58 protein-coding genes (2 of these 58 only partly in view) are annotated in these 56,045 nt (G+C 67.6%); 25 read left to right on the plus strand and 33 right to left on the minus strand.

Translation table 11 applies throughout. The annotated features are described in order from the left end of the window. The 3 genes in view from EV650_RS29475 to EV650_RS29485 are tightly spaced (each overlapping or abutting the next) and all read right to left on the minus strand, a layout consistent with a single transcriptional unit that may run on beyond the window. Positions 1-800 carry the 5' portion of a carbohydrate ABC transporter permease gene (locus EV650_RS29475; RefSeq protein ID WP_134122223.1) on the minus strand. The gene continues 49 nt to the left of window position 1, outside the view, so only the first 800 of its 849 coding nucleotides appear in the window; it begins with the start codon at positions 798-800; the stop codon falls past the left edge of the window. After that, the gene (locus EV650_RS29480) at positions 790-1,737 is read right to left on the minus strand and encodes a carbohydrate ABC transporter permease (RefSeq protein ID WP_134122224.1); all 948 of its coding nucleotides are present in this window, start codon (positions 1,735-1,737) and stop codon (positions 790-792) included. The genes EV650_RS29475 and EV650_RS29480 overlap by 11 nt, the downstream gene beginning before the upstream one ends. Beyond that, a complete protein-coding gene (locus EV650_RS29485; protein ID WP_134122225.1) occupies positions 1,737-3,008 on the minus strand; it encodes an ABC transporter substrate-binding protein in 1,272 nt (423 codons plus the stop codon). Before EV650_RS29485 ends, EV650_RS29480 begins: the two co-directional genes overlap by 1 nt. Before the next feature lie 169 nt (positions 3,009-3,177). Between EV650_RS29485 and EV650_RS29490 the strand changes: the two genes are divergently transcribed. Then, a complete protein-coding gene (locus tag EV650_RS29490; RefSeq protein WP_134122226.1) occupies positions 3,178-3,939 on the plus strand; it encodes a FadR/GntR family transcriptional regulator in 762 nt (253 codons plus the stop codon). On the opposite strand, the gene EV650_RS29495 is transcribed toward EV650_RS29490, so the two are convergent. The 6 genes from EV650_RS29495 to EV650_RS29520 are packed head-to-tail and all read right to left on the minus strand — an operon-like array spanning position 3,845 to position 11,367. Then, positions 3,845-5,644, minus strand: coding sequence for a GH39 family glycosyl hydrolase (locus EV650_RS29495; RefSeq protein WP_134122227.1), 1,800 nt, complete (start codon positions 5,642-5,644; stop codon positions 3,845-3,847). The genes EV650_RS29490 and EV650_RS29495 overlap by 95 nt on opposite strands. A gap of 11 nt (positions 5,645-5,655) precedes the next feature. Then, a complete protein-coding gene (locus tag EV650_RS29500) occupies positions 5,656-7,230 on the minus strand; it encodes a glucoamylase family protein (RefSeq protein ID WP_134122228.1) in 1,575 nt (524 codons plus the stop codon). 9 nt (positions 7,231-7,239) lie between these two features. Then, positions 7,240-8,052, minus strand: a complete 813-nt coding sequence (locus tag EV650_RS29505; RefSeq protein ID WP_134122229.1) for a carbohydrate ABC transporter permease — start codon at positions 8,050-8,052, stop codon at positions 7,240-7,242. Beyond that, complete coding sequence (locus EV650_RS29510; RefSeq protein WP_238174519.1) at positions 8,052-9,023, minus strand: carbohydrate ABC transporter permease; 972 nt, start codon at positions 9,021-9,023, stop codon at positions 8,052-8,054. Before EV650_RS29510 ends, EV650_RS29505 begins: the two co-directional genes overlap by 1 nt. 5 nt (positions 9,024-9,028) lie before the next feature. Further along, positions 9,029-10,324 (minus strand): sugar ABC transporter substrate-binding protein, encoded by a 1,296-nt coding sequence (locus tag EV650_RS29515; protein ID WP_134122230.1) that lies wholly within the window; start codon positions 10,322-10,324, stop codon positions 9,029-9,031. An 11-nt stretch (positions 10,325-10,335) separates the two neighbouring features. Further along, on the minus strand, positions 10,336-11,367 hold the full coding sequence (locus EV650_RS29520) for a LacI family DNA-binding transcriptional regulator (RefSeq protein WP_134122231.1): 1,032 nt from the start codon (positions 11,365-11,367) through the stop codon (positions 10,336-10,338). A 117-nt stretch (positions 11,368-11,484) separates the two neighbouring features. Between EV650_RS29520 and EV650_RS29525 the strand changes: the two genes are divergently transcribed. Then, positions 11,485-12,060 (plus strand): histidine phosphatase family protein, encoded by a 576-nt coding sequence (locus EV650_RS29525; protein WP_134122232.1) that lies wholly within the window; start codon positions 11,485-11,487, stop codon positions 12,058-12,060. 23 nt (positions 12,061-12,083) lie between these two features. Here the strand turns inward: EV650_RS29525 and EV650_RS29530 are convergent, their stop codons facing one another. Both EV650_RS29530 and EV650_RS29535 read right to left on the minus strand, forming a co-directional pair. After that, a complete protein-coding gene (locus EV650_RS29530) occupies positions 12,084-13,064 on the minus strand; it encodes a putative endonuclease domain-containing protein (RefSeq protein ID WP_134122233.1) in 981 nt (326 codons plus the stop codon). 92 nt (positions 13,065-13,156) lie between these two features. Continuing rightward, positions 13,157-13,750 (minus strand): TetR/AcrR family transcriptional regulator, encoded by a 594-nt coding sequence (locus EV650_RS29535; RefSeq protein WP_134122234.1) that lies wholly within the window; start codon positions 13,748-13,750, stop codon positions 13,157-13,159. 89 nt (positions 13,751-13,839) lie between these two features. Between EV650_RS29535 and EV650_RS29540 the strand changes: the two genes are divergently transcribed. Next, entirely contained in the window at positions 13,840-14,259 is a 420-nt protein-coding gene (locus EV650_RS29540) for a DUF4267 domain-containing protein (protein WP_134122235.1), read from the plus strand. Here the strand turns inward: EV650_RS29540 and EV650_RS29545 are convergent. After that, positions 14,235-14,984 carry a GNAT family N-acetyltransferase gene (locus EV650_RS29545; RefSeq protein WP_134122236.1) on the minus strand — a complete coding sequence of 250 codons (750 nt, stop codon included), beginning with the start codon at positions 14,982-14,984 and terminating at the stop codon, positions 14,235-14,237. The two genes, EV650_RS29540 and EV650_RS29545, sit on opposite strands and share 25 nt — an antisense overlap. 17 nt (positions 14,985-15,001) lie before the next feature. Continuing rightward, positions 15,002-15,823, minus strand: coding sequence for an SDR family oxidoreductase (locus EV650_RS29550; protein WP_134122237.1), 822 nt, complete (start codon positions 15,821-15,823; stop codon positions 15,002-15,004). 85 nt (positions 15,824-15,908) lie between these two features. On the opposite strand from EV650_RS29550, the gene EV650_RS29555 reads away from it, so the two are divergent. Next, a complete protein-coding gene (locus tag EV650_RS29555; protein WP_134122238.1) occupies positions 15,909-16,625 on the plus strand; it encodes a helix-turn-helix domain-containing protein in 717 nt (238 codons plus the stop codon). On the opposite strand, the gene EV650_RS29560 is transcribed toward EV650_RS29555, so the two are convergent. Then, positions 16,626-17,021, minus strand: coding sequence for an NUDIX hydrolase (locus EV650_RS29560; RefSeq protein WP_134122239.1), 396 nt, complete (start codon positions 17,019-17,021; stop codon positions 16,626-16,628). A gap of 103 nt (positions 17,022-17,124) precedes the next feature. Between EV650_RS29560 and EV650_RS29565 the strand changes: the two genes are divergently transcribed. The 7 genes from EV650_RS29565 (at position 17,125) to EV650_RS29595 (ending at position 23,265) form a co-directional block, all read left to right on the plus strand. Beyond that, positions 17,125-18,006, plus strand: a complete 882-nt coding sequence (locus EV650_RS29565; RefSeq protein ID WP_134122240.1) for a PHP domain-containing protein — start codon at positions 17,125-17,127, stop codon at positions 18,004-18,006. Further along, positions 18,003-18,620: a MarC family protein gene (locus EV650_RS29570; protein ID WP_134122241.1), complete on the plus strand. Its 618-nt coding sequence runs from the start codon at positions 18,003-18,005 to the stop codon at positions 18,618-18,620. The genes EV650_RS29565 and EV650_RS29570 overlap by 4 nt, the downstream gene beginning before the upstream one ends. A 13-nt stretch (positions 18,621-18,633) precedes the next feature. Further along, positions 18,634-19,503, plus strand: coding sequence for a RecB family exonuclease (locus tag EV650_RS29575; RefSeq protein ID WP_134122242.1), 870 nt, complete (start codon positions 18,634-18,636; stop codon positions 19,501-19,503). A gap of 112 nt (positions 19,504-19,615) precedes the next feature. Beyond that, complete coding sequence (locus tag EV650_RS29580) at positions 19,616-20,455, plus strand: alpha/beta fold hydrolase (RefSeq protein ID WP_134122243.1); 840 nt, start codon at positions 19,616-19,618, stop codon at positions 20,453-20,455. A 244-nt stretch (positions 20,456-20,699) separates the two neighbouring features. Then, positions 20,700-21,497: an ABC transporter permease gene (locus tag EV650_RS29585; RefSeq protein ID WP_134122244.1), complete on the plus strand. Its 798-nt coding sequence runs from the start codon at positions 20,700-20,702 to the stop codon at positions 21,495-21,497. Then, entirely contained in the window at positions 21,490-22,305 is an 816-nt protein-coding gene (locus EV650_RS29590; RefSeq protein WP_238174520.1) for an ABC transporter permease, read from the plus strand. The genes EV650_RS29585 and EV650_RS29590 overlap by 8 nt, the downstream gene beginning before the upstream one ends. Before the next feature lie 3 nt (positions 22,306-22,308). After that, positions 22,309-23,265: an ABC transporter ATP-binding protein gene (locus tag EV650_RS29595; protein ID WP_134122245.1), complete on the plus strand. Its 957-nt coding sequence runs from the start codon at positions 22,309-22,311 to the stop codon at positions 23,263-23,265. Here EV650_RS29595 and EV650_RS29600 read toward each other — a convergent pair. The 4 genes from EV650_RS29600 to EV650_RS29615 form a co-directional block, all read right to left on the minus strand. Beyond that, complete coding sequence (locus EV650_RS29600) at positions 23,255-24,175, minus strand: hypothetical protein (protein WP_134122246.1); 921 nt, start codon at positions 24,173-24,175, stop codon at positions 23,255-23,257. The two genes, EV650_RS29595 and EV650_RS29600, sit on opposite strands and share 11 nt — an antisense overlap. Next, positions 24,172-24,978: a hypothetical protein gene (locus EV650_RS29605; RefSeq protein ID WP_134122247.1), complete on the minus strand. Its 807-nt coding sequence runs from the start codon at positions 24,976-24,978 to the stop codon at positions 24,172-24,174. Before EV650_RS29605 ends, EV650_RS29600 begins: the two co-directional genes overlap by 4 nt. 152 nt (positions 24,979-25,130) lie before the next feature. Next, entirely contained in the window at positions 25,131-25,445 is a 315-nt protein-coding gene (locus EV650_RS29610) for a hypothetical protein (protein WP_134122248.1), read from the minus strand. Beyond that, on the minus strand, positions 25,442-26,272 hold the full coding sequence (locus EV650_RS29615) for a hypothetical protein (RefSeq protein ID WP_134122249.1): 831 nt from the start codon (positions 26,270-26,272) through the stop codon (positions 25,442-25,444). The genes EV650_RS29610 and EV650_RS29615 overlap by 4 nt, the downstream gene beginning before the upstream one ends. 190 nt (positions 26,273-26,462) lie before the next feature. Between EV650_RS29615 and EV650_RS29620 the strand changes: the two genes are divergently transcribed. Beyond that, positions 26,463-26,996 carry an RNA polymerase sigma factor gene (locus EV650_RS29620; RefSeq protein ID WP_134122250.1) on the plus strand — a complete coding sequence of 178 codons (534 nt, stop codon included), beginning with the start codon at positions 26,463-26,465 and terminating at the stop codon, positions 26,994-26,996. Beyond that, positions 26,993-28,036 (plus strand): hypothetical protein, encoded by a 1,044-nt coding sequence (locus EV650_RS29625; protein WP_134122251.1) that lies wholly within the window; start codon positions 26,993-26,995, stop codon positions 28,034-28,036. The genes EV650_RS29620 and EV650_RS29625 overlap by 4 nt, the downstream gene beginning before the upstream one ends. A gap of 2 nt (positions 28,037-28,038) precedes the next feature. On the opposite strand, the gene EV650_RS29630 is transcribed toward EV650_RS29625, so the two are convergent. Beyond that, positions 28,039-28,914 (minus strand): alpha/beta fold hydrolase, encoded by an 876-nt coding sequence (locus EV650_RS29630; protein ID WP_134122252.1) that lies wholly within the window; start codon positions 28,912-28,914, stop codon positions 28,039-28,041. Positions 28,915-29,047: 133 nt separating this feature from the next. Between EV650_RS29630 and EV650_RS29635 the strand changes: the two genes are divergently transcribed. Further along, entirely contained in the window at positions 29,048-29,800 is a 753-nt protein-coding gene (locus tag EV650_RS29635; protein WP_134122253.1) for a ParA family protein, read from the plus strand. Here the strand turns inward: EV650_RS29635 and EV650_RS29640 are convergent. Next, positions 29,794-30,711 (minus strand): DUF4349 domain-containing protein, encoded by a 918-nt coding sequence (locus EV650_RS29640; protein WP_134122254.1) that lies wholly within the window; start codon positions 30,709-30,711, stop codon positions 29,794-29,796. The two genes, EV650_RS29635 and EV650_RS29640, sit on opposite strands and share 7 nt — an antisense overlap. Before the next feature lie 86 nt (positions 30,712-30,797). After that, positions 30,798-32,675, minus strand: coding sequence for a DEAD/DEAH box helicase (locus EV650_RS29645; protein ID WP_166678310.1), 1,878 nt, complete (start codon positions 32,673-32,675; stop codon positions 30,798-30,800). A 251-nt stretch (positions 32,676-32,926) separates the two neighbouring features. Here EV650_RS29645 and EV650_RS29650 point away from each other — a divergent pair, with 251 nt between their 5' ends. After that, on the plus strand, positions 32,927-33,607 hold the full coding sequence (locus EV650_RS29650; RefSeq protein ID WP_134122255.1) for a ferritin-like fold-containing protein: 681 nt from the start codon (positions 32,927-32,929) through the stop codon (positions 33,605-33,607). 59 nt (positions 33,608-33,666) lie between these two features. Here the strand turns inward: EV650_RS29650 and EV650_RS29655 are convergent, their stop codons facing one another. The 4 genes from EV650_RS29655 to ligD all read right to left on the minus strand — a co-directional run bounded on the left by EV650_RS29655 (position 33,667) and on the right by ligD (position 36,069). Next, positions 33,667-33,945, minus strand: coding sequence for a GlsB/YeaQ/YmgE family stress response membrane protein (locus tag EV650_RS29655; RefSeq protein WP_238174521.1), 279 nt, complete (start codon positions 33,943-33,945; stop codon positions 33,667-33,669). Between the two features lie 144 nt (positions 33,946-34,089). Then, a complete protein-coding gene (locus tag EV650_RS29660) occupies positions 34,090-34,317 on the minus strand; it encodes a DUF3107 domain-containing protein (protein ID WP_134122256.1) in 228 nt (75 codons plus the stop codon). 109 nt (positions 34,318-34,426) lie between these two features. Further along, entirely contained in the window at positions 34,427-35,056 is a 630-nt protein-coding gene (locus EV650_RS29665) for a TetR/AcrR family transcriptional regulator (protein ID WP_134122257.1), read from the minus strand. A gap of 86 nt (positions 35,057-35,142) precedes the next feature. Next, a complete protein-coding gene (ligD, locus tag EV650_RS29670) occupies positions 35,143-36,069 on the minus strand; it encodes a non-homologous end-joining DNA ligase (RefSeq protein WP_134122258.1) in 927 nt (308 codons plus the stop codon). 41 nt (positions 36,070-36,110) lie between these two features. Between ligD and EV650_RS29675 the strand changes: the two genes are divergently transcribed. The 3 genes from EV650_RS29675 (at position 36,111) to moeZ (ending at position 41,260) form a co-directional block, all read left to right on the plus strand. Next, complete coding sequence (locus EV650_RS29675) at positions 36,111-37,043, plus strand: alpha/beta fold hydrolase (protein ID WP_134122259.1); 933 nt, start codon at positions 36,111-36,113, stop codon at positions 37,041-37,043. A 274-nt stretch (positions 37,044-37,317) separates the two neighbouring features. Then, positions 37,318-39,897: a Calx-beta domain-containing protein gene (locus EV650_RS29680; RefSeq protein WP_238174522.1), complete on the plus strand. Its 2,580-nt coding sequence runs from the start codon at positions 37,318-37,320 to the stop codon at positions 39,895-39,897. Between the two features lie 172 nt (positions 39,898-40,069). Further along, the gene (moeZ, locus tag EV650_RS29685; RefSeq protein WP_134122260.1) at positions 40,070-41,260 is read left to right on the plus strand and encodes an adenylyltransferase/sulfurtransferase MoeZ; all 1,191 of its coding nucleotides are present in this window, start codon (positions 40,070-40,072) and stop codon (positions 41,258-41,260) included. Positions 41,261-41,296: 36 nt separating this feature from the next. On the opposite strand, the gene EV650_RS29690 is transcribed toward moeZ, so the two are convergent. Both EV650_RS29690 and EV650_RS29695 read right to left on the minus strand, forming a co-directional pair. After that, positions 41,297-42,088, minus strand: coding sequence for a maleylpyruvate isomerase family mycothiol-dependent enzyme (locus EV650_RS29690; RefSeq protein WP_134122261.1), 792 nt, complete (start codon positions 42,086-42,088; stop codon positions 41,297-41,299). Beyond that, a complete protein-coding gene (locus EV650_RS29695; protein WP_134122262.1) occupies positions 42,085-42,720 on the minus strand; it encodes a TetR/AcrR family transcriptional regulator in 636 nt (211 codons plus the stop codon). Before EV650_RS29695 ends, EV650_RS29690 begins: the two co-directional genes overlap by 4 nt. Positions 42,721-42,806: 86 nt before the next feature. Here EV650_RS29695 and EV650_RS29700 point away from each other — a divergent pair, with 86 nt between their 5' ends. Genes EV650_RS29700 through EV650_RS29715 form a run of 4 tightly spaced genes read left to right on the plus strand, consistent with a single transcriptional unit; the run spans position 42,807 to position 44,633 of the window. Beyond that, entirely contained in the window at positions 42,807-43,073 is a 267-nt protein-coding gene (locus EV650_RS29700) for a DUF2277 domain-containing protein (protein WP_134122263.1), read from the plus strand. Positions 43,074-43,082: 9 nt separating this feature from the next. Then, positions 43,083-43,439: a hypothetical protein gene (locus EV650_RS29705; RefSeq protein WP_134122264.1), complete on the plus strand. Its 357-nt coding sequence runs from the start codon at positions 43,083-43,085 to the stop codon at positions 43,437-43,439. Between the two features lie 48 nt (positions 43,440-43,487). Further along, the gene (locus EV650_RS29710; RefSeq protein WP_134122265.1) at positions 43,488-44,327 is read left to right on the plus strand and encodes a TIGR03560 family F420-dependent LLM class oxidoreductase; all 840 of its coding nucleotides are present in this window, start codon (positions 43,488-43,490) and stop codon (positions 44,325-44,327) included. 9 nt (positions 44,328-44,336) lie between these two features. Then, positions 44,337-44,633, plus strand: coding sequence for an MGMT family protein (locus EV650_RS29715; protein WP_134122266.1), 297 nt, complete (start codon positions 44,337-44,339; stop codon positions 44,631-44,633). 3 nt (positions 44,634-44,636) lie between these two features. Here the strand turns inward: EV650_RS29715 and EV650_RS29720 are convergent, their stop codons facing one another. After that, complete coding sequence (locus EV650_RS29720) at positions 44,637-45,539, minus strand: hypothetical protein (protein WP_134122267.1); 903 nt, start codon at positions 45,537-45,539, stop codon at positions 44,637-44,639. Positions 45,540-45,698: 159 nt separating this feature from the next. Here EV650_RS29720 and EV650_RS29725 point away from each other — a divergent pair, with 159 nt between their 5' ends. Next, positions 45,699-48,917 carry an ATP-dependent helicase gene (locus tag EV650_RS29725; protein WP_134122268.1) on the plus strand — a complete coding sequence of 1,073 codons (3,219 nt, stop codon included), beginning with the start codon at positions 45,699-45,701 and terminating at the stop codon, positions 48,915-48,917. Next, positions 48,917-52,144: an ATP-dependent helicase gene (locus EV650_RS29730; RefSeq protein ID WP_134122269.1), complete on the plus strand. Its 3,228-nt coding sequence runs from the start codon at positions 48,917-48,919 to the stop codon at positions 52,142-52,144. Before EV650_RS29725 ends, EV650_RS29730 begins: the two co-directional genes overlap by 1 nt. Here the strand turns inward: EV650_RS29730 and EV650_RS29735 are convergent. After that, positions 52,134-53,000, minus strand: a complete 867-nt coding sequence (locus tag EV650_RS29735; RefSeq protein ID WP_134122270.1) for a LysR family transcriptional regulator — start codon at positions 52,998-53,000, stop codon at positions 52,134-52,136. The genes EV650_RS29730 and EV650_RS29735 overlap by 11 nt on opposite strands. A 74-nt stretch (positions 53,001-53,074) precedes the next feature. Between EV650_RS29735 and EV650_RS29740 the strand changes: the two genes are divergently transcribed. After that, positions 53,075-53,584 (plus strand): cysteine dioxygenase family protein, encoded by a 510-nt coding sequence (locus EV650_RS29740; RefSeq protein ID WP_134122271.1) that lies wholly within the window; start codon positions 53,075-53,077, stop codon positions 53,582-53,584. Between the two features lie 6 nt (positions 53,585-53,590). Here the strand turns inward: EV650_RS29740 and EV650_RS29745 are convergent, their stop codons facing one another. From EV650_RS29745 to EV650_RS29760, 4 genes are all read right to left on the minus strand, one after another. Continuing rightward, positions 53,591-54,130, minus strand: a complete 540-nt coding sequence (locus tag EV650_RS29745; protein ID WP_134122272.1) for a Uma2 family endonuclease — start codon at positions 54,128-54,130, stop codon at positions 53,591-53,593. Between the two features lie 91 nt (positions 54,131-54,221). Next, complete coding sequence (locus EV650_RS29750; protein WP_134122273.1) at positions 54,222-54,767, minus strand: Uma2 family endonuclease; 546 nt, start codon at positions 54,765-54,767, stop codon at positions 54,222-54,224. A gap of 100 nt (positions 54,768-54,867) precedes the next feature. After that, positions 54,868-55,380: a Uma2 family endonuclease gene (locus tag EV650_RS29755; protein WP_134122274.1), complete on the minus strand. Its 513-nt coding sequence runs from the start codon at positions 55,378-55,380 to the stop codon at positions 54,868-54,870. A 39-nt stretch (positions 55,381-55,419) separates the two neighbouring features. Then, positions 55,420-56,045 carry the 3' end of an IucA/IucC family protein gene (locus EV650_RS29760; RefSeq protein ID WP_134122275.1) on the minus strand. 1,081 nt of this gene lie beyond the right edge of the window, so the window shows 626 of its 1,707 coding nt (coding positions 1,082-1,707); its start codon lies beyond the right edge, outside the window — the gene reads right to left on this strand; its stop codon occupies positions 55,420-55,422.

The raw sequence follows: 56,045 nt of genomic DNA on the forward strand, positions 1-56,045 counted from the left end.
TGCAGCAGTACGACGAGCAGCACGGTCGGGATCATCGCCATGATCGACGCCGCCATCATCAGGTTCCACTGGGTGCCCTGCTGGCCGACGAACTGCGCCAGGCCGAGCGGGACGGTGCCCTTGTCCTCGACGCTGTTGATGATGATCAACGGCCACAGGAAGCTGCCCCAGAAACTGATGAAGGTGAAGACGGTCAGTACGGCGATGGCCGGTCGGGCGAGCGGCAACATGATCCGCAGGAACGACCGGAACGGGCCGCAGCCGTCCACCCGGGCCGCTTCCTCGAGCTCGGCCGGGACGGTCAGGAAGAACTGTCTCAGCAGGAAGGTGCCGAACGCGGTGAACGCCCACGGCAGGATCAACGCCCAGTAGCTGTCCACCCAGCCGAGCGACTGCATCAGCCAGTACATCGGCACGATCAGCACTTCCTGCGGCACCATCAGCGTGCCGAGGAACAGCACGAACAGTTGCTCCCGGCCCCTGAACTTCAACCGCGCGAAGGCGTACGCCGACATGCTGGAGGCAACGACCACCACCAGGGTGCCCGCGACCGCCACGAGCAGGCTGTTCAGGAAGTACCGGTCGAACGGCGCGAACGTGAACGCGTCCGCGTAGTTCTTCCAGCGGATCTCGGAACCGAACAGATGCGGGGCCGGAGTGAACACCTCGTCGGCGGGCTTCAGCGACGTCGAAACGGCGTACACCAAAGGACCGAGGAAGACGATCGCCACGATGATCAGCAGCGTGTGCGAGACGCCGCTGCGGACTTTGCGGGCGGCGGTGTTGGTCTCAGATGTCATAGTTCACCCACCGCTTCTGCCCGACGAACTGGATCGCCGTGATGCCCATGATGATCACGAACAGCACCCAGCCGGCCGCCGACGCCAGGCCCATCTGGAGGAACTGCCAGCCCTGGTTGTAGACGTACATGACGATGGTCTGAGTGGCCACGCCGGGCCCGCCCTGGGTCAGGATGAACGGCTGTGCGAACACCTGGAACGAGGTGATCAGCGTCAGCGTGGTGGCGAAGAACATCGACGGGGTGATCATCGGCCAGGTGATGTAGCGGAACCGCTGCAGCGGCCCGGCGCCGTCGATCTGCGCCGACTCCAGTTGCGACTGCGGCACCTGGTCGATCGCGGCCGAGAAGACCAGGAAGTTGTAGCCGAAGCCCTGCCAGATCGACATCGCCACGATCGCCGGCATCGCCCAGTTCGACGAGCCGAGGAAGTTGGGTGCGTCGATGCCGAACCAGCTCTGCAGGCCGCCGTCGATCAGCCCACCAGGCTGGAACAGCAGCCGCCAGACCATCACGTTGGCCACCATCGGCGTCATCACCGGGATGAAGAACAGCACCCGGAACACCTGCCGTCCCCTGATCTGCGGCCCGAGCCAGACCGCGAGCCCGAGCGAGACGATCACGTTCAGCGGGACGTAGAGCACCACGAACAGCACGGTGTTCAGCACCACCCGGCGGAACACCGGGTCGTGCAGCAGGTGCGAGTAGTTGCCGAAGCCGCGGAACGCGCGGTCCCCGAACACCGGCCAGTCGAACAGGCTGATGCCCAGCGCCATCGCGGTCGGGAACAGCGTGAACAGCGCCAGTCCGACCAGGCTCGGAGCCAGGAAGATCGAGGCGTACCGCCCGTCCCGGCGCAACGCGGGCCGGCGCCCCGCCCGGACGCCGCGGTCAGGCGGCGTACCGGTCGGGGCAACCGTTGTGTTGAGAGCAGCCATTACGAGCCTGCGCCTGCCTGGTCCTGGATGGTCTTCAGCGCCTGGTCCGGCGGGATCTCGCCGTTCAGCGCCTGCGTTCCGAACCGGTTGAGCAGGTCGGCGACCTGGACCCAGTTCTTCGAGGTGACCAGCGGGATCGAGTGCTCGGAGGCGTAGTCGATCGTCTCCTTCGCGCCGTCGATCCCGGCGGCGGTGAACCAGGCCGGGTGCGCCACCGTGCGGGACGGGTATGCGCGGCCTGCCTCGGCCAGCGTGGTCAGCGGCTTCACACTCGTCATCGACATGATCGCCTGGAAGGCCGCGTCCGGCGTCTTGCAGGACCTGGCGATGCCGAAGCCGGAGCCGGCGGTGTAGGTCTTGGAACCGTCCGGACCGGCCGGGATCGGCGCGATGCCGAGGTCGAACTTGACCTTGCCCTTGGTGTCGATCAGCGACCACGGCCCGTTCAGCTGCATCGCCGCCTTGCCGCCGGTGAACTGCTGGGTCTCGAAGTCGGGGTTACCGCCCGGCACCTGCGGGGCGATCTTGTCGGTGCGGACGAAGTCGGCGTACTGCGAGAAGCCCTGCTGGAACTTCGGGTCGGTGAAGTTGAGCTTGCCGTCGGCAAGCGGTTCGGCCCCGGTCATGGTCCGCACCCAGGATGTCACGCCCAGGTCGCCAGGGGTCGTCACCAGGCCGCTCTTCCCTGCCGCCGTCAGCTTCTTCGCCGCCGCCTTGAACTCGTCCATCGTCCAGCCCGGCTTCGGATCCGGTACGCCGGCGGCCTTGAACATGTCCTTGTTGTAGAAGATCACCATCGGGCCGGAGTCGTACGGGATCGCGATCTGTTTCCCGTCCACCTTCAGGCCGTCCATGATCGGCTTGTCGAAGTCCTCGGCCTTCATGCCGTACTTCTTCATCAGGTCGTCCAACGGCATCATCGCGCCGGCGTACGACGCCAGCCGCAGACTCTGCATGCCGACGATGCACGGCGACTTGCCGCCGGCCAGCGTGGTCCCGATCTTCGACCAGTAGCTGTCCCAGGGGGCGCCCTGGAGTTTGACGGTGATGCCGGAGTGATCGGTGTGCGCCTGGTCAGCGACCTTCTGCCAGGCGGCCTGGTCCTCGGTGCCGGCGATCCAGAACGACCAGGTCAGATCGGCCTTGTCTGCTGAGCCGGAGCTACTGCTACCGCCGCTGTTGCCGCCCCCGCAAGCGGCCACAGCTGTCAGCGCCAGCACCGACAGGGTGGCGGTTGCCCAGCGGCGTGCCCGCACTGGTGTTGCTTTCATCGCTGACCTCCAGGGGATGTGCTATTCATCCGATCTATAGTCGGTAGTCTTTGCGCCGGTCAACACTTCGGAGCCATATTTCACGACCTAAACCGGCAATTCAGCCCTAGACATCCGATGTATCGTGCTGAAACATCGGATGTCTCAGCAGAGTTCAGGAGGTGAGGCGATGCGCGTCACCGACGAAGCGATCGACCGGATCAAGCAGATGATCGTCACCGGCGAGCTGCGGCCGGGCGACCGGTTGCCGCGCGAGGCCGACCTGGCCGCGCGGCTCGGCCTGTCCCGGAGCTCACTGCGCGAGGCGGTGAAGGCGCTCGCGCTGATCCGCGTGCTCGAGGTCCGGCAGGGCGACGGCACGTTCGTCACCAGCCTCGACCCGGCGCTGCTGATGGAGACGATGGGTTTCGTCCTCGACCTGCACCAGGACGCTTCCGTGCTGGAGTTCTTCGAGGTACGGCGAATTCTCGAGCCGGCCGCGGCGGCCCGGGCGGCGCTCCGGATGGCCGACGAGGACATCGTTGCCGTGCGCAAGCTTCTCGACGAGCTCGGTCCGGAGCCGTCGGTCGAGGACCTGCTCGCCAGCGACGTGGAGTTCCATCGGCTGGTCGCGCTCGGCAGCGGCAACCGGGCGCTGGCCTCGATCATCGACAGTCTGCGGCAACCGACGTACCGGGCCCGGATCTGGCGGGGGATGACCCAGACCGACGCCGTCGCCCGGACCGTGGCCGAACATCGGGCGATTCTCGATGCGATCGAGAATCGTCAGTCCGAGGTGGCCAGGTCCTGGGCGACGGTGCACATCGCCGGCGTGGAGCGGTGGCTCCAGGAGGCGGTCAATCTCGACGAGGAGTCAGCTCCAGAAGAACTGCGGAAGGCATCGGGAGGGAAAGTTCGACCGCTCCGTCGTGCAACTCCAGTGGAGTACTGACCATCCGGCTGCGCTCGGCCAACTCGGCGAGCTCGGCATCGGACGGCCAGTCGCCGAGACCCACTGCGGCCTCGGCGATGTCGCCTGCGCCGATGGCCAGCGTGGTGGCCTTCGCTTCCCAGGACGGATCCACGCCAGGCAGCTGGACCTGGACTGTCCTGGTCAGCTCGGATGCGCCTGCGGCCTTGGTCTGGTCGAGAGTCAGATTCCACAGCAGTACGGCGATCCGGTCGCGATCGCGCGATGCCCACGCCTCGACCAGGCTGCCGCCACCGTCACCGGTGAGGTTCACCGGCAGCTCGACCGGACCGAGCCGGCTCAGCAGCGTCATCGCGTGGTACCGCGGTTTCGCCAACCCACCAACGGTTTGCAGCCCGAACCCACCGTGCAGCAACCGCGGCGGCCGGCCGAGTTCCTCGAAGTGATCCGACGCGACCCAGTACGAGAGCGCGTCGATCCGCCCGGCCGCGGACCGCATCCCGCGGAGCAGGAACACGCCGGAGAACACCGAGTCGTTGATCGGGTTGAAGTGGGTCGGCGTCACGCCCCACTCCGTCCACAGCACCCGCGCGTCGCCGAAACCGTGCCGCTCCAGCGACGCCCGGACGTCGAGCGGCGGCGAACCGTAGGTGTGCGTCGACACGAAATCGACCGGCGTACCAAGCCGTTTGGCGTGGGCGAGTAAGTCATCGACCCAGCCGGCTGCGGCGGACGATGGGCCGCCGACCTGGAGGCGCGGATCGACGGACTTCACGGCCGCCACGGATACGTCGTACAGCTGGAGCCATTCGGCCTTGGTGCCGGACCAGAAGACCTCGAGGTTCGCCTCGTTCCAGACCTCGAAGTCCCAGGTCAGCACCTCATCGAGGCCGTACCGGTCGACCAGGTGCTGGACCAGGGCGCGGACGAGATCGTGCCAGTCCTGGTACGACGCCGGCGGCGAGATGATCGCGCCGTACTCGAAGACAGTCTTCGTGGGATCGCTCGCCAGCTCACGCGGCATGAAGCCGAGCTCGACCACCGGCCGCAGCCCGATCGAGAGCAGCTTGTCGTAGATCGCGTCCACGACCGAGAAGTCGTACCCGGACCCGCTGATCACGTGCGTGTCGTCGTGGAAGATGGCGTGCGCGCGGACCGTGCGTACGCTGATCTCGTCGTGCATCCGGCGCAGCGCGTCCTCGAGTTCGGAACCGATCTCGTGCCCGCCGGTGCGGTCCTTGCAGAGCAACTGGCTCAGCCGCTCGCTGCCAACCATCGGCTCCCAGGGCCGCGGCAACTCGATGCCCTCAGCAACCACATCGACGGTCGCCGTGACCCGCGGGCTAGCTTCGCCAGGGACCAACGGTACGGCGCCGACCGGGTGGCTCGGCCGGCCGTGCACGGTCACCTCGGGCACGCTCGCGACGGCATAGCGGTACGGCGTTCCCGGCGTGATCGTGGTGTCGACGTACGGCGGGGCCGGGACGGACAGAACGTCTCCGCTGTGATGGTCGACCGGCTCCAGCGGACCGCGCTCGCCGGTGCCGCGGAGGATCAGGTACCCGGCCGCGCCGTCCACCGGCGACCAGTCGATCGTCACCTGACCCACGCCACCGACCGCCGAGACCTCCTTCGGCGGATCGAGGTCCGGGAAGTCGAACTCGCGCTCCTCGTCGCTGCGGAGCGCGATCCGCCCGTCCCAGTCGGTCTTGGCGTCGTTCTGCATCTGCAAATCTCCTACTCGAGGCCGGATTCGAACTGCTCCATCGCGATCAGCGGCCGGATCCTTTGTTCGACCGTCCGGCTCGCGAAGTTCCGCCGGATCAGGTCGTTGCCGAACACGTTGCCGATGGCACCCATCACCATGGCCTGGTCGAGGGACAGGTACCGCTTCGCGATCAGCCCGGACTTCACCGCGACCGAGTCGTAGAAACCGCCACCGCCGTACGCGTGCAGGTTCTTCTCGATCTTGCGCAGGTTGTCGATCGCCTGCCGCGGTGCGTACGACATCGCCAGGAACGCCGCGTGCGGCGTGACCACGCCGTCGCCGTACGCCGGGTTCGGGTTGGTGCCCTCCCGGCAGCCCTCGAATCCGCCGTCGTAGTTGGTGCCCTCGAGGTCGGACGGGTAGCCGGTCGGGTCCATCCCGAGCGGCTCGACGCCGTAGACGGAGTACCCGCCCTTGGGGTTCGATGCCGGCGAGAAACCCCAGTAGCCGTAGCGCGCGTCGTCCAGGCCGTGCTCGATCTGCGCGCGGACCGTGAGTGGGTGGTTGATGCCCCAGCTGCGTGGCGCCCAGGTCGCTTCCGGGATGAACAGGTCGGGCATCAGCGACTCGAACATGTCGCCGCCCCACGACGGCACGATCCGCATCCCGCGGTAGGAGTAGGTGCCTTCGAAGACGTCGAGGCCGAGGTACGTCCGGTGCACGCCCTTCGGCTTCTGCTCGACCCAGGACCAGTCGCAGGTGTCCGGGAAGGTCCGGTACGTCGCGAAGTACTGCGTGTGCGGGACCTGGTTGAGCGCGAACCCCATGTAGCCGGCGATCCGGGCCTCGGTGTTGCAGGTGTCGTAGTGGAACTTGCGGTAGTAGACGTCCGGGCCGACGCCGGCGTGGTTGCCCTTGTCGGTCTCCTCGTCCGGCGGCGGGGTCTCGAAGAAGCCGCCGCGCATCAGGCCGCCGGGGCGGGCGTCGGGGTTGTAGTAGAACTTGAAGTTCATCCGGCCGAGCAACGAGTCGGCCAGGGCCCGGGCGCGCGGCTCGGCGTTGCGGACCACCATGAGCGCGCACGCGAACCAGGCGTTGTCGACGCTCGACACGAACGGCGTGATCGGCTTGGTGCCGTCAGGGTCGACGTACCGCACCTCGCCGGTGGCTTCGTCGTACCAGTTGAAGTACATACCGCTCGGCTGGTGGTGTACGGCGTTCTTCATCGTGGTGAGCGTCTGCGTGAGCCGGCGCAGCGACTCCTGCGGCGAGATGATGCCGAGGTGCTTGGCGACGACCGTGCTCCACAGGTAGCCGCCGATGTTGGTGGGGGAGGTGTAGTTGCTGCGGACCGGGCTGGTCACGGAGTCGCCGATGTTGTCGGCGGGCAGACCGGTGTGCTCGTCGGTCATCGCGACGATGCTGCGCCAGGTGTCGCGGGCCCAGCGCCCCACCAGCGCGCGGTCGGCCTTGCTGGGACTCCAGTTGCCCTTCAGAAGTTGAGCCGGCGAAGGCGCGCCACCGAAGGCTGGGGTGGCGGTGCCGATCAAGGTTGCAGCGCCGGAGGCGGCTAATAGCGTGCGGCGACTGATGTTGGCGGTCATCAATGTCTCCTATTTGAGTCCGGTAATTGCGATGCCCTTGGTGACGTGGCGCTGGAAGACCAGGAACATCACCAGCACCGGCAGCACGACCACGACCGCGCCGGCCATCAGCAGGCCGTAGTTCTGCGCGTTCTGGCCGGTCGAGTACAGCGCCAGGGCGACGGGGAGGGTGTACTTGTCCTCGGTCTGGGCGATCACCAGCGGCCAGAGGAAGTTGTTCCAGGAGCCGAGGAAGGTGAGGATGCCGAGGGTCGCGAGCGCGGGCCGGGTCAGCGGCAGCATGATCCGGGCGAAGATGCCCAGCTCGCTGGTGCCGTCGACGCGGCCGGCGTCCATCAGGTCGTCCGGCAGCCCGAGGAAGAACTGCCGCATCAGGAACACGCCGAACGGCGAGACCAGGAACGGCAGGATCAGGCCGGGGTACGAGTTCGCCAGCCCGGCGTTGGTGACCAGGACGAACAGCGGGACGAACGTGACCATGCCCGGGATCATGAGAGTGGCCATCACCAGCACGAAGAGCGCGTTGCGGCCCTTGAACCGGAGCTTGGCCAGCGCGTAGCCGATCATCGAGCAGAAGATCAGGTTGCCGGCGGTCACGGCCAGCGCGACCAGCGCGGAGTTGAGGAAGTAGCGCGGGAAGTTGGCCTTGCTGAACAGGTCGTTGTAGTTCTGGCTGGTCGCGTCCTGCGGCCACCAGGTCGGCGGGACCCGGAGCAGTTCGCCCTGGGTCTTGAAGCTGCCGAGCACCATCCACAGGAACGGCGCAGCGACGGCGATCAGGCCGAGCACTCCGATCAGGTAGATCCACCAGGTGCGGCGCATCACTTCTCCCTCAGCAGCCGGAACTGGATGAACGTGATCACCGCGATGACGACGAACAGGATGTACGCCATCGACGTGGCCAGTCCGTAGTTGCCGAAGCCGAACTGGTCGTAGGTGTACATCGAGACCGAGATCGTGCTGTTCAACGGCCCGCCCTGGGTCATCACGAACGGCTCCTCGAAGAACTGCAGGTAGCCGATTCCCGTGGTCACGCTGGTGAACAGGATCGTTGGCCGGAGCAACGGCAGGATCAGATGACGGAATCGTTGCCATGGGCCCGCACCGTCGATCTGACCGGCCTCCTCGACCGACTGCGGGATGCCCTGCAGCCCGGCCAGGAAGATGATCATCGCGGAGCCGAAGTTCCGCCAGACCGCCATCGCGATCAGCGACGGCATCGCCCAGGTCTTCGACGCCAGCCAGTTGGGTCCGTCGATGCCGACCCAGCCGAGCACGGTGTTCAGCAGACCGGAGTCAGGCGCCAGCACGAACCGCCAGATCACCGCGATCGCGACGATCGACGTCACCACAGGGAGGTAGTAGCCGACCTTGAACAGGGCCTGGAACCTCTTCACACCCCGGTCCAGCAATACGGCCGCGCCCAGTGCGACGACCAGCGTCAGCGGTACGCCGAGGATGACGAAGTACGCCGTGTTGAAGGCAGCCTTCTGAAAGGTCTCGTCCGACAACGCCTTGATGTAGTTGTCGAACCCGACACCGTTCACCGCGAACGGCGTCCGCAGATCCCGCTGCCGCATGTCGGTAAAACTCATCCCCAACGACCCAAGCACCGGCCCAGCCGTAAACGCGAGGAAGAGAACAACGAACGGCAGGATGAGCACCCAAGCAGCCGCAGTCTGGCGGTTGAGCTGACCGCCCCGCCGGGGCGCCCGTCCGCCGACTGCCGCGGGAACGCTGTCCCCTCCCGGCGAGGCGCGCAACGCCTCGCCGGGTGCTGTCTTTTGCACCATCGGGATCAGCTACCGCCCGTGCCGATGGCTGTTGCCTTGGTCTGGATTGCTTTGGCTGTATCGGCGGGGGACTGGCCGGTCTTGGCCATCTTCTCGACTTCGGTGTCGAAGGCGGACGCGACCTGTTCCCAGTTCACGATCGCCGGCGGCGCCTTGGCGTCGTCGAGCTGCTTGCCGAAGACCGGCAGCAGCGGGTCGGACGCGATGCTCGGGTCCTGCCAGGCGCTCTTCACCGCGGGCAGGTCGGACGACATCTTGAACCACGACGCCTGCGTCTTCGCATCCGACAGCCACTTGACCAGCTTCCAGGCGCTGTCCTTGTTCTTCGACGCCTTGAACACCACGAAGTCCGACCCACCGACGAACGACGTCGCGGTCTTGTTCTTCGGCAGCTGGAAGACGCCGATGTTCGGCTTGATCGCGGCCCCGCCGGCCTTCGCCACCGAACCCGCCATCCACGGCCCGGAGATGAACATCGGCACCTGGCCGCTGACGAACTGCGCCTCGGTCTGGTTCGGCGGCAGGTCGGTGCCGGCCAGCTTCTCCGTGAAGAAGCTCTGGTAGTACTTCAGCCCCTCCTGCATCTCCGGCGTGTCGAAAGTGAACGACTTCTGGTCGTCACCGGTGATGTTCGCCCCGGCCGACCAGGCGAACGGCATCACCGTCTGCCAGGAGCCCTCGCCACCCGGCTGCAGGTTGATCCCATACTTCGCGCCGGCCTTGTCCTTCATCGCCTTCGCCATCGCCTTCAGCCCGTCCCAGTCCGTCGGGGGAGTGCTGAAGCCGGCTTTGGCGGCGAGATCCTTGCGATAGAACACCAACCGGGTCTCGACGTACCACGGAACGCCGTACTGCGTCCCGGCGACCTTCGTCGTGTCGAGCGCGCCCGGGTAGAAGCCGGAGTTGTCGAACCCCTGCGGCGTCGGGTCGAGCGCGCCGAGGTCGGCGAACTCACCCATCCAGGTGGTGCCGACCATCGCGGCGTCCGGCACCGAGTTCGCGGTGATCGCGGTGGTGAACTTGTTGTGCGCGGCGTCCCACGGGATCGGCGTGACAGTCACGTTCACGCCCGGGTTGGCCTGTTTGAACTGATCGATCAGCTTGGGCAGGTTCTCGCCCTCGGTGCCCATCGCCCAGACGGTCAGGTTGCCGGTGGCCGGTCCTTGGCTGACCGTGGTCGTCGCCTGAGCCCCGCCGCTGGGGGAGTCCGCCGATCGGCCACACCCTGCCACCGCGAGCGCGGTGGCAGTGAGTGCAGCGCTGCCGATCACCAGTCGGCGGCGGATGCTGTGGGTGAACATGTGCTGTCTCCTCACTCGGTCCCCCGGTTCGTGCCGCAGCTGTCCCGCAGCACTACTTCTGTTGCCAGTACGTCGTTCCGTGCCCGGGTCCGTGCCCCGGTCACACGCTCGTGCAGCCGCTCTGCGGCCACCCGTCCCAAGTCGGTCATCGGCTGGCGTACGGTCGTCAGCCCCGGCGACACGTACCGCGCCGCCATCACGTCGTCCCAGCCCGTCACGACGATCTCGTCCGGCACTCGAATGCTGTTGCTGGTAAAGGTGTTCAACGCGGCCAACGCCAACTCGTCATTCGCACACACCAGACCGTCCGGCGCTTCGGGCGAGCGGGTAATTGCCTGGAGCACCTTTTCGGCAGCCTGCCGACCGGCTTCCTCGGTCAACGGGACCTGGACCGGCTTCGGCACCTCGATCCGGCGACGCTGGAGTGCTTTCGCAAAACCGGCGTACCGCTCGGAAACGTCGTACGAGCTGGCCGGATCGCCGACGAAGTGCAGGTTGCGGCGACCGTGGTCAAGCAGGCGGGTGGTGAGCTGCTCGGCACTTGTCGCGCTCTCGCTGCGGACCGAGTCGCATCCCCGGACCGGTGGATGCGCGATCAGCACCAGCGGTACGCCGGCCTTGCGCAGCCCCTCGATCGTCGGCAGGTCGAGAGCGTTGCCGTGGACAACGATCCCGTCGACGCGGCCGGCCAGGTCCATCACGGTCCGTCGCGGCTCGGGATTGCTGTGCGTGACGGTGATGACGACACTCTGACCGTGTTCGCCGGCCCAGCGCTCGTACCCCATCAGCAGGTCGCCGTAGAACGGACCGGCCAGGTCGGGCAGCACCAGACCGTGCGCCTCATGCCTTTGTACGGCGAGGCTGCGGGCGGCGCGTAGCGGTACGTAGTTGAGCTCCTGCGCCGCCTGGTCGACCCGCGCCCGTGCCTTCGCCGAAACCGGTCCAGTCCCTTGCAGGACACGCGAAACCGTCGCTATCGACAGCTTCGCGAGGGCAGCGACGTCGTAGATCGTCGCCGGCCGGCCGCTGGGTCCGGATGCCACTGAGCACCCTCCTGGGACTGGAAGTGGAAGCGCTTACAGTTTCGTTACCCTGCCTTGTATCGTTCAAACGGTCAAGGGCTCACGGCCGGTCGAACCGTTGTCTGCGAGGATGCAGGCGTGACCACAGAGGAGCGAGAGGACCGGGTCTTCCTGGTCCGGCACGGCGAGACCGAGTGGAGCAGGTCGGGCCGGCACACGTCCGTCACCGACCTGCCACTCACGCCCGAGGGCGAGCGCGTCGCGGCAGGCCTGAAGGAGCGGCTCGCAGGGGAGTCCTTCGACCTGGTGCTGACCTCACCGCGACAACGCGCCCGGCGTACGGCGGAACTCGCCGGCTTCCCCGACGCCGAGGTCGACGACGACCTGGTCGAGTGGGACTACGGCGACTACGAAGGCATCACCACCGCGGAGATCCGCAAGACCGTCCCCGGCTGGACAGTCTGGGACGACCCGGTACCCCACGGCGAAACCCCGGCTCAACTCACCACCCGGCTCGACCGGGTAGCCGCCCGCATCGCCGCCGTACCGGGAGATGTCCTGGTCTTCGGTCACTCCCACGCCCTCCGCGGCCTCACCGCCCGCTGGCTAGAGCTCGACGTCACCGAAGGCCGCCACTTCGTCCTCAACACCGCAACCCTCTCAACCCTGGGCTGGGAACGAGGCTCCCCCGCCATCCTCCACTGGAACAGCTGACGGTTTCCGGAACATATCTCGCACTACACGGCAGAAATGTTCCGGAGATCGGCGACCGCGCACGTCGGGCAGCACGGCGTCGCGGTGAGGAACGGGTTTGTACGACGGAGGACCTGGAGCACCTGTACGGCGGCTTCGCAGGCGCGGTTGGTGACGTCGAACCACCCGTAGCGCAACGTGGCCTCGGCCCGCAACGTCGCGCGGTTGTCCCGGTCGAGGTCCCGCCACCGTTGCCGGGGCACGAGGTGAAGCCGACCGTCGAGCTCCACCACCAGACCGAAACCGGAGTAGAACACATCGGTGAACTCGTGATCTACCGCGCGTTGCCGCTGCCCGCGCGGCAGCCCGTGCCGGCGCTCGACGTCGCGCAGGTAGCGGATCTCGAGCAGTGAGTGCGATCCGGCAACAACGTCGGTGATGATCGGCCGCAGCTTATGGCGGTGCCGCAGTCGGGGACGGTCAGTCAGTGAACTCAGGATGTCCGCCGGAGCGACCCGGCCGCTCTGGCAGGCCTCCGCGATGACCGCGGCCGCCTGGTCCATTGACGGCGTGATGCCGACGATGTCGAGTACGGCGTCTGCGGGCGTACGGCGTGGTGGGCTGATCGCCGCGAGCCGTGCGGCCCAGTGCTCGTCGCGGTGGATGACGACGCCGGGCCGTTGCAGGATCTTTCGACGCTCGGGGATCGTCACGAAGACAGGGCGGTTCGCATCCGGTTTGAGCAGACCGAGTTGTTCGGCGGCGGTGTAGTGGCTCCAGGCCGCCTCGGGTCCGGCGTACAGGAGCGCTGCCAGCAAGCGTTCGCCGTACCCGATCGGTCCGGTGTGCGTGACGTAGACGCCGGGATGAATCGTCCGCCAGCGCCTGTTCCGCAGCGGCCTCCGGATGCGGTGCTCCGGCCAACCCGCGGCGAGCAACTGGGCCCGCGACACAACCTGCCCTTGCTCGTGGATCAGCGCATCGATCCCTCGGTCACGCAAATGCCCGATCCACCACCACTCCACCCGCCCCAGAATGACGGATTCCGCCCGCACCTGCCCATCGCCCTGTGGACAACCCTTCGCGCCCTCGGAGGTGGTCGGGTTTCCGGAGCTTTTTAGTCGGTATCAGGCAATTTTCTTCCGGAAAGGGGGTGTTGTCCGGCGGAGGTGATCAGGGCGACGAGGGTGTCGGCTCGGGGTTGGGCGTGGGTGGGGCGGAGGCGGTGGCCTCGGGTGAGGGTGGCTTGGCCGTGGAGGGCGCTCCAGAAGACTTCGGTGAGGGTTTCGGTGTCCTTGCCGTCGGCGTACGGCTCGACGGCGGCGCGGATGGCGGCGAAGGCGGCCTTCAGGACTGACGGGCTGTCGGCTGTGCCGAAGACCAGGTCGGTGCTGCGGGTGAACATCGCCTCGTACACGGCCGGATGGGTCTCGGCGTACTCGAGGTAGGCGCGAGCCAGTTCGTGCAGGCCGTCCGCTGCCTGCAGTACGGCGGCCAGTTCGCCGATGCCTTCCAGGGCGACCGCGCCGGCGATCGCGTCCATGTTCTTGAAGTGGCCGTAGAGGACGGGCTGGCTGTAGTCGACGGCCTCGGCCAGGCGGCGGGTGGTGACGGCGTCCCAGCCTTCGGACTCGGCGAGGTCGCGGGCGGTACGGAGGATCAGGGTACGGCGCTCGTCGCGGGCCCGCTCCCGGCGTGTCTGGGTCGGCATAGTCCGGATCCTAGCACCGCTAGACAATCTAGCAACGGCAATGTTAGCGTCGCTAGGAAAGTTAGCGCTGCTAGTTCAAGGAGACCCTGATGCGTCGCTTCACCACCGTCCTGACCGTCCTGCTCGGCATCTTCCCGCTCACCTTCGGCAGTTGGTTCCTGTTCTCCGGGCACGGCGCCGCCGCCGGGTTCGGGATCGACCCGTGGCCTACCGGCATCGCGTCCGGGTACTTCGCGGTGAAGGGGATCCGCGACATCGTCACCGGCCTCAACCTGCTCGCGCTGTTCGCCCTCAAGCAGCGTCGCGCCACCGGCATCCTGATGGCGATCACCGCGCTCATCCCGATCACCGACATGATCACTGTCTTCAGCCACAACGGTCCGGCCGCGACCGCGCTCGGTGTCCACGGCCTGACCGCGGTCGTCATGCTCATCGACGCAGCGCTCCTGCTCCGGGAGCGCGCCGGCCGCACCGTCGACGCACCTCAGCCCGTCGGCGCCCATTCATAGAGCTCGATCGTGCAGTACTCCCGGAACCCGAGCTGCTCGTACACCGACCGCCCGGCCGGCGACGATTCCAGTACGGCGTACTCCGCGTCCACCTCGCGCAGTACGCCGTACGTGATCGCCGCCCCGACCCCGCGTCGCCGCGCCTCGGGCACCGTCATCACGAAGTACACCCCGGCCACGCCGGCCCCGAGGAACACCGTCGCCGTCGCCACCGGAACCCCGTCCAGCCAGCCCAGGTAGTGCTGCCAAGGATCGCCGTACCCGAGTTTGCGATAGACCGACGCCACCCACCGCGCCTCCTTCTCGCCCTCCCCGAACCCCCGCCCGAGCGTCGCCTCCCACACGGCCAACGCCTCGTCGTCCTCAACCCGCGTGAGCGACAACCCAGGTACGACGGGAGGCGCAACCAGCTCCGGGATCCGCACAGCCATCCCCGGCTCCGATCCAGCCGGAACGAAACCCGCCGCCGTCAGATCCGCACCAGAGATCTGCATCGAAGGACCGACATGCCAATTCCCCGGTACGCCGTGTTTCTTCAACAGCGCAAGGGATTCCGCCACCACCCCGGCCTCGGAAGCGGCCACGACCGCGTTGTGGTAATCGATCGGCGACCCACCGATCGTCCACCGCGCGGCCGCATCCGACCGCTGCTCGCCGCCACCCGCCGCACCCATCGCCATCAGCAACTCGGCCGCGTTGTCCTCGATCGCCCGGACCAGATCCATGCACCAAAGGCTCTCACTCACTCGAAGGCGGCGCGATGGAATTCCACCCACGAACGGAAGGTCCCTGCCGGCCGACCCAGCACTCGCTCGACGTCATCGGTCAACGTCTGCTCCCCGCCGCTCCGGATCAGCTCCGCACCCCGCAGCGCAACGGACACCACAGCCTCGTCCAACCCCGCCGCCCGCAACTGCTCCGCATAAACCTCCAGCGGTACGTCGACCGCCCGCAACGTCTGCCCGAGTACCTCCGACATCACCGCCACCTGATCCGGCACGCTCAGCAACTCCGGCCCGGTCAACGTGTAGGTCCGCCCGGCGTGATCAGCAGAAATCAGCGCCTCAGCTGCGACCGCCGCGACGTCCCGCGGATCAATGAACCCATGCGAGCCATCCCCGGTCTGGTTGGGAATCGGCTGCCCGGCTCGCATCGCCGGCAACCACCGCAGTACGTTCGACGCGAACCCGGCCGGCCGCAGGATCGTCCACGCCAGCCCGCTTTCCCGCACCGCGCGCTCCCCGGCCGCATGCCAGTTGCCCGGTGCCCCCTCGTCGGCGGTCCCGATCGCCGACAGCTTGACGAGCTTGCCCACCCCACCGTCAACCGCGGCCGCGACCATGGCCCGATCGTGCTCTGGCACCCGTGGCCCCGGCGCACTGAGCAGGAACACCGAATCCACCCCATCAATTGCCTTCCGCAACGATTCGGGGTCTTCGAAATCACCCGGAACGAAATCGGGAAGCCCCCGGCGTGACATTTGGCGGATCGGGATGCCGCGGGCAACCAATTGACGGACGAGCTCACTGCCGATGGTGCCGGTCGCACCCGTAATCAGGATCATGCCGCCACCCTGACCAACCCGGCCCGCCGCAGGATAGGAACTTTCGGTACTACGGAAGCCGCGGCCGGACTCGTATCCTCGAAGAGTGCGCACGCTCGACCCCTGGGTGGAAGACGTCACCCTCCGCCCGGCAACCACCCCGATCACGGTCCTCCCACCAGACCCCGCGACCACGGTCGTCTGGCGGATGACGCGCGCCGGTGACAGCGACGTACTGATCTCGGGACCGCGGACCACGGCGTCGTACCACACCACGAAGGACCTGCCGGTCTGCGTGCGGCTGCGGATCCGGCCCGGGCGGGTGATGCCGCTGCTCGGGACGGCGGCCGATGAGTTGGTCGATCGGATCGTCCCGCTGGAGGATCTGACCGGCCCGTCGGCACGGCAACTCGCCGAGCGCCTCACGGTTTATCGCGATCAGCCCGCACGAGCGGTGGATGACCTCGGCCGCTATCTACTGGACCAGATGCCACAGCGGCTGCCGGACCGGTTCGAGCTTGTGGGTGAAGCGGTTGCCGAGCTGACCTCGGCACGGCGGGTGGACGAGACGGCTGCCCGACTGGGAGTGAGTGAGCGGTACCTGCGGCGCGTGTTCCGCCAGGCGGTTGGGGTGTCACCCAAGCACTACGCCCGGATCTCGCGCGTACGCAGCGTGATAGGCCAGGTTCGGAGCTCCTGGTCCGACGCCGCGGCCGGCGCCGGTTACACCGATCAGTCGCATCTGATCGCGGAGTTCAGGTCGCTGATGCAGGTCACCCCGACCGCGTTCGCGACCGGCCAAGTCCCGCTAGCGACCTGTTAATCAGCCAGGAAGCGCATTCCACTGCTCCAACGTGGAAACGAGCAGCGTCGTCGTCGACAGCGCCAAGAACTCCGTCCGCGTGACGAAGCGAGCGTCCGACGCGTCATCACCCGCTGTGAGCGTGCCGCCGACCGCCGTCGCCTCGTAATCCCGGATCACGTAGAGCTTCCCGGCCGGCCCCGGGCGCTCGACTTCGCCGACCAGGTCTCCGACCTCGACGGTCAGTCCGGTCTCCTCCGCGACCTCCCGGACGACGGCCGTCGGATCGTCCTCACCCGGCTCGACCCGTCCGCCCGGAATCGACCACAGCCCCCGGCCAGGCTCGTTGGCCCGCCTCACTACGAGTAGCCGGTGCTCCCCGTCGTACACCAGAGCACCCACACAATCGACGCGCATGCAGCCAAAGGATAGGCGTTCTGTGCATAACTGCCAGGGCAAACCGGTGAACGCGGATAGCATCAGCGGTGACAACCGACCGGCGAAGGGACTAGTACCGCTCGTGCGCATCGACCTGCACACCCACTCGAACCGCTCGGACGGCACCGATCCGGTGGACGTCCTGATGACGCACGCGCAGCAGGCCGGGCTCGATGTGATCGCGCTCACCGACCACGACACCGCCGACGGGTGGGTCGAGGCGCGCGGGGCCGCGGAGGAGCTGGGGATCGGGTTCGTGCCGGGGCTGGAGATCTCCTGCAAGCTCAACGGGATCAGCGTCCACCTGCTCAGCTACCTGCCCGACCCGTCGTACCCGCCGCTCGCGAAGGACCTGCAGGTGATCCGTGACGGCCGGACCGACCGGATCCCGACGATCGTGGCCCGGCTCAACAGCATCGGCGTACCGCTCACGGTCGAGGAGGTCCTGGCCCAGGCGACGGGTACGCCGTCTGTCGGTCGGCCGCATGTGGCAGACGCGCTGGTCGCCAACGGGACCGTCGCCAACCGGAGCGAGGCGTTCGACCGCTTCCTCGCCGACGGCCGCGCCGGACATGTGCCGCACTACGCCCTCGAGCCGGGGCACGCGATCGACCTGGTCCGTGAGGCCGGCGGCGTCCCGGTGATCGCGCATCCGTGGGGCCGGTCCAGCCACAAGGTGATGACCGAGGAGACCCTCGCCGGCCTGGTCCAGGACCACGGTCTGGCCGGGATCGAGATCGACCACCAGGACCACTCGCCGCAGTCGCGGACCGCGTTGCGTGCGATCGCCGAGAACCTCGGCATCATCTACACCGGCTCCAGCGACCACCACGGCGCCGGCAAGATCGACCACGACCTGGGTGTGAACACGACCCAGCCCGAGCAGTTCGAGCGGCTGCTCGAGGTCGCCAAGGTCAACGCCGCCGCCTCCGACGCGCAGGTCCCCGAGGCCTACCTGCCGTGAACAGCGTCATCAACACCGGTCTGTTCAGCTCGGTCTTCGTCACGCTCTTCGTGATCATGGATCCGCCGGGCACGGTGCCGGTCTTCATCTCGCTGACGGCCGGCCAGTCCCGCCCGGCGCGGAAGAAGGCAGCCTGGCAGGCGGTGCTGGTCGCGTTCGGCGTGATCGTCGTGTTCGCGGCCTTCGGCCAGCAGATCCTGCAGCACCTCGGCATCACGCTGCCCGCGCTGCAGTGCGCGGGCGGTCTGCTGCTCCTGCTGATCGCACTGCAGCTGCTGACCGACACCGCCGAGGACCCGGTCCAGACCAAGAACGTGAACATCGCCTTCGTCCCCCTCGGTACGCCGTTGCTCGCCGGACCCGGCGCGATCGTCGCCACGATGGTGTTCGTGCAGCGGGCGAACGGATCGCTGCCGGACGTGGTCGCGATCTCGGTCGGCATCATCGCGATCCACATCGTGATGTGGCTGACGCTGCGGTTCTCCGGGATCATCATGCGGATCCTGGGCGAGAACGGCGTACTGCTCGTTACCCGGATCGCCGGTCTGCTGCTGAGCGCGATCGCCGTACAGCTCGTGGCCGACGCGGTCACCGACTTCATCAAGGCGGGCTGACGTGCTGCCCGGGATGCCGACGCGGTTGTTCGTGGCGACGCCGACCAAGCTGCTGACGTTCGCGGACTGCAAGCGCAAGTACCGGTACACCTACCTCGAGACGCCGCGCCCGCCGAAGGGTCCGCCGTGGGCGCACAACACGGTCGGCGCGATCGTGCACGAGGTGCTCGCCGACTTCTTCGGTCGCTGGCCGGCAGCTCGGCGTACGCCGGACGAGGTCGTCGCCAAGATGCGGTCGAGCTGGCGCAGCGAGGGCTTCCGCGACGAGCAGCAGTCGTTGGACTGGCGGGAGCGCTCGACCGAGATGGTGCTCGGCTACCTGCGCGACACCGACCCGTACTACGAGCCGCGCGGAGTGGAACGTACGGTCGCCTTCACCACTGAGCGGGCCTCGCTGCGCGGACGGGTCGACCGGATCGACGAGCGCCCGGCGCGCGACGGCAGCGACGGGACCGAGCTGGCGATCGTCGACTACAAGACCGGCCGCCGGCCGCTCACCGCAGTCGATGCCCGGTCCTCGTTGGCCATGGCTCTCTACGTCCTCGGGGCCCGCCGCGTCCTGCACAAGCCGTGCACCCGCGTCGAGCTCCACCATCTGCCGACCAACACCGTCGCCGCGGCCGACCACGACGAGGCGTCCCTCGCGCGGCACCAACGGCGAGCGGAGTCGATGGCCGACGACGCAGCGGCTGCGGAGGCCAAGTGGCGCGAGGGCCTGACCCCGGCCGAGGCCGACGAGGCCTTCCCGCCGGAGCCGTCCCCGCTGTGCGGCTGGTGCGACTTCGCCAAGATCTGCCCACAAGGCCGCCGCGAGTCCCCACCCCGAGACCCCTGGGCCGCCCTCGACGACGGCGACCAGGCCCCGGTCGCCGAAACCGCCTGACTCATAGTCCTGTGGCTGGCCGAGGTGCTCGCTGACAACTGATGTCAGTGGCGTGTGCGTGCGATGCCAGCGGCGGGGTGAACCCTGAGGGTGAACGAAAGGGGCTCGCGTGATGAGTGCGAAGACTGTGAACAAGCTGGCGGTGCCGGGGGCAACGCTGCACTACGAGATCGCCGGTTCGGGGCCGGTGCTGCTGATGATCGCCGGCGGCGGAACCGATGCCGGCGTGTTCTCCGGGATGGTCGGGCAGCTCGCGGCGGAGTACACCGTCGTGACCTACGACCCGCGCGGCAACTCCAGGAGCCGGTACGACGGTGAGGCGACGGACGAATGCGTCGAGCAGTCCGCGGCCGACGCACTCGCCCTGATCGACGCGGTCGCCCGGCACGAACCCGTCTACGTGTTCGGCAGCAGTTCGGGCGCGATCACAGGCCTCGAGCTGATCACGCAGTACCCGGATCGGGTCCGGATGCTGGTCGCGCACGAGCCGCCCTGCACCGAGATCCTGCCGGACGCGGACGACGCCAGGGCGTTCTTCGACGAGGTGTACGACACGTACCGCACCGACGGGCTGACCGCGGCCGACGTGGTCTTCATGATGGGCACCGGCATGGACGGCGACGCGATGCCGCCGCTGGAGGACCTGCTGCCCGAGTACCGCGAGCTCGCGGAGCGGATGCAGGCGAACGCGGCCAACTTCTACGAGCACAAGTTGTTGCCTTTCACCCGCTACCAGCCGGACCTGGACGCGTTGAAGCAGGTCGCGGCGCGGATCGTGCCGGCGGCCGGGCTGGACTCGTACCCGCACCTGCCGGGGCGGCCGATCGAGGTCATCGCCAACCAGCTCGGCTGGCCGGTGGTGCTGTTCCCGGGCGGGCACGGCGGGTACTCGAGCCACCCGGGGCCGTTCGCCACGCATCTGGCTCATCTGCTCAAGACCGACACTGTGTGATCCGCCGTGAGCTCCGACCACCGGTTCGGGTGCGAGTCTGAGGGGTCTCGCATCCGGACCGGTTATTTGTGTTGACTCCTCCGCGGGCCGCGGCGTAGCGTCCGTCCTCTGCCCTTGACAATCGGTGTGGTTCAACCATGCCTTCACAGTGGTGTCCGAACCCCCGGGTCTTTCACGATTCGGGGCAGTTCTGCGTGCCGCTGTGCTCTCGGACACCACTTGAGTGCGAGAGGAGGTTTTGCGGATGGGTGTGTATTGGGCGATCGCCGTACGGTCGTTCCGGCGGTTCTCGACGTACCGGATCGCCACTGCGTCCGGCGCGTTCACCAACACCGTGTTCGGCTTCATCCTGTGCGGCATCTACCTGACGCTGTGGCACGAGCGACCCGGGCTCGGCGGGTACGACGCTTCGGACGCGCTGACGTTCGTTTGGCTGCAACAGGGGCTGCTGATGCCGGTCGGGATCTGGGGCGCCACGACGACGGGGGAGCTGGGGGAGCGAGTCCGCAGCGGTGAGATCGCGGTGGACCTCTACCGGCCCACGCACCTGCTGCTCTGGTGGCTGTCTGTCGACCTCGGGCGGGCGATGTTCCAGCTGGTGGTGCGTGGCGGGGCGCCGTTGCTCGTCGGAGCGTTCGTATTCGACCTCAAGTTCCCTTCGTCGCCGCTGACCTGGCTTGCGGTTGCAGCCGGGGTGTTCCTGGCGATTCTGGTCAGCTTCGGGATCCGCTACCTGGTCGCGCTGTCCGGGTTCTGGATCACTGACACGCGGGGGATGGAGCAGTTGGCGCTGGTGCTGTCGACGTTCTTCTCGGGGATGATCCTGCCGCTGGTGGTGTTCCCGGGCGCGATCGGAGACATCGCCCGGGCGACGCCGTGGGCCGCGACCATGCAGGTGCCGATCGACATCTGGCTCGGCCGGAACCCGGGCGGGACCGGTTCGGCCCTGCTGTTCCAGCTGGGCTGGATCGTGGTGCTCCTGCTCGGCGCGCAATTGGTGACGTCGGTCGCGACCCGCAAGGTGGTGATCCAGGGTGGTTGAACGAGTGCTCCGGGCGCCGTCGCAGTACTGGATGCTGATCATGATGTGGATCCGGTCGTCGATGGCGTACCCGGCGTCGTTCGTGCTGATGCTGTTCAGCTCGATGGTGCTGACGGTGATGGACTTCGTCGCGATCGTGCTGATGTTCAGCCACATCTCGTCGTTCGGCGGGTTCTCGCTGGCGGAGATGGCGTTGCTCTACGCAACGGCCTCGATGACGCTGGGGATCGCGGACCTGCTCACCGGGTCGATCGAGCGGGTCGGCGAGCGGATCCGGACCGGAACGTTCGATGTCTATCTGATCCGGCCGGTGCCCGCGTTCCTGCAGACCACGGCCGACGGTTTCGCGCTGCGGCGGCTCGGCCGGCCGTTGCAGGCGCTGGTCGTGATGGTGTTCGCGTTCAGCCGCCTGGACGTGGACTGGACGGTTGCCCGCGGCATCGTGCTGGTGGTGTCGATGATCGCGGGGTCGGTGATCTTCGGCGCGATCTTTGTGCTCGGCGCGGCGTTCCAGTTCCTCGCGGTGGACTCCGCGGAGCTGGCCAACTCGTTCACGTACGGCGGGCAGACGATGACACAGTACCCGTTGACGGTCTTCGGGAAGGAGATCGTGCGGGCCGTGACGTTCGTCGTACCGCTTGCCTTTGTCAACTATTACCCGGTGCTGTACCTGCTGGACAAGCCGGCCCCACTGGGGCTGCCGTCGTGGATCGGGCTGTTGTCTCCGTTGGTCGCCGTCGTCATGGTCGCGCTCGCGTCGCTGGCCTGGCGGGGCGGTCTCCGTCGCTATCGAAGTACAGGGAGCTGAGCAATGGCAGTGATCGAGTTGACCGACGTCGCCCGTGCTTTCACGGTCACGTCGCGGACCGGACTTCGCCGTACCCGGCGTGAGGTTCGCGCGGTGGACGGGTTGTCGTTCTCCGTCGAGCCGGGGGAGGTGATGGGGTACATCGGCCCGAACGGCGCCGGGAAGTCGACCACGATCAAGATGCTCACGGGCATCCTGGTCCCGTCGAGCGGCACGATCCGGGTCGCCGGCGTGGATCCGTCGCGGCACCGGTTGAAGCTGGCCAAGCGGATCGGCGTGGTGTTCGGCCAGCGGACCACCCTGTGGTGGGACCTGCCGTTGAAGGACTCGTTCGCCGTACTGCAGAAGATGTACGACGTTCCGCCGGCCCGGCACCGAGAGAACCTCGCGACCTTCGTGGAGCTGCTCGACCTCGGCGACCTGCTCGACGTACCGGTCCGGCAACTGTCGTTGGGTCAACGGATGCGCGGCGACATCGCGGCCGCGCTGCTGCACGATCCCGAGATCGTCTACCTGGACGAGCCGACCATCGGGCTGGACGTGATCAGCAAGGCCCGGCTCCGCGAGTTCCTGGCCCAGATCAACGCGGACCGCCGTACCACGATCATCCTCACCACCCACGACCTCGACGACATCGAGGCCCTCTGCACCCGCGTCATGGTCATCGACCACGGCCACCAGATCTTCGACGGCACCCTGGACGGCCTGAAGTCGAGCCAGTCCGCCCCACGCACCCTGGTCGTCGACCTCGCGACCTCGCTCCCACCGATCGAGGTAGTAGGCGCCACCGTCACCAAGGTCGACGGCCCACGCCAGCACCTGACCTTCCCACCCACCACCAGCGCAGCACCCCTACTGGCCCAAATCGCCGCCAACTACCCCCTCGTCGACCTCTCGGTCGCCGAACCCACGATCGAATCCGTGATCACCCAGCTCTACGCCCCAAGGCCTAGCGCGTGATCTCACCATCTCGGCGTACGGCGCTCATCCGCGGAGCCCGGCCGGACACGGCGGCCGTGCGACCAAATTCGTCCGCCGGCGGGAGCACTCGTAGCTGATCCCGCATCACTCGGCTGAACCCTTCCTGCCCGCGGACCATCCCGTCCAGATCGATTGCCTGCGGCAACACTGGAGCCGCATCGAACACCCGGGTGTGCGCCGCCACCAGAAACGTCCGCATGATCGAGTCGCTGCCACGCTGCATCTCCGCCCCCTGGATCAAGCAGTAGGCGGCATCGGTGAACTTCTGCCGCAGCTCAGGGTCCCGTGCGTTCGGCCGGTCCTTGCCGGCCCGCTGCGTCTCCAAGTCGGCCAGGATCTCGAACGATGCCTGCCGCAACTGTTGCCGATCCGCGAACCTCGCGGTCTGGGTGATGACCTGCCCGGGATGGAGCCCCTGGTCGAGAAGGTTTCCCGTGATCGTCCGCCCACCGGGCAGGTTCACCGGGTTGTGCAGGTTCGAGCCGTTCATCAACCGATCCTTCGCGACCTGCTCCAGCTCGGTGAGCAGGACGGAGGCGGGCGACCCGGGTTCGAGGTCGTCGGCGGCATTCGGTGTGAGTCTGTAGCCCCTCCATTCGCCGGCCGGAATCGGGGCCCGGAAGGCCTCGACGTCGCTGTACGGCCGGGTCCATCGCCCCTGCGCGGCCACCTGGTACCGCCACTCGGCCACGTGCCGGTACGCCGCCTCGAACGCCGCCGTCCGCTCCTCGAGGCCCTCGGCCTCCTCGAGCCGTTCGTCCAGCAACTCCAGCGCCGCGTTCGCCTCCGCGGCCTGCACCTGCGCGAATCCGCCGAGCTGATCCCACAGCGCCGGATTGTTGGTCGTCTTGACAATATCCGGCGTGGGAAAACTTCGCGCCGTGATCATCGGGCCATCCCTCCGCCGCGGTTGAGTGACGTCACTGCTGCTCGCTCGGAGCCTGCGTCGACGGCGGGCTGGGCGGCCGGGGGCGCCGCGATCCGCAACTGCTCGTGCATCACCTGCTTGAAACCTTCCTGCCCACGGACCATCCCGTCCAGATCGATTGCCTGCGGCAACACCGGTGCGGCATCGAAGACGCGGGTGTGCGCGGCGACAAGGAACGTTCGCATGATCGCGTCGCTGCCGCGCTTGAACTCCGGTCCCTGGACCAGGAAGTACGCCGCATCCACGAACGCCTGGCGCTGCTCGGGATCTGTTCCGCCGGCAGCCTTTGCTTCCTCGAGCTCAGCGAGTACCTCGAACGACGCACGCCGCAGTACCTCGCGATCGTCGGGCTCCGCGGTGACCGTCCGCACCTCCCGCGGCCCCGGGATGTATCGAACCGTGTTCCCGTTGACGCGGCGTCCACTGTGCAGCCTGACCCGGTTCTGCAGCCCGTGGCTCCCGTCGAGGCGCTCGAGTGCGACCTTCTCCAGACTCTTCAGCATCTTGAACGCCGGCGAGTCCTGATCCGACAGCACGTTGTCCGGCGTCACCCTGTACACCATCCCCATCCCGAGCGGCGCCCTCACGTCCTCCGCGCTCGCACCCGGCCGGGTCCACTTCCCTTCCAGCGCGACCTGATACCGCCACTCCGCAACATGCCGGTACGCCGCTTCGAACGCCGCAACCCGCTCGCCCCGGGACCCCGCTCCCGCCAGCCGCTCATCAAGCACCCCCAGCGCCGCATTCGCCTCCCGCGCCTGCACCTGCGCAAACCCCCGCAACTGATCCCAGGCCCCAGGATTAGCAGAGATCATCAACAAAGCCGGCGTCGGAAAACAGGCCCCAGAAATCCGCTCCACCCGATCAACCTACAAGCCCGCAGGGGCGGTACCGGCGAAGGCTTCTTCGGATCGCACTAGGCAAGGTCGGCGGCCATCGAGGCGAAGACGACCTCGGGGTCCATGCCCTTGGTGTCGGCACGCCAGCGGCGTACCGAGTCCGGCAACTCGTCCTCGGCGACCATCCCCACACCGGCCCGAATCAGCCGCTTGGCCTCCGCGATCCCGATGTCGGCGTACTGTAGTTGATTGAGGAAGTAGTAGTCGTGCCGAGCGCCCTCGTTGAGATGGAACTTCCCGGTGTTCCCGACGTACGTCCAGACATCCTCATCCACCAACGCCGCCACCCACAGCTCGTTCTCCCCGTCCTTGACCAAGAACAACCGCGTCATCGTGAAGTCCCGTTCCGTCGATCCTGAAATTGCTGGCGGGTGTGTTGCGGAGCGGAGCTCTCTGCGCTCGTGCGATTCGGAGCTGCGTTGGAACTGCGCTGCCGACGTTTCTTACCGTAGCTAATGGCGTTCACCTTCACGCCGCCGAGTTCCTGCAGATCGTCGATGCCGGCAGGTTGCGTCATCTGATCGGACAGGGCGATGCATTCCCTCCGAGCCGCGTCGCGTGTCGCCGGCTCCTGCTCGCGGTCGCGTTCGATTTCGTACAGCGTCGTCGTACGTTCCTTGACGTCGATCGACTCGGTGGAGTGCACCTGGACTTCGATCAGCTCCCCGAGGCTGCGCAGGTGGGTGTGCACGCCTTTGTACCGGCTTCCGTCGACGTACGAGTGATGAGCGTCCGCCATCTGCCAGTTGTTGTTCGTGAGGCGATCGATCGTTCTGACGGCGGCTTTCGTGAGCTCGTCCGGGTGCTTCACCGCGGCGGTGTAGCGAAGGATGTCGTCCGGCACCGACGAGGGACGACGGTAGTACTCCTCGAACCTGACCAGCTTCCGGGCCAATGACTGAGGCGACTTCAGCCTGTTCTCGAGGTGGTATGCCTCGGCCTCCACACCGATCGCGGAGATCACGGCCTCGGTGATGTCCGGCTCGACTGCGGCGGCCTTGGACAGCAAGTGCAAGCTGCGGGCGGTGGGCTCGGCGCCGTATTCCGCGGAGATCTGAGCCTTGGTCGGGATCGGATCTCCCCAATCGAGCGGACGTCGGGCGGTCAGCCGCGCGTACAGGTCCGCGGGTTCTGGCAGGTCGATCGGCCCGCACGGCATCTGGTCCCCCTGGGCGGTCGGTGTCTTCCTTAGACCGTAAGAAAGGTGGCGGGAGCTGTGGGGTGGGAATTTGGATCTGTGGATAACTCGGAGTTGTTACGGAAGTGGGTGGGGGGTGACCTTGGGGTGGTGGGGTCGTTGAAATGCGGGTAGGACCCAACCGGGTGGGTGGATCGGGGGTAGATGAGGTATGCCGACGATGACGGGTGAGCCGGTGGGGGTGTTGGGTCCGCCGGGGGACGGGGCCGGGTTCGCCGCGTGGGTGCGGCCGCATCTGGCCGCGATGGCTCGGCTGGCCGGTCGGCTGGCGGTGGGGGCGGATCGGGACGACATCGTGCAGGAGGCGCTCGCGCGGGCGTGGGCCAAGCGCGGGCAGTACGACGCGAGTCGCGGGACCCCGTCGGCGTGGCTGCTCGCGATCACCGCTGACCAGGCCCGCAAGGCGGTACGGCGGATGCGGACCGGCGGGGCGCGCCTGTCGCTGATTGATGCCCCGGAGGACGCGCGACCGGTTTCGCGGCCTGATCTGGACGCCCGGATGGATGTCGATCACGCGATCATGTCGCTGTCGGCGCGGCAGCGGCTCGCGGTGGACTGTTACTACTTCGCCGACCTGTCGATCGCCGACACGGCCGCGGTCATGGGCTGCTCCGAAGGCACCGTCAAATCCACCCTGTCGGACGCCCGCTCCCGGCTGCGTACTTTGCTGGAGGTCACCGAATGAACCCGACCGACGAGGTCGACGAGCTGTTGAGCCGGGCCGGTGCCCGGTGGCGGGCCGACCAGGAGCCGCCGCCCGAGCCCGATCTGGAGTACATGCTGAGTGGCGGCCGTAAACACCGCCGCTGGGTCCCGGCCCTGGCGGCGGCGAGCGTGGCGGTGGTTGCCGCGGGCATCATCGCCGTACTCCCGAACCAGAACGACACAGCGAAGACCCAGGCCGCGAGCAACCAACCGTTTGCCCAGAGCAACCAACAGCCGAACGACGACCTGCTGGTCAAGCCCGGCGACACGGTCCAGGTGAGCGGCAAGATCATCGCCGTACCGGGCAAGACTCCGGTCTTCTGTGCGCCGCTGGCGGAGACGGCCATCGGCTACCTGCCGGGCAAGGAGCCGGCCCCGAGCTGCCCCGACGAGTTCGCCGTCAAACTCAACGGCCTGAAGCTGGACCAGATCACCGGGATGAAAACGATCAAGGGCGTCGGCACGGGCAGCGCGGCGGTCACCGGCATCTGGCGCGACGGCACAATCGACGTACAGCAGCAGTCGGCCCCTATCAAGGTGGTCGACCCCGGTCTTCCGAAGCTCCCGTGCGCGGCGCCGGCCGGTGGCTGGCCGTCGAAGCCGAGCAACATCGGCTCCACCGTGGTGAAGGCGTTCCTCGCCGCGCACGCCGGTCAGGTCTACGGCCCGGTCACCTACTATCCGAACGGTACGTCGCGCAACGCCCCAGTCGTGATGATGGCCGGCGTCGCGCACCAGGATGTCGCCGCGTTCCGCGAGGCCTTCGAGCAGGTCTACAGCGGCAACCTCTGCGTGGCCCCTGTCCTGATGAGCAACGCCGACAGCGACCGCGTACGACTGTCCCTGGAGAGCATCCTCGAGAAGCAGCACCTCGGCGTGTTCATGAGCGGAGGGGCCGGGATGAACGGCGGCCCCGCACCGATCTCGCTGCTCGTCTACACCGAGCAGGTCAAGGACGCCGTCGCTCCGGTCGGCCTGGACCTGCTCGAGATGAAGCCAGAGGTCAAACCGGTCCGCTGAGCTCAGGCCGTCGTCAGGCTGGGGTAGTCGTGGAAGAAGTCGACCAGCTTGCGGGCTGTGGCAGCGGGCTGGTCGATGGCTGGTGAGTGACCGGCGTCGGGGACGACCTCCGCCTCCACGCCAAGAGCCGCCGCCATCGCCTGCTGTGCCGGGATCGGCCAGCCGTCGTCCGCTTCGCCGTGCAGTACCTGCGTGCGGACGCCGGACTTGGCGAGCTGGTCGGTCTTGTCCTCGGCATCCGTCAGTCGACGGGTGATCTCGGCCAGGCTGATCGGCACGTTGCTGGTGAACCGCTCCCGGAGGAATTCGGCGACGTCTTCCGGCGGAGCGACGTACCCCGGCACCTCGCGGTCGTGCTGGAGCTTCAGATCCCAGACCTGCTCGATCGGCAGGTTCTCCAACCCGAAAGCGAGCATCTGCAGACTCTGCAGCGTCGCCTCATCGGTGAACGCGGCTGGTCCTGAGCAGAGCAGAGTGATCGTGGAGAACACCGACGGGTCGATCAACACGGCCTCGCGTGCGACCAGCCCGCCGAACGAGTGCCCGACCAGCTGGCTGTACCCACCGAGTGCTTTGCTCATCGCGACCACATCAGCGCCGAGCTCCGCCAGCGAGTACGCCGACTTGTCGGCCGGACCCGCAGTCTCGTATTGACCACGCTGGTCCACCGCGACGGTCCGCCAGCCGTACCGGCAGAGGTGGTCCACCAGCGGAGTGAAGTCCTCTTTGCTGCCCGTCCACCCGGGTACGAGCAGGACCGTGCCGAGAGGCGTACCGATCTCCGGTACTGCGGTCAGCGTGGCGAACGAGCCACGGTCGGTCTCGAGGATCGCGGGGTGCACCCCGTGGGGCAGCGTCAGCGTACGCGGCGTACTCACAAGGAGAGCGTACCGACGAACGGGTAGTAGTAGCCGCAGAACCGGCCGCCGCGGACATCTCCGGCGGGAGGGGTGCGGGCGGGGTGGACTACTACCCGTTCGTCGGTACGGCTGCGTGCGGCACAATGGCCGGGTGCCTCGCACTCTCGCGGTCGCCAATCAGAAGGGCGGCGTGGCCAAGACCACCACCGTCGCCACCCTCGGCGCAGCCCTGGTCGAGCTGGGCCAACGGGTCCTGCTCGTGGATCTGGACCCGCAGGCCTGCCTGACGTTCTCGGTCGGCATCGACCCCGAGGACCTGGACAAGTCGATCCACCACGTGCTGCTCGGCGGTGTGAAGGCACGCGACGTTCTGATCGAGTTCGACGACGCTCCGGACCTGGTGCCAGCCACGATCGAGCTCGCGACCGCCGACGTACAGCTGTCCCGGGAGAGCGGTCCGGAGCAGGTACTGCGGACTGCGCTGCGTCCGCTGCGGTCGTCGTACGACTGGATCATCGTGGACTGTCCGCCGACCCTCGGCCTGCTCACCGTGAACGGGCTGTCCGCGGCGTCCGACGTACTGATTCCCTTGCAGTGTGAGACGTTGGCGCATCGTGGCGTAGGGCAACTACTTGACACGGTGCACGACGTACAACGGCTGACCAACCCGAGCCTGCGGGTGCTCGGCGTCCTGCCGACGCTGTACGACGGACGCACGACCCACGCCCGCGCGGTGCTGGAGACGATCGCGGACACGTACTCGCTGGATGTGCTGCAGCCGGCCATCCCGAAGTCGATCCGGTTCGCCGAGGCGCCGGCGATCGGCGAGACCATCCTCAGCACGGCGCCGGCCTCGCCCGGCGCAAAGGCCTACCGGGCGCTGGCCGGCGCGCTCCTTCACTGACCGCTGTCCGGTGCAGCCGGCCGACGGAACCGGTGCCGGAACCTCCACAGCGGTACGGCGATGATCGCGAGCAGCACCAGGAACGGCAGCATCGCGCCGACCGCGGTCGCCAGAGCAGAGAACACCGCGGTGAACGCGTGCCAGCCGCCCTTGAGTCCGCCCAGGAAGCCCTTGTCCGGCTTGGTCTCGGCCTGCACCGGCGGCTTGCCCTTCTCGGTCAGCGTCAGGGTGAGCGTCGCGAGATCGGTTTGCAGCGCGAGGCTCTTCTGCTTGGCCAGCAGGGATTCCAGGTCGGCCTCGCGGCGGGTGAGCTCGGTTTCGACCGAGACGATCTCGCCGATCGTGTTCGCCTTCGCCATCAGCGCGCGCATCCGGTCGAGGCTGGCGCGCTGGGACTCGATCCGGCTGGCGACGTCGACGACCTGCTCGGTGACGTCGGTGGATTCCTGGTGGATCTGCAGCCGCGTGCCGAGGTCGGAGAGGCGCTGGATGGCGGTCTCGAACGACTTGGTCGGCACCTTCAGGACCAGGTTCGCCGTGGTCACCTTGCCGTCGGGGTCGCCGCCGGTGTCCTCGGACGCGACCTGACCGTCCAGGCCGGTGATCGCGGTGATCGCCTTCTGCCGCATGGCCGCGACGTCGTCCCCCTCGACGGCCAGCGATCCGGTCTTGATGATCGACCGGGTGATCGTCGGTTCGTCGCTGCCGGTCGCCGTACCCTCAGCTGTGCCCTGGGATTTCGCCGCTGGTGGTTGCCCGGCGGCTGGTGCCTTGGCGTTGCTGTCGGCGCCTTGCTTCTGCACGGGTGCGGCTTCGCTCGTCCCGCTGTCGTTGCTCGAGCCTCCGCAGCCGGCCAGCAGCCCGATGCCGACCGCAGCCAGCACGGCTGTTACCGCTCTGATCCGCCCCATCACCCAGCCCCTCTCTCGTGGTTTCCGCCCTAGGACGGCCCACGCGGGGCTGGGTGTTGCAGGCTCAGATCACCGTTCGGCTACGTTCACTCCGGCGCGCTGAAGATCGGCGTCGTCGGCGCCGCCTCAGCTGCCTTGCTCTCAGCGGTCTTGCGAGTCCGCGTCCGCTTCACCGGCTTCTTCTCCGCGGCCGGAGCCTCAGCCGCCGGAGCCTTAGCAACCGGAGCCTCGACCGCCGGGGCCTCAGCAGCCGGGGCCGCGGCCGTCTTCCGGGTGCGCGTCCGCTTGACCGGCTTCTCAGCCGGCGCGTCGGTCACAACCTCCGCGGCCGGCGCCTCGACTGCCGGTGTCTCGACTGCCGCTGACTCAACTGCCTGCGGCTCCGCCGTCTTCCGAGCGCGGGTGCGCTTCCGCGCCTTACGCGGCTCGTCGGCAACCACCTCGGCAGCAACCTCGGTAGCCGGCGGTACTTCGGTCTTCGTGGTGACGTCGGCGAGTTCCTCGACCGGCTGACCGGCCCGGGTGCGCTTCCGCGACCGGTTCCGCTTCCGCGCCGCCGACCGCTCGCCACCCTCCGAACGACCGCCACCCTCCGAACGACCGGCACCGTCCGAACGACCGGCACCGTCCGAACGACCGGCACCGTCCGAACGACCGGCACCGTCAGAACGAGCCGCACCCTCAGAACGACCCTCGCCGTTCGAACGACCCTCGCCGCCGCGGCGGTTCCGGGGTGCGTCCTCGCGCGGCTCGCGGGTCTCCTTCGACTCGCGGACCGGACGGATCCGGCCCTTCGCGTCGGTCGGGATACCCAGGTCGTGGTACAGCTCCGGCGACGTGGAGTAGATCTCCTGCGGCTCGTCGTACGGCAGGTCGAGGGCCTTGTTGATCACCTTCCACCGGGTCAGGTCCGGCCAGTCGACGAAGGTGACGGCGATGCCGCTCGCCCCCGCGCGCCCGGTCCGGCCGATCCGGTGGATGTAGGCCTTCTCGTCCTCGGGGCAGGTGTTGTTGATGACGTGCGTGACGCCCTCGACGTCGATGCCCCGGGCCGCGACATCGGTGCAGATCAGTACGTCGATCTTGTCGCCGCGGAACCTGGTCAGCGCGCGCTCGCGGGCCTGCTGGTTCAGGTCGCCGTGGATCGCGGCCGCCTTGAACCCGCGGTCCTGCAGGTCGTCGGTCAGCCGGGACGCCTCGCGCTTGGTCCGGCAGAAGATCATCACCCGGCCGCGGTCGTCGGCCTGCAGGATGCGGGCCACCACCTCGGGCTTGTCCAGGTCGTGCGCCCGGTAGACGAACTGTGCCGTGGTCGGCACCATCTCGGTGTCCTCGTGCGACTCCGCCCGGATGTTCAGCGGGTGCCGCATGTGGGTGCGGGCCAGCCCGATCACGGCCGACGGCATCGTTGCCGAGAACAACATCGTCTGGCGGAGCTCAGGTGTCTTGCGCAGAATGCGTTCCACGTCCGGCAGGAAGCCGAGGTCGAGCATCTCGTCGGCCTCGTCCAGCACCAGGACCTTGATGTGGCCGAGGTCGAGGACGCCCCGGTTGGCCAGGTCCAGCAGGCGTCCCGGCGTACCGACGACGACGTCGACGCCGTTCTTCAGCGCGTCGAGCTGCGGCTCGTAGGCGACGCCGCCGTAGATGGTCAGTACGCGGACGGTGCGAACCGTGGACGCGGTGGTCAGGTCCTTGGCGACCTGGATGGTCAGCTCACGGGTCGGGGTGACGACCAGAGCCTGCGGCTTGCCGGGTGCGGCAAGCTCCTCGTAGTCGGCCTCGCCGGGGGAGATGGTGCGCTGCAGCAACGGAATTCCGAAGCCGAGCGTCTTACCGGTCCCGGTGCGGGCCTGGCCGATCAGGTCGGTGCCCATCAGGGCGACGGGGAGTGTCATTTCCTGGATCGGAAACGGCTCCACGATGTTGACGCGATCGAGCGCGTCGCAGATCTCGGGCAGCACGCCGAGCTCTCGGAAGGTGGTCAGGCTGATCGCCTCTCACATGCTTGTGCGGACAGTTGCTCAGTGGCCGGGCGCCTGGGGCTTCTCAGCCCCGATCGTGAGGCGCGGGGACACTGTGCAAGCACCTCGCACCAGCTTGCCCATCTGGGCGCGTCACCGGCGAATCGCTCACCAGTGTAACCGCACAACCTGTCAACGCCGCTTCGTGTGGTTTGCGCCACTCGCACGGCTGGGCAGATAGGGTGCCGGGCATGGAGCAGACGGCCTTTGATGATCCCGCCTACCGGGCCGCGGCGGTGGATCTGCTGGGAGTGCTCGCGTACGGCGAGCTGACCGCGTTCGAACGGATGGCCGAGGACGCCAAGCTGGCGCCGACCCTCAACGACAAGGCCGAGCTGGCCGCGCTGGCGACCACCGAGTTCGGCCACTTCCAGCAACTGCGGGACCGGCTGGTCGTCCTTGGCGTGGATCCGATGGACGCGATGACGCCGTTCGTCACGCCGCTGGACGCGTTCCACGACCACACCGCGCCGTCGGACTGGCTGGAAGGCCTGGTCAAGGCGTACGTCGGGGACGGTCTGGCGAACGACTTCTACCGGGAGATCGCGTCGTTCGTGGATGCGGAAACGCGGGCCCTGGTGCTGGAGGTCTTCGTGGATTCCGGGCAGGCCGAGTTCATCGTCGACCGGGTCCGCGCCGCCATCGAAGAGGACCCCAAGCTGGGCGGCCGGCTGGCGCTGTGGGGCCGCCGTCTGGTCGGCGAGGCACTCAGCCAGGCCCAGCGGATCGCCGCCGACCGCGACTCCCTGGCCGCGCTGCTGGCCGGCAGCGTCGACCGCCCCGGCCTCGACCTGGCCGCGATCGGCCGGATGTTCACCCGCCTCACCGAGGCCCACACCGCGCGAATGACAGCCCTCGGCCTGCAGGCCTGAAATGGGCAACGGCCGCCTTCCCCTTGCGGGGAGTGGCGGCCGTTGGGTGGTGCCTGGGGTCAGCTGGTTTTGGCCTTGCTGTTTCGCGAGGAGATGATCGCGACGACGATGGCGGCGCAGATGATCTGGATCAGGTACTGGATCCAGTCCGGGCCGGAGGTGTCCTTGACGCCGAGGAGTTTGGCGATCAGACCACCGATGAAGGCGCCGATACCGCCGCCGAGGATGGTCCAGCCGAGGCTGATGTTCTGCTTGCCGGGGAGCACCGCCCGGGCCAGCGGCCCGAAGATGATGCCCGCGATGAGGCTGACGATGATCATCCAGATCCAGTAACCCACGGTTCCTCCTTGAGAGGTGGCTGACCTGCGCCCGGCCTGGTGCCCCGTGACAACCAGACCAATCTCGGCGCAGGTCTTACCGCCATCGTGCCCTCTCGGTGGCACTCCGGAACCGGGACACGCTCGACTGTGTCCGGTTCGCGATCAGATAGCGCCGAAACCGACCTTGCGCGTCGAGACCTCGCCGATTTCGACGTACGCCAGCCGGTCGGCCGGGATGAGCACCCGGCGGCCCTTCTCGTCGGTCAGCTGCAGCAGACCGGTCTTGCCGGCGAGGGCGTCCGCAACCAGCTGCTGGACCTCTTCCGGGCTCTGCTCGCTCTCCAGAACCAACTCGCGATTGGCGTGCTGTACGCCGATCTTGACCTCCACGAAACCCTCCGGGCACCGATCCGACCGGCGGCTCTCGCCGGTGACGCTTCGAGCCTATCCGCTACCGTCGGCCAGCTCTCACCCGTCCGCCCAGAGCAGAACCCCGGGTCTAGTTGTCGGTGCGGGGGAAGCCGCGGATGCCACGCCAGGCCAGCGAAGCGACCAGGTCGGCGGCCTGCTCCTGCGGGAGCGACGGGTTGCCGGCGCCCAGCCAGTACCGGGCGCTGACCTGGGCCATGCCGACCAGGCTGACGGCCAGCACCATCGACTGCTCGCGGCTCAGGCCGGCGTCGGCGCTGATCACCTCGGACACCGCCTCGGCGCAGGCCTGCGTGACCCGGTCGACCCGCTCCCGGACGGCCGGCTCGTTGGTCAGGTCGGACTCGAACACCAGCCGGAACGCGCCCTGCGCGTTCGCCACGTACTCGAAGAACGCGTGCATGGTCGCCGCGACCCGGAGCTTGTTGTCCTCGGTCGACTTCAGCGCGTCCTGCACGGAGGCGACGATCGCCTCGCAGGAGGTGTCCAGCAGCGCCAGGTAGAGCTCCAGCTTGCCGGGGAAGTGCTGGTACAGGACCGGCTTGGAGACGCCGGCCCGGTCCGCGATGTCGTCCATCGCGGCGGCGTGGTACCCGTTCGCGACGAACACTTCCTGGGCCGCCTCGAGCAGTTGCGCGCGCCGAGCCAGCCGGGGCAGGCGGCTGCCGCGCTTGGGTGCGGTCTCCGGAGTCGTCGACACGGTGTGTGCTCCTTCGGTGGTGTTCCCCGAATCCTACCCAGCAGTCCTCCTCACCAGTAGCTTCCCTGCCCGAACAGTGTTCCAGTTCATGACGGCAGCGGCTGCGGATCGTCGTACAGGCCGCCCAGGACGTCGCCGTACTCCTCGATCCGGGCCAGCACCTCGTGCGGGAGGAATCTGAGTTCCTCGGGTGACGTCGCCGAGGCCACCTCGTCCCAGTCGATCGGTGTCGACACCCGCGGTTCGTCGGAGCCTCGGAGCGAGTACGGCGCCAGCGTGGTCTTCGCACTGGCGTTCTGACTCCAGTCGATGAACACCTTGCCGGGCCGCAGCGCCTTGGTCATGTTGGCGGTCACGTTCTCCGGCAGGGCCTCCGCCAGCTGCTCAGCCAGCTGTTTGGCAAACGCACTGGTCCGCCTGGAGGACGCAGGTTCGATCGGCACGTACAGGTGCATTCCCTTGTTGCCAGACGTCTTCGGCCAGCCCTCCAGCCCGAAATGGCCCAGCAGCTCCCGCAGGGCCAGCGCCACGTCGCAGCACTCGACAATCGTCGCCCCGGGGCCAGGGTCGAGGTCGAACACGATCAGGTCCGCCTGTGGATCCTTACCGTGGTCGGACAGCCCGATCCGCCATTGCGGGATGTGCAGCTCGAGCGCGGCCAGGTTGGCCAGCCACACCACGGTCTGTACGTCGTCCGCGACCACGAAGTCGGCCTCGTCCCGTCCGGTGGAGCTACCGGGAGTAGGCAAGGTCACAGTCCGTACCCAGGCCGGCGTACCGCGTGGAGCGTTCTTCTCGAAGAAGTACGCCGCCTCTGTGCCGTCGGGCCACCGTTTGCGGGTCAGGGGCCGGTCGGTCAGGTGTGGGAGCAGCAGCTCGGCCACCTGGTGGTAGTAGTCGATCACCTCGGCCTTGGTGAACCCGGTCTGTGGATACAGCACCTTGCCGAGGTTGGTGAGCTTCATGGTCTGCCCGTCCACCTCGGTCGTCAGCTGCTGCTGCGCGCCCGCCATGCGTCCCAGTCTCCACCTAGTAGGCGTTCTACCATGGTGCTGTGGAGAGTTACGGGCCAGTAACCGGGGACGCCGTACCCCTGGAGCTGAAGCAGTGGCCGGAGCGGCGAGTGCCGGTCGCAGGGGTGGATCTGCTGGTCAGAGACGTGCCGGGTGCGGCGTCGGACCTGCAGCCCGCCCTGTTCGTCCACGGCCTGGGTGGTTCGTCGCTGAACTGGACCGCCCTGGGTCTGATGCTCAACGACACGATCCGCGGCATCGCCCCCGACCTGCCTGGTTTCGGCCGTACGCCGTTGTCCGGCGTGATCGGGATCTCCGAGCAGGCCGCAGTCCTGAGCGAACTGGTGGACCGGGAGTTCGACCAGCCGGTGCACGTGTTCGGGAACTCGATGGGCGGCGCCTCGTCGGTGGCGCTGGCTGCTGCACGTCCTGACCTGGTGTCCTCGCTGACGCTGATCTCGCCGGCACTGCCGCATCCACGGGTGTCGGCGAGTGCGCTGTGGTTCGCCGCACTGGCCACGCCGCGGATCGGTCCCGCAGTACTGGAGCGGTCGCAGCGGCTGCCGTTCGAGCAGCGGTTCAAGGCGTCGCTGGCGATGGTGTTCGGTGACCCGCGATCCCTAGCGCCTGAGGTGCGAGCGGCGTACGAGGCAGAGCTGCACCGGCGTGACACGGACCCGTGGGGTCGGCAGGCCACGCTGGACGGGGCGCGGAGCATTCTGAAGTCGTCGCTGGCCAGACCGCGCCGGTCGCTCTGGGCGGACGCGGCCAAGGTGGAGTGCCCGGTGCTGTTGATCTACGGCGGCAAAGACCGCCTGGTCGACGCGCGGATCCGCACCAAGGCCCAGCGCACCTTCCCGAACGCCCGGCTGCTCTACCTGCCGCACTCCGGGCACGTCGCGCAGATGGAGCACCCGGAGGAGGTGGCTCGCGCGTTCAGGCAATTGATCGAGTCGAATCCGACGCGCCACTGAGACACGACTGAGCGGCGGATCCGGTCAACTTTCCTCTCGCCTGACAAGTACTACAGGTGACCGTGTCAGAACGAACGAGAGGACCACTGTGCGAGTGATCGGCAGAACCGCCCGATGTCTGTCGCTGGGGATGGTCGCACTACTAGGTGTGGGGACACTCACCGCAACGGCCGCACCACCTACGCCGCCATCGGTTGCTCAGGGCAACCAGTGGGACGTGCAAGCCGTGACCGGCGGATACCAACTGAGTCTGCATCTGGCGTCGCCTGCGCCGATGCGTGCCTCGCTTCCGCTGCTGGCGGTCGACGGCAAGCCGCTAGGTGTAGCCAAGCAGTCCGCCGACCGTAAGACGCTGACGTTGGTCAGCACCGATCCGGCCGTCTTGACGGCGCGGGACGTCCGCCTGGTCTGGTCCGGCGACCTGGGCAAGCAGTCCGGGATGAGCCGAGGCATCGCGGCCGCCGGACCGACCGACGCCGACTGGCTGAAGGCCCGGCGTGGACCGCTGCTGCCCGCGGATCCCGGTGCGCTGGGCAAGTACAAGGTCGACACAGCCGAGTACAACCTCGGCGACGAGGCCGTGAACCTTCCTGGCCTCGGCCACAAGTCGGAGCTGTTGGGGAAGGTGTACTCGCCGCGTGGCGCGGTCGGCCCGCGCCCGCTGGTGATCTTCCTGCACGGCCGCCACGAGGTTTGCTACGGCGAGCCCAGCCATCCGACCGAGAACGAGAAGCCCTGGCCATGCCCGCCCGGGATGAAGGCGATCCCGAGCTACCGCGGGTACGACGGGCCGGCGACCGCGCTGGCGAGCAACGGATACCAGGTCGTGTCGATCAGCGCCAACGCGGTCAACGCCTGGGACAGCGAGGCCTACGACGCCGGTGCGCAGGCGCGGGCCGAATTGATCCTCGACCACCTGGCGCTGTGGCGGAAGTGGTCGACGATCGGCGGCGGGCCGTTCGGCACCCGCTTCGTCGGCAAGATCGACCTGCAGAACGTCGGTCTGATGGGTCACTCGCGGGGCGGTGAAGGTGTCGCGCGGGCCGCGGTGCTGAACGCGGACCGCGGCGGTCAGTACGGCATCCGCGCTGTACTGCCGTTGGCACCGACCGACTTCGCCCGGGCGACCGTTCCCGGTGTGGCGATGAGCGTAGTACTGCCGTACTGCGATGGTGACGTGTCCGATCTGGAGGGCCAGAAGTTCTACGACGACACCCGGTACTCCGTCGATGGTGACGCTGCACCGCGGTCCACCGTCACGGTGATGGGTGCCAACCACAACTTCTTCAACACCGAATGGACGCCGGGGCAGTCCGTTGCTCCGTCGAACGACGACTGGTCCGGCGACGAGAAGGCGTCGCCGTGCGGGGCGAAGTACCCGGGCCGGTTGACGGCGAAGGAGCAGCAGGCGGTCGGTACGGCGTACGTCGCTGGGTTCTTCCGGTTGCAGCTGGGGCACGAGACGCAGTTCCTGTCGCAGTTCGACGGCTCGGACTCGCGGGCGGCGTCTGCGGGCAAGGCCGTCGTACGGGTGGTGTCGCAGGCGCCGGCGGGGTCGCGGCGGGACGTGAACCACTTCGACAAGGCACTGCCGCCCGGATCGGTCAGCGGGAAGGTGTCTGCGACGGTGTGCGCCGGTGTGTCCGACACGTCCGTCCGAGCGGCGACTCCGACCTGTATGGCGACGAATGACTGGGCCAACGCGCCGCACTGGGGTGCTGCCTGGTTCGCCGCCAAGACACCTACCACTGCGGTCACCAAACTGACGTGGAGCGGGACAAATGGGGTCGTACGGGTCAACGTGCCCGCTGGGCAACGCGACGTACGCCGATTTGCTGCACTGACCTTCCGTGCGGCGCCCGACCCGGTTGGTACGCCGAAGACGGACCTGAGCGTCCACGTGGTCGATGGGCACGGCCGGGCGGCCGTCGTACCGGTGTCTGCGGTCAGTGACGCGCTGGTGCGGATGCCGGGGAGCAACGACAGCGGTCTGCCGAAGAACCTGTTGCGGACGGTACGCATCCCGGTTTCGTCGCTGAAGGGCGTGGACCTGCGGGATGTGCGTGCAGTAGAGCTGCGGACGGACAGGGTGGCCAAGGGGTCGGCGTACGTGAGCGATCTGGCGTTCTCGTCGCCCGGGCTCGGGTTCTCGGCACCGGCGGCACTCCTGCCGAAGCTGTCCGCGTCGAACGTCACCGTGAAGGAGGGGGACAAGGGCACGCAGACGGTGGACTTCTGGGTGACCATGTCGCGGCCGAGCATCCGGCCGGTCAGCGTGTACGCCGAGACGAACGGAGAGCTCGGTGAGTCTGTCGGGGAGGTTGCCCGGCAGCTGGTGTTCAAGCCGGGGCAGACGCGGCAGAAGGTGACTGTGCCGGTCACTGGGAACACGCGGGACAGCTACGACCTGCCGTTCAGCCTGGTGCTGTCCGTGCCGCACGACGGGCTGCTGGCCGAGTCCTTCGGCCACGGCCTGGTCCTGGACGACGACCCGACGCCGACCCTGACCCTCGGCAACCTGAAGACGGTCGAGAAGACCGGCGTGGTCAACTTCGGCGTCAAACTGTCCGCCCCGAGCGACAAGTTCGTCTCGTTCAGCGGCCTCCTCAAGGACGGTACGGCGGTGATCCGCAAGGACTACACGTCCGCCAACGACGACGGCACAGGCCCGGTCGACCGCGCCATCGACGGCTACATCGAACCTGGCAAGACCACCGGCGACCTCTCCGTCAAAATCCTCGACGACAAACTCAAGGAGCCGGCTGAAACCTTCAGCGCGGTCATCACCGAGGTAGACGGCGCCAATCTGAAGGTCCCGATGACCCTGACCGGAACGATCATCGACAACGACTAGTACCAGTGACGTGCCGGGCACCCTGGGGGCGCCCGGCACGTCTCGTTCTTGAGACGACCGGCCCGGGATGTGGACTCCGTGGGAGGTGGTTTGGGATGTGCGGGAACATGGGGGTGGGAGAGATGGTTGAAAACCGGAGATCCCGTCCGACGTCTTCCTGAGGAGCCGACACGTGTCACTGCCACCGCTGGTCGAACCGGCTGATGAGTTGACCATCGACGAGGTGCGGCGCTATTCGCGGCACCTGATCATTCCCGAGGTCGGGATGGCCGGGCAGAAGCGGCTGAAGAACGCCAAGGTGCTGGTGATCGGTGCCGGCGGTCTGGGCAGCCCGGCGCTGCTCTACCTGGCCGCCGCCGGGGTCGGCACGCTCGGCATCGTCGAGTTCGACACCGTCGACGAGTCCAACCTGCAGCGCCAGATCATCCACGGCCAGTCCGACGTGGGGAAGTCGAAGGCGCAGTCGGCCCGTGAGTCGATCCTGGAGACCAACCCGAACACCAACGTCGTGCTGCACGAGGTCCGCCTCGACAACGACAACGTGTTCGAGATCTTCGAGCAGTACGACCTGATCGTCGACGGCACCGACAACTTCGCCACCCGCTACCTGGTGAACGACGCCGCGGTGCTGCTCGGCAAGCCGTACGTCTGGGGCTCGATCTTCCGTTTCGACGGACAGGTCAGCGTGTTCTGGGCCGAGCATGGCCCGTGCTACCGCTGCCTCTACCCGGAGCCGCCGCCACCCGGCATGGTCCCGTCCTGCGCGGAAGGCGGCGTACTGGGCGTGCTCTGCGCGTCCGTCGGCGCGGCCCAGGTGACCGAGGCGATCAAGCTGCTCACCGGCATCGGCGACCCGTCGCTCGGTCGCCTGAACATCTACGAGGCGCTCGACCTGAACTGGCGCGCCCTGAAGGTCCGCAAGGACCCGAACTGCGCGATCTGCGGTGAGAACCCGACCGTCACCGAGCTGATCGACTACGAGGACTTCTGCGGCGCGATCACCGAGGAAGCGGCCGACGCGGCCGTCGGCTCGACGATCTCGGTGAAGCAGCTCAGCGAGTGGATCAAGCTCAAGGACAACGGCGAGAAGGACTTCGTCCTGATCGACGTCCGCGAGCCGAACGAGTACGAGATCAACCGGATCCCGGGCTCGGTGCTGATCCCGAAGGCCGACTTCCAGACCGGTGTCGCCCTCGAGAAGCTCCCGCAGGACAAGCAGCTGGTCTTCCACTGCAAGTCCGGAGTCCGCTCCGCCGAGGTGCTCGCGATCGCCAAGGGCGCCGGCTTCTCCGACGCGGTCCACGTCGGCGGCGGCGTGGTCGCCTGGGTCGACCAGATCGACCCAAGCCAACCGTCGTACTAGAACTGAAGAGAGGGGGCTGGTCTCCAGCCCCTCTTTCTAGAAGTCCATCCGGCAGCCGGCGACCGCGTCGACGGCGGCCGGATCGCCTGTAATTGAAGGCTTGTCGTCGCGGCCGGACAGGGTTCGCATGTAGGCGACCGCGTCGACCTCGGCACGACCCACCGGCTCGCCCCTCCCGAGTCGGTAGGTCCCACCGCCCTGCCCGGTCAGCTCCAGTACGACGGCCGGCCGGTCACCCCAGAACGGTCCGCCGTCCACATCGAGCATCACCTGCGCGATCAGCTCGTCGACGTACTGCCCGCCGTCGAACGGCCGCCCGAGTGCCTGGCTGACGTCGTCGCGATGCATCCAGAGGTCCCGCGCGAGCAGGATGTCCTGGATGTAGCCGAGGTCGAGTGTCTCCAGCCCCGGTACGCCGTCGAGCTTGATCTTCATCCGCCGCAGCAGGGCCGGATTCCGGCTGATCCGCCGGGACGCCTTCGCCCACAACCGATCGAAGACGGTCCGCAGCTCGGCCGGCGGCGTACCGCGAAGGTCGTCGGCCTGCAGCATCATGTGTGCGTCCAGCAGGACGGCGTCCGGGTACTTCTTCTTGGCCCGCAGGTCCCGCAGCGGGAACGTCCACGGCCGAAGTACCTCCTCGGCCTGTCCGATCAGATGGCCGGCGATGTCCGCGACGTCCCAGGCGTCGCAGACGGTACGGCGGTGCCACTCGGAGCCCTCGATCGACGCGAGCAGGTCGTGCCAGGCGCGGAGCTCGGCGTCGCGGTGGAGTGTGGTCCGTTGCCGGTCGGCCCGGCCGATGTCTACTGCAAGTACAGCTGTCATGTTGTCCCCCTGGTTGGTGCGTAGCGCTGGTAGAACATCTCGAGTACGACGGGCAGCAGGCGGCTGAAGCGGCCGTCTTCGAAGGACGCGTCCGGCTCGTTGGCGAGCTGCTGCGAGATCAGGCCGGCCAGCATCGCGGTGTAGAGGGCGATGCCTTCGTCGCTCGCCGCGTCCGGGTGCAGGAGGCCGGCCTCGATCGTCGCCTCCAGATGCTCACGGAGATCCTGGATCGACTCCAGCGCCGGGGCGTACGCCTCCGGACTCGGCTCGAAGCCGGGAATCGTCCGCCAGAACATCAGCTGGGCGTACACCTGGTGCTCCAGGCACCAACGGCAGAACGCCGACGCCGCGCTCAGGTTCAGCTCGAGCTGGTCGTCGATGTTCGCGCGGGCGGCCCGGTAGGCGTCCCGGAGCAACTCGTTGCCCCGTTGGTAGAGCGCGTCGTAGATCGCCATCTTCGACGGGAAGTACTGGTACAGCGACGGCGGCTGCATCCCGAGCCGCCGGGCCACCGCGGACAGACTCAGGGCCGCGACCCCCTCGACCTCCATCAGCTCGATCGCGACGTCGAGGATCTCCTCGATCGTCTGCTGACGACGACGGGTACGGCGGTCCGGAACGGTGGTGCTCATGCCTTGAGGAAAACCTAATGGCGTTAGGGTTGTCAATACCTCGTAGATTTGAGGATCTTGTCCCTCGCGCCACGTACTGTCGATACATGTGCAGAAACATCACAACGCTCCGGGGACTTGAGCCGTCTGCGACCTCCGAGGAGGTCTACGCGGCCGCGTTGCAGTACGTGCGCAAGGTGACCGGCGTCGGCTCGCTGAGTGCGACCACCCGCGGTCCGATCGAGCGCGCAGCCGTCGAGGTCGCGCGGATCACCGAGCAGCTGCTGGAGGAGATGCCGGCCCGCCGGACCCCGCCACAGACCGTGCCACCACTGCGGCGCCCGGAAGTCCGTGCGCGCCTCGGCCTCGACTAAGAGCCTCCCGTGGGGCAGGAGGTTCGTCCCGCCCGCCGGCGGCACGGACTGGTCTTCGGCCTGATCGTGGCCGGCGTGCTGTTGTCGCTCACCAACACCAACGCCCAGTCCGAGCTGGGTCGTCGCCGGCACGAGGCGTGCGACGGCACGGTGCCGCTGCCGACGGGTGCGTACGTGCTCGGCGCCGCCGGACTGTTCGTCGGGGCGATCGCGCTGTACCTGTCGCTGCGCTGGTTCCGGCACAGCCGGCAGCCGATCACGCTGATCCTCCTGGCGACCGCAGCCGCCGCGGTAGTGGTCGAGATCCTCGGCATCGTGACAGCCTTCCAACAGGGTCAGCCGATCGAGTCGCTCTGCTTCGGCTAAGCGGTAGTGTCGCCCCCGGGAAACGGTTACCTCTGAGAGGGGCGCGGGATGCGGTTCGCGATCAAGACCAGGCCGGAACACACCACCTGGCAGCAGATGCGGGACGTGTGGGTCGCGGCGGACCAGTTCGAGATCTTCGAGTCCGCCTGGCACTGGGATCATTTCTACCCGCTGACCGGCGACATGCAGGGCCCGAACCTGGAGGCCTGGACCACGCTGGCCGCGCTCGCGCAGGCGACCTCGCGGATCCGGGTCGGCTGCCAGGTGACGGGGATGATCTACCGGCATCCCGCCGTACTCGCGAACATGGCGGCAACCACCGACATCATCAGCGACGGGCGGCTCGAGCTCGGCATCGGCGCCGGCTGGAACGAGATGGAGACCGCGGCGTACGGCATCGACCTGTACCCGTTGAAGGAGCGCTTCGACCGGTTCGACGAGGGCACCGAGGCGATGATCGCGCTGCTCACCGAGAAGGTCGCGAACTTCGACGGCAAGTACATCAAGCTGACCGAGGCGTACTGCAACCCGAAGCCGGTGCAGACCCCGCACCCGCCGATCACCATCGGCGGCAAGGGCCCGAAGCGAACGCTCCGCGCGGTCGCCAAGTGGGCGCAGCAGTGGAACGTCATCGTCGCGAACCCCGAGGAGTGGAAGCCCCTCAAGGACGTGCTGGTCCAGCGTTGCGAGGAGGTCGGCCGCGATGTCAACGAGATCACCTGCTCGGTCAACGTCCGCATCGACCCGGACGGCCCGCTCGACAAGGCGGTCGCCGACGCAGCGGCGTACGGCGAGGCCGGCGTCGACCTGATCATCATGAATCTCCCGCTCGACGCGGGGCCGTCCGTCCTGGAGCCGCTCGCGAAGGCGCTCGCGCCACTGGCTTAGATTTGCCCTGTGGACAGGGAGGAGTACGTCGAGGCTGTACTGCGGGCGGTCGAGTCGATCCCGGAGGGCAGCGTCGCGACGTACGGCGACATCGCGGAGTACATCGGGCAGGGTGGACCGCGGCAGGTCGGCGCGATCATGCGCGAGTACGGCGCGACTGTCCCGTGGTGGCGAGTGATCCGCGCATCCGGCGTACCGGCCGATGAAGTCGGCGACGAGCAACTCCACCGGCTGCGGTCGGACGGGGTGCGGATCACCAACGGACGCGTGCGGCTGCGCGACGTCCGTTGGGATCCACAGGATTGATCGTTACTCGCCGTTCAGCGGTGTGCCCGCCTGCGATGTGCGGAGGAAGTAGATCGGGTCGTTGTAGGTGCCTGGGACCTTGCCGAGGCTCTGGATGGTGGTCGACGTTCCGTTGGCGTGACCAATGGCGTACAGGTACGCCGATCCGCTGTCCCGGTCGATCGCAGCCAGCAGAGTGCTCTGAGTGCCGCACTTCTCCGCGACGATCGACTCGAAGCCCTGCCAGGTCGACGAGCGGACGACCTTCACCACGGTCGTCATCGGCGACGTGATCGGGATCCGGATCGTGTACAGCGCGCCGGCCTTGGTCGTGGCCAGGAAGGTGTCGTACGTCGACGTCGTGCTGATCAACGTCATCGTCTTCACGGCCGAGAATCCGGCGAACGTACCGAGCGGGTGGAACCCTTCGGCGTCCCGCTTCCAGCGGACCAGGGTGCCGTCGTCGCGCATCGCATAGAAGTACTGCCGGGTCGGCGCGTCACCCTTCGGGTACGCCGCCCGCGCGATCGAGGTGTACGCGTTCATGTCGAGCATCGCGACTCCGCGGCCCCACCACGGTCCGTCCGGCACGTTGTTGATCACGGTGCTGTAGAGAGTGTCGCCGTACAGCGCGTAGCCGCTGTCGGAGCTGCCGCCCTCGGGCTCGGGCTTGAACTCCCAGGTCGCGCTCGCCCTGGTCTCGCCGGGCTCGGCGACCTTCGGACCGACGCGGCGTTCGCTCGCGACCGGCGGGCTCGCGGCGGACACCACCTGGTCGACATAGTTGCCCTGCGCGGTGATCGAGCCGAGATCGAGCGAACAGATCGACTCGAGCTTCGGATTCGCCGCGGTGGCAGTGGCAGTACTGAGACCTGCCAGTAGAACAGCCGCCCCCAGGAGGGCGGCAGTGCGCCGTGTCGTCCTCATTCGGTGCTCCTTGTTTGTGGTTGCTTTCGAGGAACTCGATGCACTCCGGCCGCGGAAAGTTATCGCCCGACTACGTTGCTGTTGTCCGGTTTCCGACGATCTGTGCCCAGTCCGGGGTGGGCGTCAGGATTTGTCGGCGGCGTCTGCTGGGATGGTGCGATGGTTGGCAGACAGGGGTCCCGATATCGCTTGGTCCGGGCGGCGGGGCGTACGGCGGAGGCGCCGGTCCTGGATGCCGATCAGCAAGCGGTCGTCGATCACCCCGGCGGGCCGCTGCTGGTTCTCGCCGGGCCCGGCACCGGGAAGACGACGACGTTGGTCGAGGCGGTCGTCGACCGGGTCCGGAATCGCGGGCTGAGTCCGGACGAGGTGCTCGTGCTGACCTTCGGACGGAAGGCGGCGACCGAGCTCCGCGATCGCATCACCGGCCGGCTCGGGCGGACGACGCGAGTGATGCCGTCGATGACGTTTCATTCGTTCTGCTACGCGTTGCTGCGGCGGTTCACACCGGCGGACGCATTCGACGTACCGCTGCGGCTGCCGTCCGGGCCGGAGCAGGCGTCGCGGTTGAGTGAGGCTTTGTCGGGGAGTCGCGAGGTCGGTGCGGTGCATTGGCCGAGCAGTTTGCATCCGGCGTTGAAGACGCGCGGGTTCACCGACGAGGTGCAGGCGGTGATCGGCAAGGCGCGGCAGCTCGGGCTCGACCCGGAGGACCTGTCCGCGATCGGGCGGACGGCGGAGCGGGCCGAGTGGGTCGCGGTCGGGGACTTCTTCGAGGAGTACCTGCAGGTGCTGGACGCCGAGCAGGTGCTGGACTACTCCGAGCTGATTCATCGCGCGGTGATCCTGGCGCAGCAGCCGCAGGTGCAGGCCAAGCTGCGGGCCGAGTTCAAGGCGGTGTTCGTCGACGAGTATCAGGACACCGATCCTGGTCAGACGAAGCTGTTGCAGGCGATCGCGGGCGACGGACGTGACCTGGTCGTCGTCGGCGATCCAGACCAGTCGATCTACACGTTCCGCGGCGCTGACGTCCGCGGTCTGCTCCGATTCACCAAGGAGTTCCCGGCATCCGACGGCTCCGAGGCGGCCCAGATCGCCTTGGGTACGACGCGACGCTTCGGGACCACGCTGCAGCGCGTATCGCGCAACGTCGTCAACCGACTCGGTGTCCCGGGGGCACTCGATCGGGACACGTTCGACCGCTTCCGGAACCCGGACGCCTCGTCGGCTGTTTTCGGTCCGGGGAAGGTCGAGGCGAATCTCTACTCGACGAGTGGCGCCGAGCTCGAGCACATCGCGGATCTGCTCCGGCGGGCGCATGTCCAGGACGGTGTCGGGTGGCACGAGATGGCGGTGCTGGTCCGGTCCGGCAGTCGGTCGATCCCGCCGCTGCGGCGTGCGTTGGCCGCGGCCGGGATTCCGGTGGACGTGGCCGGCGACGAGTTGCCGTTGTCGCGAGAGCCCGCCGTACGGCCGATGCTGCTGGCCTTGCGGGCCGTGGCTGATCCGGTGACGTTGACTGTTGACGTCGTACGGGCGCTGGCGCTGTCGCCGTTGGGGGCGATGGATGCGGGGCAGTTGCGACGGTTGGCACGCGTACTGCGGCGGCGGGATCGGGAGGCGGCGGGTGGGCAGCGGTTGCCGCGGTCGTCGGACGAGCTGCTGCGGGAGGCGTTGACGAATCCGCTGCTGCTCGACGAGGAGGCGTCGCCGGCCGAGGCACGGTTCGCGGCGCTGGGCGAGCGGTTGCTCAAGGCAAGGAATATCGTGACCGCGGGCGCGGCGCCGGACGAGGTGATGTGGTCGCTGTGGTCGGAGTCGCCGTGGTTGCGGCGGTTGCGCGGGCAGGCTGGGTCGGGTGGAGAGACCGCGCGGGCCGCGAACCGGGACCTGGATTCGCTGTGTGCGTTGTTCGACGCGGCGAGCCGGGCCGAGGAGCAGGTCGGGTTCAAGGGGGTGTCGGCGTTCCTGTCGGAGTTGGAGTCGCTCGATATCGCGGCGGACAACCGGTTCGACGGGACGTACCGCGAGGCCGGCGTACAACTCATGACCGCTCACCGGTCGAAGGGTCTGCAGTGGCGGCTGGTGGTCGTCGCTTCGGTCCAGGAGGGGCAGTGGCCGGATCTGCGGCGGCGCGGGTCGTTGCTGGAGCCGGACCGGTTGGGGCCGGACGGGCTGATCGATCCGTTGTCAGCTGGCGCGTTGCTGGCCGAGGAGAGACGGTTGTTCTACGTCGCGATCACCCGAGCCCGGGAGCGATTGATCGTGACCGCGGTGCAGGCGCCCGAGGCGGACGGCGACCAACCCTCCAGATTCCTTGCTGAGCTCGACATTCCTTTGAAACTGGTCGCTGGGCGGCCGAGGCGGCCGTTGTCGTTGCCCGGTCTGGTTGCGGATCTGCGATGCGTCCTGGCGGATCCGTCGTCGTCGCCAGCTTTGAAACGGGTCGCGGCTGATCGGCTGGCTTTGCTGGCCGATGCCGTGGACGAGCGTGAGTATTCCTTGGTGCCGACTGCGGATCCGTCGCGCTGGTGGGGTGTGCGGGAGCGGACTCGGTCGGAGCGGCCGATTGCGAACCCCGAGCTGCCGGTGCCGTTGTCGGGGAGTGCGCTGACTACGATCGTGGACTGCCCGCTGCGGTGGTTCCTGACTCGGCGGGCGGGCGGGGAGACGCCCAGTACGTCGGCGATCGGGTTCGGCATGGTGCTGCACACGTTGGCGGATGCGGTCGCGACCGGGGTGCTGCCACCGTCCGTGGACGAGCTGAACGGCTGGCTCGACAAGGTGTGGACGCAGCTGGAGTTCGAGTCCGCGTGGATCTCGGATCGCGAGCGGGTGGAGGCCGAGCAGGCGTTGCGCCGGTTCGTCGCGTGGCATCAAGGGCGGCCGGATCGGACGCTGCTGGGGACCGAGGTCGAGTTCGACGTACTGCTTCCGGATGCGGACAAGCCCGCGGTCCGGGTGAAGGGCCGGATGGACCGGGTCGAGCAGGATCCGGAGGGCACGATCCGGGTGGTCGACCTGAAGACGGGCCGCACGCTGCCGACCAAGCCGGCGGTGGCGCGGCATGTCCAGTTGGCGATCTACCAGCGGGCGATCGCGTCTCGGCAGATGCAGAAGCTCGGCGACGATCCGGTCGCGGGCGGCGCCGAGCTCGTTCAACTCCGGCACGACGACAACGGCGGCTTCCCTCGTGTCCAGCACCAAGGTCCGCTCGAAACCGACGAGGACGGCAAGACCTGGCTCGACGAAGCGGTCGAGAACGCCGAGTCGATGGTCCGCACCGAAGAATTCACCGCCCAACGCAACGACGGCTGCGCCCGCTGCGAAGCCCGAGCCCTCTGCCCCATCCAACCCGAAGGCCGAGAGACCGTCTGATGCCTGCGCACCTGGAGTCCACGGCCGACCTGTGCGACCTGCTCGGGATTCCGTTCAGTGATCAGCAGTTGGCGGCCATTACCGCACCGCTCGCGCCTGGAGTGATTGTGGCGGGGGCCGGGTCGGGGAAGACGACGGCGATGGCGGCCCGGGTGGTGTGGTTGATCTGCACCGGGCAGGTGCAGCCGGAGGAAGTGCTCGGGCTGACGTTCACGAAGAAGGCCGCCAACGAGCTGGATGTGCGGATCCGCGAGGACCTGACCAAGGCCGGCGTGCTCGGATCGACCCTGCCGAAGGACCAGCATCCGATCCTCGCCGCCCACCTCCGCAGCAACATCCCGAACTGGGAGCCCGAGGAGCCGGGTGAGCCCGTCGTCTCGACGTACCACGCGTTTGCCGGCACGTTGATCGCCGAGCACGGTCTCCGCCTCGGTCTCGAGCCCGACGCCCGAGTGCTCGCCGATGCGACCCGTTTCCAGTTGGCCGGTCGCGTCGTACGGCGGTCCGCCGGGCCGATCCGGTTCGCGTCGCATCACGTGCCGACGCTGGTGAACAGTCTGCTCTCGCTCGACGGTGAGCTCGCCGACCACCTGCTCCGGGCGGACGACGTACGCGAGCACGATGACGCCGTACGTCGGGAGGTCGCGGCGGCCCGTAAGCAGACGGTGGAGGTGCGCAAGCTGGCCGAGACCGCGTTGAAGCGGGGCGAAATCCTGCAGCTCGTCGAGGAGTACCAGGCCTACAAGGGGGAGCGCGGCGTCGTAGACTTCGCCGATCAGATGGCGCTCGGCGCGCGGTTGGCCGAGGAGTGCCCGGAGGTCGCGGCCGTCGAGCGATCGCGGTACAAGGTCGTGCTGCTCGACGAGTACCAGGACACGTCGGTCTCGCAGCGCCGGATGCTGACCGCTCTGTTCGCTAGTGGGGACGGTCGCGGCCACGCGGTCACCGCGGTCGGTGATCCATGCCAGGCGATCTACGGCTGGCGTGGCGCGTCGGTCGCGAACCTGGACGAGTTCCCTGAGCACTTCCCGCAGTCGGATGGCACGCCGGCACAGCGATACGTGTTGAGCGTCAACCGTCGTAGCGGTAGCCGGATTCTCGCCGCCGCCAACCAGCACGCGACCGAACTCTATGAGCAGCACCCCGGCGTCATCCCGCTCGAGGCCCCGGCCGACGCGCCGGAAGGTGCGATCACAGTGGGCCTGTTCGAGACGCGGTCGCAAGAGATCGAGTGGGTCGCCGACTCGATCGTCGCCGCGCACCGCACTCCGAACCGCCGCTGGAAAGACATCGGCATCCTGATGCGGACGAACGTCGACCTCAGCGCGGTCCACGAAGCCTTGATCTCCCGCAAGGTCCCCGTCGAGGTCGTCGGCCTCGGCGGACTCCTCGCGCTCCCCGAGGTTGTCGACGTCGTTGCGACGCTGCAAGCCGTCAACGATCTCACCGCGAACGCCGCGATGCTGCGGATTCTCACCGGCCCGCGGTACCGGATCGGTCACCGCGACCTTGCCCTGTTGGCCAACCGCGCACGCATCCTCGCCGACGCCGGCGAGCGGCCCGCGGTTGACGACCTGGTCGCCGCCCTCGACGCAGCGGTCGCCGGGATGGACTCGACCGAGGTCATCTCGCTCGCCGAGGCGGTCGACGATCCAGGTCCGGACGCCTGGGGTTACGCCCCGGAGGCCCTGGTCCGCTTCAAGGAACTCTCGACCGAGTTGCGCGAACTCCGAACGCACGCGAGCGAGCCGCTGCTCGACCTCGTCCGGCGGGTGATCAGCACGATCGGCCTGGACGTCGAGCTCACCGCCACGCCCGACCACGTCGACGCAGGCCGCCGCGATCATCTTGCCGCCTTTTTGGATGCCGTCGGCAACTTCGTGTCCACCGAGTCGGACGGTTCGCTCGACGGCTTGCTCGCGTATCTGGCCGCCGAGGAGGAGTACGCCGCCGGCCTCGACCTCGCCGTACCGAGTGAGGCCGACTCGGTCAAGCTGCTCACCACGCACCGCTCGAAGGGCCTGGAGTGGCCGGTTGTCTTCGTGCCGACGCTGGTTTCCAAGGTGTTCCCGTCGGATCGCGGCCGGGACAAGTGGACGACGAACGCCAAGGTGCTGCCGTGGCCGCTGCGCGGTGACGCCGACACGCTGCCGGATATCCACGACCTGTCGAACGCCGGGCTGAAGTCGTTCGCGGACGAGTGCAAGGACGTGAACGCGCTCGAGGAGCGGCGGCTCGGGTACGTCGCGTTCACCCGGGCGAAGGAGATCCTCGTCGCCACCGGGCATTGGTGGGGTCCGACGCAGAAGCGTCCGCGCGGACCGTCGTCGTACCTTTCGATGCTGAAGAAGCACGCCGGCGAGCGAGTCGTCGCGTGGGCCGAGCAGCCCGAGTCTGAGGAGAATCCAGAGCTCGCCGAGCAGACGCAGGCCCCGTGGCCGACGCCGTTCGACGTGGATTCCTACCAGCGACGGCTGGCTTCGGCGGCGCTCGTGCAACAGGCTCGCGCGGAAGGCCCGTCGATCGAGGCCGAGGAGTCGCTGCTGCTGGACGAGCAGGCGACGGTCGCGCGGTGGGACTCCGAGATCGAGCGATTGTTGTCAGAGGCAAGGGAAAGCCGAAGCCGCAAGGCGTACGACGTAACGCTTCCGGCCGCACTGTCCGCGACGCAGGTGATGCGGCTGGCCAAGGATCCGGACGGACTCGCCTCCGAGCTGGCTCGCCCGATGCCCCGCAAACCCAACCGGGCCGCGCGTTTCGGCACCCGCTTCCACGCCTGGGTGGAGAGCTACTTCGGCCAGCAACTCCTGCTCGATCCGGACGACCTGCCTGGTGCCGCGGACGAGGACATCGTCGACGACACCGACCTGACCGAACTCATGGACGCCTTCCGCGACGGCCCGTTCGGCGAGACCTCGCCGTACGAGATCGAAGCCCCGTTCGCCCTCGCCCTCGGCGGCCGAGTCATTCGCGGCCGCATCGACGCCGTCTACCAGGTCGTCCGCGAGGACGGCTCCCGCGGGTACGACGTCATTGACTGGAAAACCAACCGCTCCGAATCCGCCGACCCACTCCAACTGGCCATCTACCGCCTCGCCTGGTCCGAACTCCAAGGCATCCCCCTCGACCAGGTAACGGCAGCCTTCTACTACGTCCGCACCGGCGACATCACCCGCCCCGAACACCTCCCGGACAAGGCGGAGCTCGTCAGCCTCCTCAACGGATGACGGCCTCCTCCAGGGCGGCCACCAGCGCCGCGATCGCCGGAGGGTTCGGTGGTTCGCCGTACGTCGCGGCGTAGACGTGCCGACGTGAGTCCGGGATCTCGGTGGCGAAGATGCCGTCGGCCTGGTGGCTGCGGAGGGCAAGACCAGGCATGGTCGTCACCCCGAGACCGGCCATCACGAGAGCCTGCATCACCACCATGTCGTCGGAGGTATAGCCGACCCTCGGTTCGTAGCCCTCCACCGCGCACAGAGCAGTCAGATGACTGCGGCAACGATCGCAGCCGGCGATCCAGGTCGCGTCGCCGAGCTCGGCCAGCGTGACCGGCCGGTCCTTCGACAGCAGGTACACCGGGTCGTCGAGCAGATGGTGCAGTCGTACGCCGGTCGGCTCCGGCTCGGTCTCGTCGTACCGGAACACGATCGCGACGTCGATCTTGCCGGTCCGCAGAAGCTCGAGCGCCTCGGGCGGATGCAGATCGGTCAGACTCACCTCGAGCCCCGGATGTTTGCCGGCCAGCGCCGCAACGGCAGCCGGCACGAGCGATCCGATCGCCGACGAGAACCCGGCGAGACGAACGCGTCCGACCCGCAGGCCGACGTGGGCGGCGAGCTCGGCGTCGACTGCCTCGATCCGGCCGATGATCTCCGCGGCCCGGGCGGCGAGCATCAGGCCGGCTTCGGTGAGCCGGATGCCGCGGCCGGCCCGCTGCAACAACTGCGCGCCGGTCTCGGCCTCCAACCGGGACAGGTGATGGGTGACGGACGGCTGCGAGTAGTGCAGCTCGCGGGCCGCGGCGGTGACCGATCCGTGCCGCGCGACGGCATCGATGACGCGCAACTTCGTGACATCGAGCATGTATCAAACCTGTCTATGGATGAGGACGATAATTGGCATTAGACGTTATGGGTTGAGGGGCGCACGCTCAAGACATGACGACGACAACGACTTCCACCAGCACCCTGACAGACCTCGCCGCGGGCGTTCGAACCGCGATCGGCGAGCACGCCGACTGGCACGGCACCGCACAGCTCGTCGCCGAGCAACTGCGCCGCCACCTGCCGACGCCCGACGTACTGACGGCCGAGCAGCGTCTCGGATCGGCGGACCGGTACCGGAGTCACACCCTGCATGTCGAGCCCGACGGCTCGTTCTCGATCATCGCCCTGGTCTGGCAGCCCGGCCAGCTGACCCGGATCCACGATCACGTCACCTGGTGCGTGTTCGGAGTGATCCAGGGCGTCGAGCACGAAGACCTCTACGACGCGGACCTCAACCTGATCGGCCAGAGCGACAACCACGTCGGCGACGTCAGCGGCTTCGCGCCCCCCGGCGACATCCACCGAGTCAACAACACCTCGGACACCACGGCGATCTCCATCCACATCTACGGCACCGACGTAACCCGCATCGGCTCGAGCGCCCGCCGCTACTACAACTAACTGCTGTCAGCGCACCCGGAACAGCTCGGCCGGCACAATCCGCACCGGAAACGGCAACGTCGCCTCGAACACCTTCTCGCCAGACACGACATCGCGCTCGACGTACACACCATCCACGAGCTCGAGCACAGTCAGAGTCTGCTCCTCCGCATCGAGTATCCAGTAAGCAGGGACGCCAGCCCTCTCGTAGAGGACCGGCTTGAGAACCCGATCGACGGTGCGTGTCGTCGACACGACCACCTCAACGGCGAGTGCCAACTCCTCGACCCATCGCGTCGTGGTGGCCTTGCACGGAAGCACCAGCAGATCAGGAACCAACGCCAACCGACTGTTCGGCCGGAACTCCAACGGTCCGTACAGAACCTCGAGATGGTCAGGGCAGGCGGAGACCATCTGCATTACCAGGTTGCCGAGTGCCCGTTGATGGATCCGGGATGACATATAGGTCACCAGCAGGACTCCGTCTACGAGCTCGTACCGCGGCCCTTCGTCCGGCGCCGCGTCGAGATCGGCCGTCGAGAATTCACCTGGTTCGATCGGTCTCATGCTCCGACCCTGTCTCAGACCAAACATGGTGCGGTAGGGCAGATGAGCATCTGCCCCAGGCTGCCCGGTTCCAGGGATGTCTGGGCGGCTCCTAGACGACGACGTCGGCTGGGACGATGCGGACCGGGAACGGCAGCTTGGCCTCGAACGCGTCCTTGCCGGTGACAACCGCCCGCTCAACGTAGGTGTCGCCGGCCAGTTCGAGCACAGTCAGCTCTTCCTTCGCTGGATCGAAGATCCAGTAGGACGTCACCCCGGCCTGCTCGTACAAGCGGCGCTTCAGAACCCGATCCGCCAAGCTCGTCGATTGCGACAGAACCTCGACCGCGAGCAGCAACGGCTTCTCGATCAGCTTTGGCCCAACATCCTCGCGGCGGCAGACGAGCACATCGGGCTGCACCGATCGCGTTGGTGTCGGCCGGTAGTCCGTCGGAGCAACAAACACCTTGAGGTTCTCTGGGCAGCGTTGCCGCAAGGCAACGGCCAGTTCTAAGGTCGCTGTCTGATGGATTGTCAATGGCGCCGGGGTCACCAGCAGCACCCCGTCGACCACCTCGTAGCGCATCCCGTCGTCGGGAAGCAGTTCGAGATCGGCCAGCGTGAAGTGACCCGGCTCAAGTGTTTCCACGTATCCCATGGTGGTGCCTCCTTCTCGATCACACAACCAGCATGGCGGCGCACGATGGGTGGTTGGTGCCGTTTCGGCGATCTGCCCCAGGTTGCCCCGGGATGCCCCGTTACCTGGTGAGGGCGGCTGGGGTGAGGGCGACAGGGAAGGGGTGGGTGGCTTGGTAGGTCTCCTCGGCTTGGACGACGGCTTGGCAGGTGTAGCCGGTGGGGGTCAGGGCGAGGATGGTTAGTTCTTGGGTGGTGGGGTCCAGGAGCCAGTAGGAGGGGACCTGGTGGGTTTCGTAGAGGGTGCGTTTGAGGACTACGTCGGTGGTCCGGGTGGCGGGGGAGAGGACCTCGACGGCTAGGAGGGGTGGCTGGGTGATGGTGTAGTTGCGGGGGCAGACGAGCAGGTCTGGGCGGAGAGTCGTGTGGGGTGTCGGACGGAAGGCGACAGAGCCCACCGATACCAGGAGGTCGGGTGGGCAGGCGTGTTTGAGTAGGACCATGAGTGCGACCACGGCGGCGTGGTGGGCGGGTGGTTGGGCGCCGGTGATCAGGAGGCGGCCGTCGACCACCTCGTAGCGCCGGCCGTCCCTGGCGGGCGGACGGCCGGCTTGTGATGCTTCAACCGTGGTCACTCCGACAGCTTGACGGATTTCGCCGTACCGCCGCGGGAGTTATCCACAGGCGAGTGGGTTCTCCAAGGTGCCGACGAACTGGAGCGAGCCGGCCACGTCGGTCAGGTCGACCATCTGCTGGTTGTTCTTCAGCTGCAGCCGATTCAAGCAGGACAACGCGAACGACGGCGTGAAGATGTCGTACTTCGCGAACGCATCGGCCAACTCCGGCGTCGCCGACTGGTAGTCGCGCACCGCGCCCACAACCACCGACCAGAACTCGGCAGGCGTCAGCAGACCCTCGCGGTCCAGCAGCGGTGACAGGAACCGGAAGATGCAGTCGAACACGTCGGTGAAGATCGACAGCAGCTTCTCGTCGTCAGGCACCTCGGCGCGGATCCGCTCGACGTCCGGTGGGATCGGCGTCGCCGGGCTGAGTACGGCGATCTCCTCGGCGATGTCCTTCATGATCACCCGGATCGGGATCGCGTCCCGCAGTACCAGGATCAGGTTCTCCCCATGCGGCATGAACACGAGCTCGTAGGCGTAGAAGCTGTGCAGCAACGGGATGAGATAAGCATCGACGTACGCGCGCAACCAGTCCGCCGGCGCCAACCCCGAAGCCCGCACCAGTGCCGCGGCCAATGACGAACCGTGCCGGTCGACGTGTAGTAGCGAAGCCATCG

Source organism: Kribbella kalugense, assembly GCF_004365875.1.
Lineage (GTDB): Bacteria > Actinomycetota > Actinomycetes > Propionibacteriales > Kribbellaceae > Kribbella > Kribbella kalugense.

Excerpts from the sequence above, each read along its gene's own strand:
- EV650_RS29480 (WP_134122224.1), bottom strand. The coding sequence starts at position 1,737 with ATGGCTGCTCTCAACACAACGGTTGCCCCGACCGGTACGCCGCCTGAC.
- EV650_RS29485 (WP_134122225.1), bottom strand. The coding sequence starts at position 3,008 with ATGAAAGCAACACCAGTGCGGGCACGCCGCTGGGCAACCGCCACCCTG.
- EV650_RS29490 (WP_134122226.1), top strand. The coding sequence starts at position 3,178 with ATGCGCGTCACCGACGAAGCGATCGACCGGATCAAGCAGATGATCGTC.
- EV650_RS29495 (WP_134122227.1), bottom strand. The coding sequence starts at position 5,644 with ATGCAGAACGACGCCAAGACCGACTGGGACGGGCGGATCGCGCTCCGC.
- EV650_RS29500 (WP_134122228.1), bottom strand. The coding sequence starts at position 7,230 with ATGACCGCCAACATCAGTCGCCGCACGCTATTAGCCGCCTCCGGCGCT.
- EV650_RS29505 (WP_134122229.1), bottom strand. The coding sequence starts at position 8,052 with ATGCGCCGCACCTGGTGGATCTACCTGATCGGAGTGCTCGGCCTGATC.
- EV650_RS29510 (WP_238174519.1), bottom strand. The coding sequence starts at position 9,023 with ATGGTGCAAAAGACAGCACCCGGCGAGGCGTTGCGCGCCTCGCCGGGA.
- EV650_RS29515 (WP_134122230.1), bottom strand. The coding sequence starts at position 10,324 with ATGTTCACCCACAGCATCCGCCGCCGACTGGTGATCGGCAGCGCTGCA.
- EV650_RS29535 (WP_134122234.1), bottom strand. The coding sequence starts at position 13,750 with ATGCCGACCCAGACACGCCGGGAGCGGGCCCGCGACGAGCGCCGTACC.
- EV650_RS29540 (WP_134122235.1), top strand. The coding sequence starts at position 13,840 with ATGCGTCGCTTCACCACCGTCCTGACCGTCCTGCTCGGCATCTTCCCG.
- EV650_RS29545 (WP_134122236.1), bottom strand. The coding sequence starts at position 14,984 with ATGGATCTGGTCCGGGCGATCGAGGACAACGCGGCCGAGTTGCTGATG.
- EV650_RS29550 (WP_134122237.1), bottom strand. The coding sequence starts at position 15,823 with ATGATCCTGATTACGGGTGCGACCGGCACCATCGGCAGTGAGCTCGTC.
- EV650_RS29560 (WP_134122239.1), bottom strand. The coding sequence starts at position 17,021 with ATGCGCGTCGATTGTGTGGGTGCTCTGGTGTACGACGGGGAGCACCGG.
- EV650_RS29575 (WP_134122242.1), top strand. The coding sequence starts at position 18,634 with ATGCCGACGCGGTTGTTCGTGGCGACGCCGACCAAGCTGCTGACGTTC.
- EV650_RS29580 (WP_134122243.1), top strand. The coding sequence starts at position 19,616 with ATGAGTGCGAAGACTGTGAACAAGCTGGCGGTGCCGGGGGCAACGCTG.
- EV650_RS29585 (WP_134122244.1), top strand. The coding sequence starts at position 20,700 with ATGGGTGTGTATTGGGCGATCGCCGTACGGTCGTTCCGGCGGTTCTCG.
- EV650_RS29595 (WP_134122245.1), top strand. The coding sequence starts at position 22,309 with ATGGCAGTGATCGAGTTGACCGACGTCGCCCGTGCTTTCACGGTCACG.
- EV650_RS29600 (WP_134122246.1), bottom strand. The coding sequence starts at position 24,175 with ATGATCACGGCGCGAAGTTTTCCCACGCCGGATATTGTCAAGACGACC.
- EV650_RS29610 (WP_134122248.1), bottom strand. The coding sequence starts at position 25,445 with ATGACGCGGTTGTTCTTGGTCAAGGACGGGGAGAACGAGCTGTGGGTG.
- EV650_RS29615 (WP_134122249.1), bottom strand. The coding sequence starts at position 26,272 with ATGCCGTGCGGGCCGATCGACCTGCCAGAACCCGCGGACCTGTACGCG.
- EV650_RS29620 (WP_134122250.1), top strand. The coding sequence starts at position 26,463 with ATGCCGACGATGACGGGTGAGCCGGTGGGGGTGTTGGGTCCGCCGGGG.
- EV650_RS29625 (WP_134122251.1), top strand. The coding sequence starts at position 26,993 with ATGAACCCGACCGACGAGGTCGACGAGCTGTTGAGCCGGGCCGGTGCC.
- EV650_RS29640 (WP_134122254.1), bottom strand. The coding sequence starts at position 30,711 with ATGGGGCGGATCAGAGCGGTAACAGCCGTGCTGGCTGCGGTCGGCATC.
- EV650_RS29650 (WP_134122255.1), top strand. The coding sequence starts at position 32,927 with ATGGAGCAGACGGCCTTTGATGATCCCGCCTACCGGGCCGCGGCGGTG.
- ligD (WP_134122258.1), bottom strand. The coding sequence starts at position 36,069 with ATGGCGGGCGCGCAGCAGCAGCTGACGACCGAGGTGGACGGGCAGACC.
- EV650_RS29680 (WP_238174522.1), top strand. The coding sequence starts at position 37,318 with ATGCGTGCCTCGCTTCCGCTGCTGGCGGTCGACGGCAAGCCGCTAGGT.
- EV650_RS29690 (WP_134122261.1), bottom strand. The coding sequence starts at position 42,088 with ATGACAGCTGTACTTGCAGTAGACATCGGCCGGGCCGACCGGCAACGG.
- EV650_RS29695 (WP_134122262.1), bottom strand. The coding sequence starts at position 42,720 with ATGAGCACCACCGTTCCGGACCGCCGTACCCGTCGTCGTCAGCAGACG.
- EV650_RS29700 (WP_134122263.1), top strand. The coding sequence starts at position 42,807 with ATGTGCAGAAACATCACAACGCTCCGGGGACTTGAGCCGTCTGCGACC.
- EV650_RS29710 (WP_134122265.1), top strand. The coding sequence starts at position 43,488 with ATGCGGTTCGCGATCAAGACCAGGCCGGAACACACCACCTGGCAGCAG.
- EV650_RS29720 (WP_134122267.1), bottom strand. The coding sequence starts at position 45,539 with ATGAGGACGACACGGCGCACTGCCGCCCTCCTGGGGGCGGCTGTTCTA.
- EV650_RS29725 (WP_134122268.1), top strand. The coding sequence starts at position 45,699 with ATGGTTGGCAGACAGGGGTCCCGATATCGCTTGGTCCGGGCGGCGGGG.
- EV650_RS29730 (WP_134122269.1), top strand. The coding sequence starts at position 48,917 with ATGCCTGCGCACCTGGAGTCCACGGCCGACCTGTGCGACCTGCTCGGG.
- EV650_RS29735 (WP_134122270.1), bottom strand. The coding sequence starts at position 53,000 with ATGCTCGATGTCACGAAGTTGCGCGTCATCGATGCCGTCGCGCGGCAC.
- EV650_RS29740 (WP_134122271.1), top strand. The coding sequence starts at position 53,075 with ATGACGACGACAACGACTTCCACCAGCACCCTGACAGACCTCGCCGCG.
- EV650_RS29745 (WP_134122272.1), bottom strand. The coding sequence starts at position 54,130 with ATGAGACCGATCGAACCAGGTGAATTCTCGACGGCCGATCTCGACGCG.
- EV650_RS29750 (WP_134122273.1), bottom strand. The coding sequence starts at position 54,767 with ATGGGATACGTGGAAACACTTGAGCCGGGTCACTTCACGCTGGCCGAT.